Below are 55,901 nucleotides of genomic sequence, written 5' to 3' on the forward strand. Positions count from 1 at the left end.
ACGGGAAGGTCCGCGACCTTTCGACACTCATCGCGTCGGATGCGAAGGTCGAGATCGTCACCCGAACCCATGCCGATGCGCTGGAGCTGCTGCGCCACGACTGCGCCCATGTGATGGCGGAAGCGATCCAGGAACTGTTCCCCGGCACGCAGATCACCTTTGGTCCGTCGACCGAGACCGGCTTCTATTACGACTTCTTCCGCAACGAGCCGTTCAGCCCGGAAGATTTCGCCGCCATCGAGAAGAAGATGAAGGAGATCGTCGATCGCGACGAGGTCATCACGCGCGAAGTGTGGACCCGCGACCAGGCGGTCGAATATTTCAAGACGATCGGCGAGCGCTTCAAGGCGGAATGGATCGGCGAGATCCCGGCCGATGAGGACATCTCGATCTATCGCCAGGGCAATTGGCTGGACCTCTGTGTCGGCCCCCACCTGCCCTCTACGGCCAAGCTCGGCAAGGCCTTCAAGCTGATGAAGGTCGCCGGCGCCTATTGGCGCGGTGATGCGAACAACCCGCAGCTACAGCGTATTTACGGCACCTGCTGGGCCGATGAGAAGCAGCTCGCCGCCTATCTCCTGCAATTGGAAGAAGCGGAAAAACGCGACCATCGGCGTCTCGGCCGCGAGATGAACCTGTTCCACCAACAGGAAGAAGCAACGGGCGCCATTTTCTGGCATCCCAAGGGCTGGCGTCTCTACCGGAAGCTTGAGAGCTACATCCGCCGCCGCCTCGAGATCAACGGCTATGAGGAAGTGAAGACACCGCAGATCCTCGACCGCTCCTTCTGGGAGAAGTCGGGACATTGGGAAAAATTCCGCGAGGCGATGTTCGTCATTCCCGATGACGAACATCCGGAAAAGCAGCTCGCTTTGAAGCCGATGAACTGCCCGGGCCATGTGCAGATCTTCCGCCAGGGCATCAAGAGCTATCGCGACTTGCCGATCCGCCTGGCCGAGTTCGGCGCCTGTCATCGCAACGAACCTTCAGGCGCCCTTCACGGCATCATGCGCGTGCGCGCCTTCACCCAGGACGATGCCCATATCTTCTGCACCGAGGACCAGATCGTCGGCGAGACGAAGGCGTTCTGCGACTTCCTGCTGTCGGTCTACAAGGATTTCGGCTTCGAGGAAGTCATGGTCAAATTCTCCGACCGGCCGGAAAAGCGGGCCGGGGCGGATGCGACCTGGGACAAGGCGGAAGAAGCCTTGAAGACGGCGACCACGGCCGCCGGCCTGACCTTCACGCTCAATCCGGGCGAGGGAGCCTTTTACGGTCCGAAGCTCGAATTCGTGCTGCGCGACACGATCGGCCGCGACTGGCAATGCGGGACGCTGCAATGTGATTTCGTGCTGCCGGAGCGTCTCGACGCCGCCTATATCGGCGAGGATGGCCAGAAGCACCGACCGGTCATGCTGCACCGCGCCATCTTCGGGTCACTGGAGCGATTCGTCGGCATCCTGATCGAACATCATGCCGGCAAATTCCCGCTTTGGCTGGCCCCGACACAAGTGGTGGTGTGTTCGATCGTCTCCGATGTCGAGCCCTATGCCGAGATGCTGACCAGGAAGCTGAAGGCGGCCGGGCTCAGCGTCGAGACCGACTATCGCAACGAGAAGATCAATTACAAGGTGCGCGAACACAGTCTGGCCAAGGTTCCGGTCATCATCGCCGTCGGCAAGCGCGATGAGGAGGCCGGCACCGTCGCCATCCGTCGCTTGGGGGAAGAAGGACAGAAAACCTTTACCGTCGAGGAGGCTGTCGCAGCCCTCGCGGCGGAGGCGAAGTCGCCCCTTGATCGAGTTGCCTAATCGGGTGCCAGACGCGCAGCTTGCTCAAATGAGTGTTTGTTTGGCATAATCAGCTTTGACCCACCCGTCGATCGACCCTGATCGGCGGGTGCATTGCCTTCAGGGCCAGTTTTGCCCGGAGTATTTTCGGCCAAGTTTTTTGGCAAACCACAACAGGAGAAGACCATAGCTAGGTTCCCGTCCTCAGAAGCAGCGCCCTCCCAAGACAAGGGCCCCCGCGTCAATCACCAGATCAATGTGCGCGAAGTGCGCCTGGTCAAAGAAGACGGCGAGATGCTCGGCGTCGTATCGACCAGAGATGCGCTCACCATGGCCGCCGAAGTCGGCCTCGATCTGGTGGAGATTTCACCGACCGCGGTTCCGCCGGTCTGCAAGATTCTCGATTACGGCAAGTTCAAATACGAAGCGCAGAAGCGCAAGAACGAAGCCAAGAAAAAGCAGAAGGTGATCGAGGTCAAAGAAATCAAGATGCGCCCCGGCATCGACATTCACGATTACGAAGTCAAGATGCGGGCGATCAAGAGCTTCCTGGAGGAAGGTGACAAGGTGAAGGTCACCATGCGCTTCCGTGGCCGCGAGATGATGCATCAGGAACTGGGCCTCAAGGTCCTCGACCGCGTCCGCACCGAGCTCGACGAGTTGATCAAGGTGGAATCCCACCCCAAACTCGAAGGCCGCCAGATGATCATGACGATCGCGCCGAAATAGGGCGCGACCTGCCGTTCATCATTGCCGTTGAAGGCAATCAGCAACGCGCCCTCCCCACCGGAGTGGCGCGTTGTTTCTTTAAGCAAAAAGGACACGCGCATGCTGCCGACACGCAAGCTGGGACGCCAGGGTCTGGAAGTATCGGCGCTGGGCCTGGGCTGCATGGGGATGAGCCAGTCATATGGCCCGGCCAATGAGCAGGAATCGATCGCCGTCATCCACCGCGCCATCGCCGAAGGCTGCACTTTCTTCGACACCGCAGAGGTTTATGGCCCCTATGCCAATGAAGAACTGCTGGGTCGTGCGCTGAAGGGCCGGCGCGATGAGGTGACGATCGCCACCAAATTCGGCTTCCGCATCGAAAGCGGCAAGATCAACGGGACCGACAGCCGCCCCTCGCATATCCGCGAGGCGGTCGATGCATCGCTGACGCGGCTCGGCACCGATCACATCGATCTCCTCTATCAGCACCGCGTCGACAAGGCGATCCCGATCGAGGATGTGGCCGACACCGTTGCGGGCCTGGTGCAGGCCGGCAAGGTACGCTATTTCGGCCTCTCGGAAGCGGGGGCGAAAACCATCCGCCGGGCACATAAGGTGCATCCGGTCACCGCCCTGCAGAGCGAATATTCGCTGTGGGAGCGCAATCTCGAAGCCGACATCTTGCCCGTCCTCAAGGAACTCGGCATCGGCCTCGTCCCCTTCAGCCCGCTGGGGCGCGGCTTCCTCACCGGCACAGCGCAACGCGCCGAAAGCTATGCCGCGGGCGATTTCCGCAAGCTGGATCCGCGTTTCCAGGGCGCCAATTTCGACGCCAACATGGCGGCCGCGAAACTGGTGCAGGAGATCGCGGCGAAAAAGGGCGTGAAGCCGGGACAACTCGCGCTGGCCTGGCTGCTGGCCAAGGGCGATTTCATCGTGCCCATCCCCGGCACCAAGCGGCTGAGCTATCTGCTGGAAAACATCGCCGCCGCATCGATTGCGTTGAGTGCCGCGGAACTGGCGCAGCTTGACGGCGCGCTGGCGCCCGGCAGCATCGCCGGCCCGCGCTATGGCGAGCAGCACATGAACATGCTGGACCGCTGATTGCGGCCCAGCCCTATTCAATCAGCATCGTTCCAATTCGCACGATCCGGGTCGCGCGATCAGGAATGCGCGACTTTGGCGAAACGCGGTTTGGTCGCCGGGGTCGTGCTGCCGGACTGGATCAGGGCCGCGGCGCCACGGGCGATGTCCGGAATTTCGCTGCGACGCACGCCCATATCTGCGAGTTCGCGGTCGGTATAGAGGCTGAGTTCGTGACGCACTTCGCCGTAGCGCTGCCAGCGGCGGAGGAAGAGGTCGAGCGACGATAGAAGCTGCATGTGACGATTCCTTGCGTTGGGATTTTCTTTCAGCAGCCTCCCAGAACCTGTCCCAACTATAAGTTCGACAATTGCCGCAGTGCAATATCATTCTTGCGTACTGTCGTATTTTGTCGGCGCATTTGGCAATATATTATTGAAATACAATGATAAAAATTCATGCTGACACACTGCGTCGCAGCATTTTGGCCAGCGGAGTCTCAGTTAACCGATTTTAAGTTAAGGCGCTTGGCAACCCGAATACATCCTGCGGCTGATCGAAACCGCGCACCGGGTAGGATCCGAGGAATTTGAGGCGGGAACCGCATACCGAGGCGAATTGGCGTGACGCCAGCAGCGGCTGTTCGAGTTGCGGGCACAGGCCCTCAAGCCGGGTGGCGAGATTGACCGCCGGGCCGATCACGGTGAAGTCGAGCCGCGCCTCCTCGCCATGGGCCGCACCGATATTGCCGTAGGAGACGGAACCGGCATGGAGCCCGATACCCACCTTGAGCGGTTCCTGACCGGCGGCCATGCGCAATTCATTGAGTTCGCGCAAGCCGTCGAGGGCGCCCACCGCGGCGTCGAGCGCCACACTGATCTTGGCATCGCGGTCGAGATCGTCATTCATCGGGAAGATGGCCAGCATGGCATCGCCGATGAACTTCAGGATCTCGCCACCGCGTTCCACAACGGGCTTGGCTATGGTGTCGAAATAGTCGTTGAGCGTCGCAATGACGAGATCGCGCGGCAACTCGTTCGACATCCTGGTGAAGTTCCGGAGGTCGCAATACCAGATGGCGGCGGCCATGGTGCGCGCATCACCGCGCTGAATCTGACCCGACAGCACCGCATCGCCCGGCCCCTGGCCGAGATACACATGCATCAGCGAACGCGCGATATAGGCCCACTCACGGGCTTCGATCACCAACGACAACAGCGGAATGAGGGTGCGGAACGCCTCGACCTGGGCGTCCTGAAAGCCGTCGACCGCATCGGTCGTGATCGAGACCGAGGAACGCACGCCGCCAGGCAGCCGAATGGCGAAGATCGCGTAATCGGTGGCACCGGCCTTCTTCATGTCTTCAAGAATGGGGAAGTCGAAGCGCGCATCCGGCCCGGTCAGGCGCCGGCGAATCTCCGGCTCGTCGCCTTGATAGAGAACGCGCAGGGGCGAGCTCAGGAACTCCTGGCTGGAGAGCACGGCATGGTCGCGCGCCACGCGCTTGGCAACCTTGTCGCCGCGCCCCCAGGCATAGCCGATGGCGGCGATCTGCGGATGCAGCGTGCGGACCGAGACGAAGAAGCGCAGCAGCGGGAAGCCATGCTCGGTCAAACGCAGCGCCAGATCGGTGACGAATTCACCGAGATCGGCGATCAGCCTTCCCTCGTCCAGCAACCAGCGGAAGGCCGCCTCGACCGCGGGACAGCCAAGACAGGCCTCGCCAGCCATGGCCCGCGCCATCAGCGGGACAAGCGAGGGGGCCGTGATGGCGGGGTCGAGATGGGGCGCCTGCCGCCGCGCCTTCGCATCTGCGCGTAGTGCAGGGCTGATTTGGGCGGGCTGCATGCCGGAGAGGTGCCCTGTGCCAAGACGGGGCATGCCGTCGCTTAGATCGTCTTCGTTGGCGGCGGGTTGCGATTGCGGTGCTGTGGCCATTACTGAGCCTTATTTGAGTTCGCGTGGGCGGTATATGGGAACCCGGTTTCCAGGCTCAAATACCTTTTTATCGTGGTCCTTTAGCCCCCCGCTCTAAGCCCCAGATTTCATAGGGCCAAAATAAGGGTTGAAGGTGCGCCATCCCGCGCTAACTTGCATGCTATAAGAGCGTGGAACGCCGATTTGGGCTTCCGACTCATCCAGCAGCAGCATCTTAGCGGAGATCCGCCATGTTCATCCAGACCGAAGAGACGCCGAACCCGGCGACGCTCAAATTTCTGCCGGGCCGCGCGGTCATGGCGGAAGGTACTGCGGATTTCGCCCGCATCGAGGGCGCCGAGCGCTCACCGCTCGCCCTGCGCCTGTTCGGCGTCGATGGCGTGCGCCGGATCTTCCTCGGCAGCGATTTCGTGACGGTGACCAAGGCGGACGAGAAGGATTGGGCGCTGCTGAAGCCGGCCCTCCTCGGCGTGATCATGGAGCATTTCACCACCAACCAGCCGGTCATGCTGGATGCCATGTCGGATGGGGTTGCCGCCGCCCCGGCCGAGGGCAGCGAGGATGACGACGAGATCGTCATCCAGATCAAGGAACTGCTCGAGACCCGCGTGCGGCCCGCCGTGGCGCAGGATGGCGGCGACATCGTGTTCCATTCCTTCGAAGATGGCGTGGTCTATCTGCATATGCAGGGCTCGTGCTCGGGCTGCCCGAGTTCGACCGCCACGCTGAAGATGGGCATTGAGAACATGCTGCGGCATTATGTGCCGGAAGTGCTCGAAGTCCGGCCGGTCTGAGACCTGCACGGTAAGTTGCCGACAGGGGCGCCGAACCAAGGCGCCCCTTTTCATTTCCGCCGCTCCCCTCGCCTGGATTCCTCGGATGACCGATATGCTCCCAGCCCTTGATGACGCTGCCCTCGACCTCATTTTCCGAGAGGCGCGCACGCATTCAAAATGGCTGGACAAGCCGGTGCCCGATTCTCTGCTGCAACAGGCCTATGAACTTGCGCGCATGGGACCGACCAGCGGCAATTGCCAGCCTTTGCGCATCCTGTTCGTGCGCGGCGCTGAGGCGAAGAAGAAGTTCGAACCCTGCCTCTCGGACGGCAACCGCGCCAAGACCATGGCGGCGCCCGCGACCGCGATCTTCGCCATGGACATGGAATTCTACGAGTTGATGCCGCGCCTGTTCCATGATCCCACAGCGCGCTCCTGGTTCGCCGGCAAGCCTGCCGCCATCGAGGAGACCGCCATCCGCAACAGCACGCTGCAGGCGGCCTATTTCATGCTGGCGGCCCGGTCGCTGGGCCTCGATTGCGGACCGATGTCCGGCTTCGACAAGAAGATGGTCGACGAGGCCTTCTTTGCCGGCACGACCTGGCGCTCGAACTTCATCTGCAATATCGGCTATGGCGACAAAACGGCCCTGCATCCGCGCAACCCGCGCCTCGCCTTCGATGAGGCCTGCCGCATCGCCTGAGATGCTGCCTGGCATGTCGGGACGTGACTTCCGCCTCGGGCCGCTTGTATGCTCCGGGCTGTTGTAGCTGTAGACCGTGCGCCAACAATGTCCTTCGGCAAATCAGGAAATTGACGATGTCGCTGACCGCCCGCCTTGATCGGGTTCTCCAATCCCTGCCGCAAACCTATGCCGGCCCCGGCGGCGCCGTGGCCGTGCTGAAGGACGGCAAGGCGATCGTCCGTCATGCCTGGGGCTGGGCCAATGCCGAACGGCGGCTTCCCTTCACGCCGCAGAGCCTGTTCCGGATCTGCTCGATCACCAAGCAATTCACCTGCGGCCTCGTGCTGGATGCCTTTCCCGACCCATCGGTGCTGGATGCCGATGTAAAAGCGCGCCTGCCATTGCTCAAGGACAAGGCGCCGACGGCGCTTCATCTCTGCCACAACCAATCCGGCCTGCAGGATTACTGGGCGGTGGCGATGCTGCACGGCGCGCTCGCGGAAACGCCTTTCGGCAATCGCGAAGCAGCACGGCTCATTGGCGCAACACGATCGCTGCAATTTGCGCCCGGCACGCGCTATTCCTATGCCAACCAGAATTTCCGCATTCTCTCGGATATCCTTGAGGCAAGGGCCGGGCGCAGCTATGCCGAGCTGGTGCGCGCCGGCATCTTCGCACCGGCCGGGATGAACACCGCCTTCATCGCCGCAGATACGCGGGCGATGCCAGACGGTTCCGAGGGCTATGAAGGCACGGTGGCGAGTGGCTTCCGGCCCGCCGCCAACGGCATGTTCTGGGCCGGCGGCGATGCGTCGATCGGCGCCAGCCTCGACGACATGATCGCCTATGAGGCCTGGATCGATTCCACGCGCGACGATGCGGGCGGCCTGTACAGGCGCCTGTCGGTGCCGGTGACATTCAGCGACGGTGCCGTGGCGTCCTATGGCTTCGGCCTGGCGCGGGACACGCTGTTCGGGCGGGCGATCACCCGCCATGGCGGTGCCTTGCGCGGCTGGCGCAGCAAGCGGCTTCACATGGCGTCCGAGCGGCTCTCGGTCGTCGTGCTGTTCAACCACAATGCCAGCCCCGGTGATGCGGCCGAGGAGCTGGTGGCGGCCGTGCTTGGAATCGACCAGCCGAAAGGCGCCGGCGATCTGCCGGCACCGGATTGGTTGGGCACCTATATCGAGCCGGAAACCGGCCTCGCCGTCCGCCTCGGCAAGTCGGGTCCAGGAACCGTGTTGATGCGCTATGGCACGGGTCCGGACGAACTCACGCTCCAGGCCGATGGCTCGGCCGTGCAGCCTGATTCGGGCGTGCGGCTGCGAACAGGCAAGGATGGTTTGTGGCTCGAGCGGCCGCAGGACAACCAGACCTCCCGGCTGATCCCCGGCTACGGTCCCGCCCTGCCCGATATTGCGGGTCGCTATCACTGCGCGGATCTCGGGGCAGAGCTCAGCATTGCGGGTGCCGGGAGCGCATTCTATGCGGCCTGCTCAGGCCTGCTGGGAGATGGGCGCATGGAACTGCTGGAGCCGATCGGAAAGGACCTCTGGGTCATGCCCTGCCCGCGCGGTGTTGATCACTTTCCACCCGGCGACTGGACCCTGGCCTTTGCCCGCGATGGGGCGAACCGCATCACCGGCATTCAGCTTGGCTGCTGGCTGGCGAGGCGCTTTGCCTATACGCGCGCGGCGTGAGGTGCCAATAGCCTGACCTGGGGGTTGAGAGCATGACGATCGCGGCGAAAACAGAGACGCTTCCCATTCTTGATTTCCGGGAGATCGACGGGGACCCCGCGCAGCGCCAGGCCTTCCTCGCCAGGCTCCGAGGTGCCGCGCGTGACACCGGCTTCTTCTATCTCACCGGCCATGGCATCGATCCAGACTTTCTCGACCAGCTCTTTGCCCTGTGGCGGCGCTTCTTCGAATTGCCGGAGGCTGAGAAGACGGCGATCGAGATGGTGCACTCGCCGCATTTCCGCGGCTATACGCGGATCGGTTGGGAGCAGACGCGTGGGCAACGCGACTGGCGCGAGCAGCTCGACGTCGGGGCCGAACGCGAAAAGGTGACACCGAAGCCCGGCGATCCCGCCTGGGTCAGGCTGCAGGGTCCCAATCAATGGCCGCAGGCGCTGCCTGAATTGCGCCCGGCGATCCTGCGCTGGCAGCAGGAGGCGACGGCGCTGGCCATTCGCCTGGTGCGCGCTTTCGCGGCCTCGCTCGGGCAGGCGGAAGACGTGTTCGAACCGATCTATGCCGAGAAGCCCAACCAGCTGGTGAAGATCATCCGCTATCCCGGCCGCGACGCCACACAGAGCGAGCAGGGTGTCGGCGCCCACAAGGACAGCAGCTTCGTCACCATCCTGTTGCAGCACGCGCAAAGCGGGTTGCAGGTCGAGGGACCCCATGGCTGGATCGATGCGCCCCCCTTGCGCGGCAGCTTCATCATCAATGTCGGCGAATTGCTGGAGATGGCCTCAAGCGGCTATCTGCGGGCGACCGTGCACCGTGTCACGACACCGCCTGCCGGCACCGACCGGCTATCCATCGCCTTCTTCCTGGGCGCGCGCCTCGATTCCGTCGTCCCGGTCCTGACGCTGTCGCCGGAACTGGCGGCGGAAGCCACGGGGGTGGCACAGGACCCACACAATCCGCTCTTCCGCGAAGTCGGCAAGAATTATCTGAAAGGGCGCCTGCGCTCGCATCCGGACGTGGCGCGGCGCCATTATGCCGACCAGCTTACCCCAGATGAGCTGGCCAAGGCTGCCGGGCCGGGCTCTGCCTATTGAGCCGGCTGCGGCGCATCCGCTGCTTACATCATTGGCCTGGGCAGCTGCGATTGCTCGATCAAGGGATAGTCGCGGCTGTTGAACATCTGGTAGTGCCACCATTCGTTCTTATAGTTGTCCCAGCCGGCGGCCATCATGATGCCCAGCAAGGTGAAGCGGTTGCGTTGGGCGGCAACGGGAATATCCGTCGCGGCATGATGCGATTGGGGGATGGCTTCATCGAATCCGGTGCCCATCTCGAGTTCGGCGCCCTTGTCGTCGACCAGCGTGAGATCGACGGCGACACCGCGGGTATGGGGTGAGCCGCGCCGCGGATCGGCCACGAATTCCGGATCCGGCAGCGCGTTCCACAGGCGCCATTGTGCTTCCGACGGGCGATAGGCATCGAAGATCTTGAGGCGCAGGCCCAAAGGCTGCGCAAGGTGCGCAGCCTTCCTCAGCAACTCGGCCGCCCGCTCGTGCAGGTAGCAATCCGCGCTCGTATAGATGGGAGAACCGCTGAGATTCTGGGGCGTCGCATAGACCAATGCGATATCGACATCGAATTCAGGCGACGTAATCTCGACCAAGCTCATCTTGCCACCGGGTGCTGACAGTTCTAAACCGCGTTTAGCAGATTGTGGCCGTGGCGGCTACAATCTGCGTTGCAGCACGTAACAACGGATGAACCGGCCCGCATGACTGCCACCCGCGATCGTCGCCTGATCCTGGCCCTGGATGCCGCCGGGGCCACCTGCTCCGTAGCGCTGGGCATCACCCAGGATGGCGATCTGAGCATTCTGGCATCGCGCAAGGTCGATCTGCGCCATGGCCATGCTGCCATCCTGGTACCGATGGTCGACGAGGTGATGCGCGCGGCCGGTCGGGCGTTGCAGGATCTGGATGCCTTGGCGGTCGGCACGGGGCCGGGTGGCTTTACCGGCCTGCGCATCGCGCTCGCCACCGCGCGCGGCTTCGGTCTGGCCCTGGACAAGCCGGTCATCGGCATTACCAATTTCCAGGCAGCCGCCGCGAACCTGCCACCGACCGGGCCCGCCGCGGATGCGGGGGACATCCTGGTCTTCATCGACAGCCGCCGCGAGGAGCCCTATGTCGCCCATCTCGCGGCCGACCTTTCGCTGCGCGCCGCCCCTCGTTTCATGAATCTGGCCGAGATCGGCGACCTGATCGACACCGTGCGGCCAGGCATGGTGACGGGTGACGGCCTTGCCCTGTGGCCGGCGGACTGGCCCGAGGGGACACGCGCCATGCCGGCCAGCGCGGATGCCGAGGCGATCCTGCGCCTGGCGGCCGATCCGGCGCAGCGCTTTGCGCAACAGCCGACGCCGCTTTACCTGCGCGAGCCCGACGTGTCCGTGCCAAAGGCCATTTAGGCGATCATGGATCCCACTTCCCCCCGCCTTGCGCCGGATCTTGCCTTCCGATCTGTCGGTCCCTTTGACATCGATCTGCTGAGCGAACTGCATCGTCTCAGTTTCGCCGAAAGCTGGGACCAGCCCTGGTCGCCACAATCCTTCGCCGACGTCTTGGGAATGCCGGGTGCTGCCGGCCTTATTGCCGTGTGGCAAGGCGAACCGATCGGCTTTGGGTTGACGCTGGCCGCGGCCGACGAAGTTGAACTCCTGCTCCTGGCGATCCTGCCCGCCCATCGGGGCAGGAAGTCGGCCGGCCGGCTGCTCGAAGCCCTGTTGCAGGCAGCGGCGGCCGGCGGCGCAAGGCGCGCGGTGCTTGAGGTCGCTGCCGTCAATACCCCGGCCATCGCCTGCTATGCGCGCGCCGGGTTTACGCCCTGTGGCCATCGGAAGGCCTATTACGCTGGACGAATCGATGCGCTCATCTTTGAGAGAGCCATCAATCTTCCCGGCATTAACGCAAAAGTTGATACAGAACGCTGATATATGTGTGAGTATCACAAATATTGCGCTTGGTTTCATTGCTAATGGGAAAGACCACCGTTATCTATCCCTCGTCCTGATCGCCGATCAGCAATGCCAAGTGCGATCCGCCTGCCCGACGCCCACGAGGAGCGACTCATGACTGACGCGCTGAAGAACGATCCTTTGCTGCCGCTGGTAACCGAGATCGTCGTCGCGTATCTGTCACACAACACCGTCGCCATGTCCGATATTCCCCGATTAATCGCCGAGACCCGCGCGGCCCTGGCGCAAAGCGGCAATGGCGTCGGTGTGGGCCATGATCGGCAGATTGCCCCCACCAGCCGGGATCCGGCTGTGCCGGTGAAAAAATCTGTCACACCGGACTATCTGATCTGTCTCGAAGATGGCACCAAGCTCAAGATGCTCAAGCGCCACCTGCGCACCGCCTATGACATGACACCTGAGCAGTATCGCGAAAAATGGGGCCTTCCGCCGACTATCCGATGGTGGCACCCAACTACGCCAAAAAGCGTTCGTCGCTGGCACGCGAGTTCGGTCTGGGCCGAGGCGGCCGCAAGCGGCGCCCCAGCCGCCGCAGCTGAACCAGGACGCTGGCCAGAAACGTCCCCCGGACGGTTTCTCCGCTTATTCCAGTCGTTAACGCCACTCACCATCTAAGCCGTTGCTCCTCAAGCCTTTCCGCTGTAACGCGCAAGGGTCTTGGCGGCAGGTGCTTAACCAAGGCACAATGGTCGCTGGATCCGTCGGGCCAGATGGGCTGGACGGTTGATGGCAGGCTGGCTTGGGATTGCCGGCCCTGTTAAACCCTCTTTTCGGGATATAGCTGATTTGTCGAAAACCATAACCACAGGTGAGGCGGGCGTGCCATCAAGGCTGGAGCGACTCTGTACCGAAAAAGGGTTGAAGATGACCGACCAGCGCCGGATCATCGCGCGCGTCCTGTCGGAAGCCCAGGACCATCCGGATGTCGAGCTGCTGCATCGTCGCGCCGCGCAGATTGACCCCGGCATTTCGCTTGCGACCGTCTACCGCACCGTGCGCCTGTTCGAAGAGGCGAGCATCCTGGAGCGCCACGATTTTGGCGACGGCCGCGCGCGCTACGAAGAAGCCAAGGACGATCATCACGACCATCTGATCGACATCCATTCCGGCCGCGTCATCGAGTTTACCAACGAGCAGATCGAGCGACTGCAGCAGGGTGTTGCCGCGGAGCTTGGCTATCGGTTGGTTGGCCATCGCCTGGAACTCTATGCAGTGCCGCTCGACAAGGATGCGGCCGGCGAGTCGGAAGTAGCCGCTGTCGCCAAGCATAAGCGCGCGGCTCATTCGGGGGGCGGCGAGAAATGATCATGGCTGCGGCCCGGCGCGAGCGGCCGGTCGAAGTCATTGTCGGCGATCTGGAAGCACGGCTTGCCGAAACGGAAGCCGAGATTCTTGCGGCACAAGAACTGCGCTATCGCGTCTTCTATGGCGAAATGGGCGCAAAGCCGAGTCCGGAAATGGTCCGCGTCGGACGTGATTACGACGCCTTCGATCCCTATTGCGATCACCTCATCGTCGTTGACCGCACGCGCGGGGCAGGTGTCAGGGGCATCGTCGCGACCTACCGACTTCTCCGCCGGGAAGCGGCGCGGCGTGCCGGGCGCTTCTATTCCATTGCCGAGTACGACATCTCGCCGCTGGTCAACCGGCCGGGCGAAATTCTGGAACTGGGGCGCTCCTGCGTCGACCCAGCCTACCGCAACAAGATGGCGATGCAGCTCTTGTGGAAGGGGATCACCGATTACATCCTGTTCCACAAGGTCGAGATCATGTTCGGCTGCGCGAGCTTCCCCGGCATCGATCCCGATGCTCACCGCATGGCGCTCTCCTACCTCCACCACCGGCATCTGGCGCCGCCGCAGTTCCGCCCCAAGGCCTTGCCGGAACGCTATGTCGACATGAACATGATGCCGCTTGGACAGATTGACGAACGGCGCGCCTTGGCCTCGTTGCCGCCCCTCATCAAGGGCTATCTGCGGCTCTCGGGCCATGTCGGCGACGGTGCCGTGATCGATCATGAATTCGGCTCGGTCGATGTCTCCATCGTGGTGGTGACCGCCGAGGTCACGGACAAATACATGAAGCATTACACGCGGCCGGATTACGGCGGCGATTCCTGATCGTGCCCAAGCTTTGACTAAACCTGGCGCCCGCAAGCCGGCTCGGCATTTCGAGCTGGACGAAGGTTCCAGCCTGCGCGGTATTGCGCGCCTTGGCACCTATCTCAGCCTGACGATCGGCTTGAGTCTGCCGCAGCTCCTCCTGCTGCTGATCCGCAGCCGTGGCCGCAGCCTGCTACCCCGCTTCTATCACCGCCTCACCTGCCGCATCATCGGCCTGGATGTCGAACAGCGCGGAGAGATATCGACGGCAACGCCGACCTTGTTCGTCAGCAACCACACATCCTATCTCGACATTCCGGTGTTCGGCAGCCTGATCGAGGGCAGCTTCGTCGCCAAGACCGAAGTCGGCAGCTGGCCGATCTTCGGCTGGCTTTCCAAGATGCAGCGGACCGTCTTCGTCGACCGCAAGCGCGGGACCACGCACCGCCAGCGCGACGATCTGCAGCGGCGTCTCGATGCCGAAGACAACCTCATTCTGTTTCCCGAAAGAACCTCCAATGACGGCAACAGCGTGCGGCCCTTCCGCAGCGCGCTGCTGAGCGTCGCCGAGCGCGAAGCAAGCGGACAGCCGCTCACCGTGCAGCCGGTCTCGATCAGCTATACGCAACTCAATGCGCTGCCCATGTGCTACCGCAACCGCGCCTATGTCGCCTGGTATGGCGACATGACCTTGGGCGGCCATCTGTGGTCATTCACGCGGCTAGGGCGTGCGCGCGTCGTGGTGGAATTTCATCCGCCCGTGCTGATGAGCGATTTCCGCTCACGGAAAGAACTGACCCAGCATTGCTATCAGACGATCGCCACGGGCGTCGACAGGGCGTTGAGCGGTCGGGCGCCTGGCTAGATCGTCATGGTCGGCGACGGCGTACCATGACGATCATTCTTGATCCGTCGCATCCTCGATCGGCTGAAAACGCCTTTTGCCGTCATCGGTCAATCCATCGAACATCGCCTTCGGTCGCGCGAACGGCCTGCCATCCGATGTGAGATAGATGGTGAGCAGTTCTTCCGTCTCGCTATGCGTGGCGTCGAACAGCTTCTGATAGAGCCCACCTTTGTAATGACGATGTGTCGCGCGGAAGGTGGTCATGACATTGCCTTGTCAGAGGTTGGTGAAAAGAACCCCTCACCCCGACCCTCTCCCCACTTCGTGGGGCGAGGGGGATTCGAGCGAGTTCGCTTTAAGCCCCTCGCCCCTTTGGGGAGAGGGGTTGGGGTGAGGGGGCTTTCACCACAGATCCTTGAAATCCCAGGCAGCCGCGGCCACAACGGGGCCGAACTCGGCCTCATTGGCGATGATGGCGCAGGCGTCCGGCTTGGCCGCGATTTCGGCATCGGTCAGGCTGATGATGCGGTCATCCGGCCTTCCATCCCATGTGCCGACCTTGCGCAGGGACCGCACGACATTGGTGGTGATCAGGTTGCGGCCACGATTTTCACCGCCGCCAATGGCCGTCGCATCCTCATAGACATAGGTCACCAGCCACAAGCTTGCGGGGACCGACAGGGGGGCCTGCGGCAAGCCGAGATGGATCGCACCGGCCGCATCCTTCGCGAGGCTGAGCGCATACATGGAATGTCGCCGATCGGCCAGCTTCAGGGTCTTCTCGACCGCCTTGCGGTCGGAGCCGACCACTTCGATGGCGCCGGCCACGACCATCTGCGGGGTGTAGATGATGGTCTTGCCCCTTGCCGCGGCATAGGCCCGCTGGCGCGCGGCAAAGGCCGGATCGCCGAAGCGATCCTTCCAGCCGATATAATCCCAGTAATCGACATGGAAGGAGAGGGTGAGCAGGTCGCCGCGTTTCGAAAGTTCGCGCAGATAGTCGTGGGCCGGCGGGCAGGACGAGCAACCCTCGGAAGTGAACAATTCCACCACCACGGGGGCGGGTGGTGTCTCCAGGGCCAGCGGTGTCAGCAGCGGTGCAACAGGTTCGGCCAGCGGCGGTTGTCCAGGCAGGAGGGCGCTGGGCGCACCGACGCCCGGCATCACCTCGCCCTGCGGCGTCGCCGGATTTGCAAAGGGCTGGATGTATCCGTTGCTGGTCTGCGCCGCGGCGAGACCGGGCAGCGACAGCAGGCACAAGGCCAGGAGGGCGCTTCGGATCAGGTGTCGGGTCATGCCGACAGCCTAGGGGGCCGGGCCGCCTTCTGGCCACTCACTTTCCCGTGCCCGACAGACATCACCGGACGGGCATCAGAAGTCGCTGACCTTGCCATTGCGCTCCCAATCGCCATAGCGCGTTGGTTCCGGGCCGGTGGGGCCGCCAAATTCCTTTGGCGGCAGCTTGGCTGCGTCTGGTGCCGTTGCTGGTTTCCTCGGGGGAATGCCTGGATTTTCAGCGGGTTTTTCAGCGGGCTTGTCGTTGGGATTGCTCATCAGACCAGACGATAGGACAGAAGGCCGGAACGTCAAGGGGCTTGATTCACCAGGTTCCCGTAACAATCTTGCCAATCAGCGACTTGCGGTTTTTCAGACGGAGATCGATGACAGATGGGTTACATGCGCACCGCTCTGCTTTTGGCCGCGATGACCGGCCTGTTCCTGGCGGTCGGATATGTGATCGGCGGGCAGACCGGTGTCATCATCGCGTTCGGCGTGGCCCTGGCGATGAACCTGTTCGCCTATTGGAACGCCGACAAGATCGTGCTGCGCATGTACCGCGCGCAGCCGGCCGAGGGGCATGAGTTGGAAGGCATCGTGGCTGCCCTCGCCCAGCGCGCTGGCCTGCCCATGCCGAAGGTTTACATCATCGACAATGACCAGCCCAATGCCTTCGCCACCGGCCGCAATCCGGAGAACGCGGCGGTCGCTGCGACCACGGGCCTGTTGCGCATGCTGTCGCGCGACGAGGTGGCGGGCGTCATGGCCCATGAGCTCGCCCATGTGAAGAACCGCGATTCGCTCATCATGACCGTGACGGCGGTTCTGGCCGGCGCCATCGGCATGCTGGCCAATTCGCTGATGTTCATGGGAATGATGGGTCATCGCGACGACCGCAATTCGCCGCTGGGCGGCATCGGCAGCCTGGTGGTCATGCTGCTGGCGCCGCTCGCTGCCATGCTGGTGCAGATGGCGATCTCACGTGGCCGCGAATACGAGGCCGACCGCATCGGCGCCGAGATCAGCGGCCAGCCGCGCGCGCTCGCCAGTGCGCTCAACAAGATCAGCCAGGGCGCCGAGGTGATCGATAACGAGATCGCCGAAGCCAATCCGGCCTCGGCCCATCTCTTCATCGTCAACCCGCTCCATGGCCGCACCGGCGACAGCCTGTTTTCGACCCACCCCGCTGTCGCCAACCGCATCGAACGCCTGCTGGCGATGGAAAGCGGTGGCATGGCGATGGCTGCGGTACGGCCCGGTCCAACGCCGCGCGCGACGCGCAGGTCGGCCATTCCGTCGACCGTGGAACGGCAGCGTCGCGGACCCTGGGGCTAAGACAGAAACACCCCACCCTCCGCCACCACCTTGCCGCGGGCGATGACCAGGCGGTCGCGGTTCCGCTCGGCGATCGCCATGCCGATATTCTCGGCCGGCAGCAGGATGAGATTGGCCGGACGACCAACCGCCAATCCGTAATCCGCAAGGCCCAGCGCCTTGGCACCGGCCTCAGTCACGCAATCGAACGCCGCGGCCAGCTCCGCATACTTGGCAAAATCGAAGCGCAAGCAGAGCAGCAGTGCGCGTTCCAGCATGTCGCCGGTGCCCAAGGGCGACCAGGCATCGCGGATGCCGTCCGATCCCATGCAGACATTGACCCCCGCCGCGCGCAGGGTCGCCACCGGCGGGGCGGGGCAATCGGCCGGCGCCGTGGTCATGATGCTGATGCCGGTCTCGCCAAGGCGCGCCGCGATCTTCTCCAGCCGTGCTTCGCCCGCCTGGCCCAGGCAATAGGCATGGCTGATGACGACCTTGTCCTTGAGGCCGCGCGCCTTGGTGAAATCGGCGATGCGCTCGATCGTCCACAGGCCGAGCTCGCCTTTGTCGTGGAGATGGATGTCGACACCGCGCCCATACTTCTCGGCCATGCCGAAGATCGTCTCGAGATGCCGGATCGGATCGTTGTCGATGCCGGCGGGATCCAGCCCGCCGACATTCTCGACGCCGAGCTTCAGCGCTTCTTCCATGATCGCCGCCGTGCCGGGGCGGATGAGCAGGCCGGTCTGCGGGAACACCACGAAATCCATGGTGATGATGTCGCGGTAGACCTCGCGCAGGGCCAGCATCGCCTCGACATGGGCCAGCCCGAATTCAGGATCGACATCGATATGGCAGCGGAAATGCAACGAGCCCTTGGCGATGCAATTCTCGATCAGCTTCCCGGCGCGCGCGGCGATGGGGACGTTGAGGCCGCGCAGGATGCGGCGCTCATTGTCGATATAGTCGCGCAAGGTGGGCCGGCGCTGTTGGGCCGCCAGGGCTGGCCCCACAGGGTCTTGTCGAAATGGGCATGGGATTCGACCAAGGCCGGGAGGACCAGCCGCCCGGCACCCTCGATGACCTGGACGGCCGGCGGCGGGGCCAAATCCTGGCCGATCGCCGTGAATTTGCCCTGGTTGACGCTGATATCGACCGGATTGCCGTTCGGTAGCCTAACGTTCCGGATGAAGATATCGCCTGCCATCTTGCCCCGCTCCTCAGCAACCGGTTCTTATATTTCAGTAGTATGACAAATGCCCCGGCCTGACTTGGCCGGGCTCGCCGCCTCTGTTATCGTGCCATAAATGCACACACCTTGCACACACCTAGTTTAGGCCATGGCGCGGGACGGATCGATCTTCCTCGCCGGCCGCAGCGTGCGCCTGTTCAAGCGCGACGACCGCCCGACCCGGTTCTGGCAGGCGGCGTTCCGCCGGCCCGGCAGCGCCCGGCCCCTGGTCAAAAGCACCGGCCAGGCCGAGCTGCCCCAGGCCAAGGCCTGGGCGCTCGATTACCTGGCGCAGCTCAACCCACCGCCGCGCCCGCCCGAGGGAAACAGGCCCGGCATTGGCGAAAACCTGCTTGGCGCCTATCCCTTCCCGAAGATCCGCCAGGAAAAGCGCCATGTGGAGCGCGAGCTCGCCTTGCGCACCCTCACCGCCTATCGCGCAGATCCGCTGCTCTCCCAGCGGCGCCTCGCCGCCCTCCTCAACGTCTCGCTGGCGGTGGTCAACGTCTATACCGCGCAGGCCGTCCGCGAAGGCTGGCTGCTCAAGCTCGACCGGCCACAGGGTCAGGGCAGCGGCTATCGCTATCTGTTGACCGATGCCGGCATGGGCCAAGTGCAGGCCCTGGCCAGCGCCTATATCGGGCAGGGGCTGGCGCTGTATCGTCATCTGCGCGATGCTTTCGCCCAGCTTGTCGCATTGAGCGGTGACGCGGAAATCGCCCTCATCGGCGCCGGCGAGTTGCTCGAAATCGCGATGGCCGTCCTGGCGGCCCATGCCAAGGCGCCGGTCGCCATCGCCGCCCCCGACGACCTTCATGTCCTCACCCGCCATGCCGTGAAGCGCCATCGCCATCACCTTGTCCTCTGGCTGGCCACCCCGGACGAGCCCGCCGCCGTGCGGAATTTCGTCGCGCAACACCTGCCGGGCACCAGGCTGCTGACACCTCGACTTGTCGCATTCGAAGCTCCGGTGTTCTAATTAAAAACATTGAGAGACGGCCTTATCGACGCCTAACGTAGCTTGGGCGTCAAACCATAAGAGAGGGGCTTTGGGGATGTCGATGGACTTGAAAACGATGCAATCACTGGCGAGCCAAGGCCGCATGGGCCGCCGCGACTTCATCCAGATGGCGCTCGCGGCCGGCATCACGGTCACCGCCGCCGAAACCCTGTTCACCAAGGCCGCCCGCGCCGAGCCGAAGAAGGGCGGCAAGTTCCGCGCCGGCATCGGCCATGGCCAGACCTCGGACAGCCTGGACCCCGCCACCTGGGCCAATGCGTTTTCAGCCGATGTGGGCTTCGTCATTGGCTCCTGCCTCACCGCGATCGACCAGAAGAACAACGCCGTGCCCGACCTCGCCGAGAGCGTCGAGGCGGCGGACGGCGCCAAGACCTGGGTCTACAAGCTGCGGAAAGGTGTCGAGTTCCACAACGGCAAGTCGCTCTCCGCCGAGGATGTGATCGCGACCTATAACTATCACCGCGGCGAGAACTCGAAATCGGCGGCGAAATCGGTCCTCGAGGACATCGTCGACATCAAGGCCGACGGCAAGGACACGGTCGTGTTCACCTTGAAATCCGGCAGCGCCGACTTCCCCTACATCACCACCGATTATCACCTGCCGATCTTCCAGGCCGCCGGTGACGGCGGCATCGACTGGAAGTCCGGTGTCGGCACCGGCCCCTTCGTCATGGACAAATATGACCCGGGCGTGAAGTTCAGCGCCAAGCGGAATCCCAATTTCCACAAGGACGGTCCCTATTTCGACGAGATCGAGATGATGTCGATCGTCGACGTGGCGGCGCGGCAGAATGCGCTCCTCACCGGGGACATCGACTATATGGACCGGGCGGATCTGAAGACCCTGGGCCTGCTGGAGCGCAACCCGGATATCAAGATCACCGACGTCACCGGCTTCTCGCATTACGTGGCGCCGATGGATGTGCGCGCGGCCCCCTTCGACAATGTCGATGTGCGCCTGGCCCTCAAATGGGCAATCGACCGCGAGGAGATCGTGAAGAAGGTGCTGCTGGGCCATGGCCGCGCCGGCAACGACAATCCGCTGGCGCCCTCGATCAAATATGCGACCCAGCCGGAACCCACCTATTCCTATGATCCGGAGAAGGCCAGGTTCCACCTGAAGAAGGCCGGCCTCGCCAGCCTCAAGGTCGATCTCTCGGCGGCCGATGCGGCCTTTGCCGGCGCGGTCGACGCCGCGACCCTGATGCGCGAATCCGCCGCCAAGGCGAATATCGACATCAATGTCATCAAGGAAGCCAATGACGGCTATTGGGATTCGGTCTGGATGAAGAAGCCCTGGTGCTTCTCCTATTGGAGCGGCCGCCCCACCGCCGACTGGATGTTCACCACGGCCTATGCCGCCGAGGCCGCCTGGAACGACACCTTCTGGAAGAATGGCCGCTTCAACGAATTGCTGCTGGCCGCCCGCGCCGAGATCGACGAGGTCAAGCGCGGCGCCATGTATGCCGAGATGCAGCAGATCCTCCATGACGATGGCGGAATCATTGTGCTGATGTTCAACAACTTCACCTCGGCCCATTCCACCAAGGTCGAGCATGGCGAGCTCAACACCAATTACGACCATGACGGCGGCTATGTGTTCGAACGCTGGTGGTTTGCGTGATTTAGAGTCGCTTCTTTCCCCCCCCTTCAGGGGGAGGTCGGGAGGGGGCCGGTTTCAGTTTCGATCTCATACAATCATCACCCATGCCCCTCACCTAACCTCCCCTGAAGGGGAGGGAATGCCATGGCGCGCGTGTCGCGCAACACGGAACTCCCCGCACATTTTCCGAGCATCGCCCCCTTGCCAAAATGTCGCAGGGCGGTTATGGTCTGGCCTTCAACAACTTTCGCCGGGAGGCACGCATGACTTACATGCTCGCATTTACATCCCCCGGCCTGATGATCTCGCCGTACCACTCTTAGGTCACCGCGAGATCGTACAGGCCAGTTAGCGGCCTGTACTCAGACCACTTTTCTCCTTTCAAGTTTTACATAGCCGGGACGATTTGCGCGGAAGCGATTGTTTCCTGGGGCCTTACATCGGGACTCTCGCCGCCATCGCGCGCGTTCCTGTCAGCCCCCGCTTTCCCCCGGAACAGACAGAGGCGGTGATTCATGGGAATCACCGACAAAATCATGACCGATATGATAGAGGCGCCCGCGCATGCGGTCGGCGCCAAGGCCCGGAACCCCAAGAAGCGCAGCGCTTTTGCGTCTGTCTTCGCCTTTTCGTTCAGTTATTGGCGGCGGCAGGTGCCGCTTGTCCTGTGGTCCGGCGGCACCATCATGGTGGCGACCTTGATGGACATCTGCATCCCGCTCTTCGCCGGCCATCTCATCGACGCGGTGAGCCAGCCCCATGGCGACGCGGCCTTGCATGACGCGCTCATCGCGCTGGGCAGCATCATGTGCCTGGGTCTCGTCGCGGTGACGTTCCGGTTCCTGGCCTTCGCCGGCATCGTGCAACTCACGCTGCGCAACATGTCGCGGCTGCTGCAGGAGAGTTTCTGGCGCGTGCAGCGCTTTGCCACCGACTGGCATGCCAACACCTTCGGCGGCTCGACCGTGCGCAAGGTGACGCGCGGCATGTGGGCATTGGATCAGCTCAACGACACGGTACTGCTCTCGCTGTTCCCGGCGGTCATCGTGCTGCTGGGCTCGAGCCTGCTGCTGGCCTGGCACTGGCCGATGATGGGCCTCCTCGTGCTGGTGGGCGCCATCACCTATATCGCGGTGGCGGCGACGCTCTCGGTGAAGTTCGTGGGGCCGGCGGCCTCCCTCTCCAACCAGTGGGATACGCGCCTCGGCGGGGCCCTGGCCGATGCCATCACCTGCAACGCGGTGGTGAAAAGCTTCGGCGCCGAATCGCGCGAGGACAGCCTGCTGGAGCGCATCGTCGCCAAATGGCGGCGGCGCACCGTGCGGACCTGGATGCGCGGCACGATGAACGGCACCATCCAGTCGGTGATGTTGCTGACCCTGCGCGCCGCCATCATCGGCATGGCGCTTTATCTGTGGTGGAACGGTCAAGCCACGCCCGGCGAGGTCGCCTATGTGCTCACCGCCTATCTGGTGATCCACGGCTATCTCTATGACATCGGGTCGTATATCCGCGACCTGCAGCGCGCGGTGAATGACATGGAGGAACTGGTGGCGATCCATGCCACACCGTTCGGCGTGAAGGATGGCTACTGGGCACGGCCGATCGAGATCACGCGCGGCGAGATCGTGTTCGACCGCGTGACCTTCCATTACGGCGGGCACCAGACGCCGCTTTACAAGGATTTCTCGCTGACCATCAAGGCCGGCGAGAAAGTAGGGCTCGTGGGGCTGTCGGGATCGGGCAAGACGACCTTCGTCAAGCTGATCCAGCGGCTCTACGACATCCAGGCGGGCGAGATCCGCATCGACGGGCAGAATGTTGCAACCGCGCAGCAATCAAGCCTGCGATCGCAGATCGCGCTGGTACAGCAGGAACCGGTGCTGTTCCACCGCAGCCTTGCGGAGAACATCGCCTATGCGCGGCCGGGTGCTAGCCTTGCCGAGATCGAGCAGGCGGCGCGCCTTGCCAACGCCCATGATTTCATCGAGCGCCTGCCCAAGGGCTACGGAACCCTGGTGGGCGAGCGCGGGGTGAAGCTTTCGGGCGGCGAGCGCCAGCGCGTGGCTTTGGCGCGGGCGTTCCTGGCGGATGCGCCGATCCTCATTCTGGACGAGGCCACGTCGAGCCTCGATTCGGAATCCGAGGCGCTCATCCAGGAAGCGACCGAACGCCTGATCGAAGGCCGCACGGCGATCGTCATCGCCCACCGGCTCTCGACCGTGCGGGCGCTGGAACGCATCATCATCTTCGACCAGGGCAAGGTGGTCGAGGAAGGCAGCCACGCGGTCCTCATCGGCCGGGAAGACGGCATCTACCGCCGCCTCTTCGACCGCCAGGTCCTGGGGCTCATTGATGAGGATGACGACGAGGAAGCGGCGTGAAGACCTGACCCGGTCGGACCACCCCCTCACCCTGACCCTCTCCCGCCCTGCCGACGAATGTCGGCCTTCGCCGACAGGGGAGAGGGAATGTGGTGCCACCGGCCGTGGTTTTCGCGACTGAAGACTATTGCACCCTGCGCACTTGGCCCCTCTCCCCTCGCGGGAGAGGGGTTGGGGTGAGGGGGAGCGACTGAAGAACCCATCACAGAGAACTCCCCCATGCTCACTTTCCTCATGACCCGCACCCCCGCTATGATGCCGGACAGTGCAGTTGGAGATCCGCAGATGAACAAGCCGCTGAAGACCCAGAAAACGCCCAAGGGCGTTGAGCCGACCGAACCGCTGCTGCCGCGTGAAAACTGGCCGCTTCTTTACAAGGACAGCATCATCTGGGACGCCCATGCCTGCCTGCCCTTGCTGCCGAACTATGATTGCAGCGCGCTGGAACGCCACCGCGCGGCGGGGGCCACTTATGTCTCGGTCAATGTCGGCATGGATTTCAATCCGCTCAACCAATGCATCCGCGTCATCGCGGGCTTCCGCGACTGGATCAAGCGCCACGCCGATCACTACGTGCTGGCCGACACGCTCTCCGACATCCACCGCGCCAAGAAGGAAGGCAAGCTAGCGGTCGGCTTCGACCTCGAAGGCTCGGTCATGCTGGACGATGACCTTGCGATGATCGGCCTCTACCGCGATCTCGGCGTCCGCCAGATGCACTTGGCCTACAACCGCGACAACCAGATCGCGGGCGGCTGCTTCGGCAAGAACCAGGGCCTCACCAAACTGGGGCGCGAGGTGGTGAAGGAGATCAACCGCGTCGGCATCATCATGGACTGCTCGCATTCAGCGAAGCAGACCAGCCTCGACGTGATGGAGGTGTCGACAAAACCCGTGGTCTTCTCCCACAGCAACGCCAAGGCACTGTGCGACCACCCGCGTAACATCGACGATGAGCAGATCGCCGCCGTGGGCCGCACCGGCGGCATCGTCGCCATCACCGGCATCGGCCCGTTCCTGGGCGCCGATATCGAGACCGACACCATCATCCGCCACGTGGATTACATGGTGGAGCGCATTGGCGTGGCGCATGTCGGCATCGGCATCGACTATTCCTTCGACCAGGACCACAGCGATTTGCCCGAAGGCGAAGACCCGGCCTTGTGGTGGCCCAAGGTGAAGGGCGCCGAGTTCAATTTCAGCAACATCCGCTTCGTGTCACCGGAGCGCTTGCCCGATATCGCCGCCGGGTTGTTGAATCACGGATATAAGGATGCAGACGTCATCGCCATCATGGGCGGGAACTTCATGCGGGTGGCGGAGGCGTGTTGGAGATAGGGAATTATTCGTCAACCAGCGTGGGCTCAACAGACTCCAGCGTATTCAGCTCTTTTATGGGCTTGCCCTTACGTGATGTTGTTATCTTTTGGACCTTGGCCCTGACCGGCTTTAGCAAAAGCTGGTCCTTAAAAATCGCATCTGTCGTGTACTTCAGGACAAGCTCATCAGAGACGCTGCCCTTAAGTATCTCGCCTAACTCACCGAGTTTCAGCTCGAATTCGTGAGATTCTGGAAGTATTCCGAGAAGGATCCCATCTATCCAATCGGTGTTGTCAGTCACCTTGATATCGTTCAAGCGACTATTGAGGCGATCGACTACCTCACCACTTAGACCTATTTGATTCTCGTCGCCAATTATCTTCGTGGACGCATTTGCGGTGGCGAGAACCTTCGCGAACTTTTGAATCGCAGATATTAGTCTGGGCGGCGCGGCATTTAGCGCACTTTCGAATTCGTCCTCAGCAGTTCCGCTTAGCTCTTCAATTAGCCGAGTGGCACTTTCGACGGCATTTTTCAGATTGCTGGAAACAAAGCTGCTTTGGTTCGGAACGAGTTCTTCCAGCACAAAGCCGAATGACCCGCGCACAATATCGCGGATAAAAAGTTGAGAAGCCTGCGCTCCGCGCACTGGCCCTGACTTTAAGATGGGGAGAGCATTGTTCGACGCCAGCATTGTTGAAATTATCTTCTGATAGCTATCGAGGATATCCGCAGCAAAGTCTAACCTGATGTCGTGCGAGCCAATAACTGGCAAACCATCGAAGACGAGTGCCACGCTCGCGTGACTCGAAGTGGATCGCTTAATCGAATCTATTTGCTCGTTGATATCCGCTAGCCGATTTTCCCACATCAATCGAGTCGTACCCCAGCGATCTGCTTTGTCTCGAGCCAGTTGCTCCTCGACAAACCTTCGGTCCGCCTCTAGCGATTCAAGTGATAATAGAGTGGGCATTATGCGTCCCTCAAACGCTCGAGCACCTCTGCGTCTTCATCAGTGTTTAGAGCAATCCGCACAAAGCCTTTCCAGGCGAAGGTATCTCTCTGATGTGAGAAAAGGCTGTACCAATAGATCACGTTGTCCAAGAAGCCTTCCAATGGCATTTCGGTGACAATCATAGCGTAGGTATCAAGCAAGAACCTCGCCTTGTTGACCGGTCTATTGACGACTTCGCTTTTCCAAAATGCTTCACCGGTATTTTGCCAATTGCTATCCCAGTCAGCGTTGCTCGGGTGATACTTCGCCGGAGCTTCTAGAAGGCTTAATACGTCGATGTCTCCCGGAGGGCGGCCCCGATTTGTTTCGACATTTTCCACGAAGCTGCCATCGACGAATTGGATGCCATGTAGATAGCCGTCTGTTGCCAACAGAGTACGGTACTGCACTAAATTTCTTATTAACGAGCGACGATGAGGCGTAGTTCCGAACGCGTCTGCGAACTCGATCATCGATGCGATGTACGGAGAACGCTCATGCGTCGTTGCATCGGCACCCAAGAAAGGGGGCAACAAGCCTGCACTGTTAAATGAGGGTAGTGTTGCCAAAGCGCGACTCACTGAATTTGCTATTTTAGCGATTATATATGCATAACATAGCAACCCTGAAGATGCTCGTCTATAACTTTACACTGTCAGACTAAGCGGTTGAGAAATGACGACAATACGACTCATCGAATCTCATGTTCTTTCCGACGACTACTACCTCCTCAAGAAGACCACCTTCGAGCTTGAACGGCGGGACGGGTCGTGGGTGACCTGCACGCGGGAGAGTTATGACCGGGGGAATGGGGCGTGCATCCTGCTTTATGATCCGGCGCGGGGGACCGTGCTACTCACGCGACAGTTCCGATTCCCGGCCTATGCCAATGGCCATCCGGAGCCATTGATCGAGGTGTGCGCGGGGCTGCTCGATGCGCATGATCCGGAGACGGCGATCGTCAAGGAAGCGGCCGAGGAATGCGGTGTCGAGGTCACCAAGCCCACGCGCCTGTTCGAGGCCTTCATGAGCCCGGGGTCGGTCACCGAGAAGCTCACCTTCTTCGCCGCTGAGTATTCGGCTGCGACCCGCACCGGCGAGGGCGGGGGACTTGCCCATGAGGGCGAGGATATCGAGGTGCTGGAGATGACGCTCACGCAAGCGCTGGAGATGGTCAGGGACGGGCGCATCGTTGATGCCAAGACCATCATGCTGCTGCAATATGCGGAATTGGCGAAGTTGATGGGGTGAAGAGGAGCGTTGCGCTCTGTCATTCACTCTTCGCTCACCCCCTCACCCCAACCCCTCTCCCGCGAGGGGAGAGGGGCTTAGTGCGTTAGGTGCAATAGCTCTTCGTCGCGAAGGCTTTTGCGGATGGCACCTCATTCCCTCTCCCCTGTCGGCGAATGCCGACATTCGTCGGCGGGGCGGGAGAGGGTCAGGGTGAGGGGGTGTTGCAGGCACACCCATGGATCCCCGCTTTCGCGGGGATGACAGTTGCGCCCGCCTAAACCACGAGTCCCCGCATCAGCTGCGCCACGTGGCGGCGGAGGGTTGCCTTGGCTTCCGCGTCGAGGATGCCGCTCTGGGCATTGCCCTCGCCTGAACGCAGGCCCGCCAGCCAGCGCATGAAGTACCAGAGGTTGAGGGCGCCCAGCATTTCAGCGGCCGCATCGATATCGGCGTTCACGTCGATCTTGCCCGCACGGCAGAGAACCTGGAGGAGCTTCCGGAACTGGTCGACGCGCATCAGTTCGTCCGAGACGAAGGCCGAGGAGAGGCTCGACTGGTCGGTGAAGGACGCGCCGAACAGCGACGACCAGACGGCGCGGTCGAGATAGCCGATCTCGGTTTCGAAGTCGGTTTCCATCATGCGGCAGATCGCATCCACGGGGTCGGCCGGCGGGTTGTCGATGATCTGGCTTGTGGCCGCCTGCACCAGGTCGCGGTCGGCCTGGTAGATGGCAAGGCCGATCTCGGCCTTCGATTTGAAGTAGTTATAGACCGTGCCGACCGAGAGCTCGGCCGCCTGGGCGATGTCCTCCATCGAGGCCGCGTTGAAGCCCTGGGCCTGGAACAGCCGGGCGGCGGCCACCATAATCGCTTGTTTTCGCTTCTCTTTTTGCCGCGCACGCAGCCCGCCATCGGCCATCGGTGTTTCCTTGATTGACTGTAATATTGAAACGACTATAATATTTTTCTGACTTCAATAATAGCGCGTTCATTGAGTTTTAGGGAGAAGCATCATGGGTACCGGGCATATTGCCGCCGCCAGCCTCGACCAGGTCGACCCGAAGGACATCTGGCAGAAGGACAAGGACCATTTCGTCCATCCCTGGACCCATTTCGACAGCTTCAAAAAGGACGGCTCGCTGGTCATGGGCCGGGCCGAGGGCGCCTATGTCTATGACCTCTCGGGCAAGCGCTATCTCGACGGCATCGGCGGGCTGTGGTGTGTGAACATCGGCTATGGAAGGCGCGAGATCGTCGATGCGATCGCGGCGCAGGCGAGCCGCATGGCGTTCTTCAACCCCTTCGTCGACACCACCAACGTGCCGGCGGCGGAACTGGCGGCGAAGCTTGCCTCATTGGCGCCGGGCGATCTCAACAAGGTGTTCTTCACCTGCGGCGGGTCGACCGCCAACGACACCGCCGTGCGCATCGCGCATTATTACCACGCCAAGCGCGGCAAGAAGTCGAAGAAGCAAATTCTGTCCCGCGTCGACGCCTATCATGGTTCGACCTATCTCACCGGCTCGATCACCGGGCGCCCCGGCGACCGCTCGCCTTATCTCCATTATCTCGAGGACTGGATCCACCACGTCTCCTCGCCCAACTATTACCGGGCGCATGAAGTGCTCCCCAATGGCGTCGGCAAGGGCATGAGCGAGCAACAGTTCTGCGATTACCTGATCGACGAGCTGGAAGCCAAGATCCTGGAAGTGGGGCCCGACAACATCGCCTGCTTCTTTGCCGAGCCCGTGATGGGAGCCGGCGGCGTCATCGTACCGCCGAAGGGCTATCACAAGCGCTCGCTGGATCTCTGCCACAAGCACGACATCCTCTACATCTCGGATGAAGTGGTGACGGCGTTCGGGCGCTTGGGGCATTTCTTCGCGTCCGAAGATGTGTTCGGCATCGTCCCCGACATGATCGTGACGGCAAAGGGCCTCACCTCCGGCTATCAGCCGCTGGGTGCCTGCATCTTCTCCGACCGCATCTATGAGGCGATGAGCACCGCCGATCCCAATGGCTGGTTCACCAACGGCTATACCTATTCCGGCCATCCGGTCGCCTGTGCGGCTGCTTTGGCGAACATCGCGCTGATGGAACGCGAGGATTTACCCGGCCATGTGCGCGAGATGGGGCCGTATCTCGAAGCCCAGCTGCGCACATTGCTCGAACTCCCCATCGTCGGCGAAGTCCGTGGGCGCCAGTTCATGATGTGCGTTGAGAATGTGATGGATAAGGGCACACGCGAACACTTCCCGGATCACGTCAATATCGGCAAGCGCATCTCGGATCATTGCGAGCGCCTGGGGCTCATCGTGCGGCCGCTGGGTGCCTTGAACGTGATCTCCCCGCCGCTCACCTTGAGCAAGGAGGAGATTGACGAGCTGGTCTCACTGCTCCGCCAGGGTATCGAAGCCACGCTGGCCGATCTGCGCGCCGAGGGGCATTACACGGATTGATATGATCTTCCCCATCGCCCTCATCCCCTCTCCCCTCGCGGGAGAGGGTCAGGTGAGGGTGGTGAGACCGGACTCGCTGAGAGACCCCTCACCCGCTCGCATTCGCTCGCCACCCTCTCCCGCAAGGGGCGAGGGTTTTCATCAAGCTCGGCGATATCTGATTATCTTAATGCCGGAAATGCCTGACACCCGTCAGCACCATGGCAAGGCCCGCCTCATCCGCCGCCTTGATGATATCCGCATCGCGCATCGAACCGCCGGGCTGGATCACGGCCGTGGCGCCGGCTGAGGCCGCCGCCAGCAAGCCATCCGCAAAGGGGAAGAACGCGTCCGACGCCACCACCGAGCCCTTCGCGAAACTCTCCGCAGCACCCGCAGCCTTCGCCGCCTCATCCGCCTTCCACGCCGCGATGCGTGATGAATCGACGCGGCTCATCTGCCCGGCGCCGATGCCCACCGTCGCACCATTCCTGGCATAGACGATGGCGTTCGACTTCACATGCTTCGCTACCCGGAACGCAAACAGCAGATCGGCGATCTCGGCTTCACTCGGCGCGCGCTTGGTGACGACCTTGAGATCGGCCGCGGTGATATGCGCTGAATCGCGGTCCTGCGCCAGGAAGCCGCCGGAGAGCGACTTGATCATCATGCCGCGCGCGGTCGGATCCGGCATCGCACCCGTTTCCAGCACGCGCACATTGGGCTTGGCCGCGAGCACCGCCCGCGCCTCGACCGAGATTGTCGGCGCAATCACGACCTCCGCGAACAGCTTCACGATCTCGGTGGCCGTCGCCGCATCGAGCGGACGATTGACCGCGATGATGCCGCCGAAGGCCGAGACCGGATCGCAGGCGAGCGCCCGCGCATAAGCTTCGCGCAACTTGGTCGCATCCTCTGTCACGGCAACACCGCAGGGATTGGCGTGCTTGATGATGGCGATGGCGGGCGCCTCGAATTCGGCAACCAGTTCGAAGGCCGCATCGGTGTCGTTTAGGTTGTTGTAGGAAAGCTCCTTGCCCTGCAGTTGCAGGGCGGTGGCGACACTGGGGCGTGCCGGGCCGCTGCGATAGAAGCGGCCTGCTGGTGCGGGTTCTCGCCATAGCGCAAGGTCTGCAGCCGCGCGCCGGAGATGTTGAGTGATTCCGGCAGCGGGTCCGCCGCCTGATCGCTCATCCAGGCGGCGATGGCGCCGTCATAGGACGCGGTATGGGCATAGGTCTTGCGCGCGAGCTGGCGGCGGAAGGCAAGGCTGGTGCCGCCGGCATGGGCCTCCATCTCACTGATCAGCATCCCGTAATCGTCGGGGTCGGTCACGACCGTCACGAAGTCATGGTTCTTCGCGGCACCCCGCAGCATGGCCGGGCCGCCCACATCGATATTCTCGATGCAATCGTCCCAATCGCCGCCGCCGGCCACCGTCTTGGCGAAGGGGTAGAGATTCACGACCAGCAGGTCGATATCGGGAATGTCATGGACCTGCTGGGCATGGCGATGTTCGTCGGAATCACGCCGCGCCAGCAATCCGCCATGGATCTTGGGGTGGAGCGTCTTCACCCGCCCATCCATGATTTCCGGGAAGCCGGTATGGGCGGCCACTTCCTTGACCGGAATGCCCGCCGCCGAGAGCGCCTTGGCGGAGCCGCCGGTGGAGAGGATCTCGACCCCCTGGCCGCTCAGGAACCGGCCCAGATCCTCCAGCCCCGCTTTGTCCGAGACGGAGATGAGGGCGCGGCGGATCGGATAGATCGTGGTGGTCATCATGGCTTCCCGGCTGGCTTGGAGATGCCGCAGGGCTTAAAGCCCCGATCCGGGGGTGGCAAGGGGGAAATCGTCCCCTACTTCTTGCCGCCCTCGCGCTGCAGCAGCCAGCGGATCTGGGTCTGGTCAGTGTCGATCGTGCCGATGACGACGATCTGCTGGCTGCGGCGCACCTGGCCGCCAAGGCCGATATGCACACTTTCCGCCAAGGCGAGATCGGCCCCGTCGACGCGCAGGCGCCAGCCGGACCCCTTGGGCATCTTGATGAAGGCCGCCTGGCCGTTCTGCGTCACGCTGACATTGACCTGGGGGTGCAGGTGAAAGCGCAGGGCATAGGCATTGCCGCCCGGCCCCACCAGATGCTCCTCGCCCATGAAATCATGACCGTCGGCGGAGAGGTAGAGCTTGCGCCGGTGGATGAGGCCGAAACCTTCCTCATAGCCGTCATGGGAGGTATCGAGCCAGATCTGCCCGTCGGTTTCCTCGCGCCGGCAGGTCACCACGGTCGGGCGGAGCGCAAGCCCGCCATGGGGCAGCAGCATCGCCGAATTGGTGTTGTCGACGATGAGCGTCGAATGCGCCGCCGTCGTGCGCTGCACCTGGCCCCATTCCTTGCTCCAGGGATGGGCGCCGCAATTGACGATCATGCGCTCGTCGTCATGGGCCAGTTCGAAGGAGAGTGTGCCGGCATGGGCGTGATCGTCGAGGCCGTGACGCGGCGGGGCGCCGCAATCCATGATCACCACCGTCTTAGCCCGCTCCAGCCGCTGGAAGCCGGTGAGCGGCAATTGATTGAGCGGGCGCAATTTGTCGCCGGCGCGCTCGATCACGCGCAGCACATGGACCGGGTCAAGTTCCGGCGTGTCGTTGAAGCCCGCGAGGATGGCATCGCCATGGCTCAGCATGAGGAGGACGGAGCCCAGATTGTTGATCGCCATGGAGAGCCCGTCCGGCAGCTTGGTGCCGGCAGCGCCATAGACGTCACGGAGGTCGATGAGATGCTGCAGCAATTCCAGCATCACCTGGGGCGAGCGCTCGACATGGCCGCCATCGGCCAGGATCTGTGCCGCCAGCGTCGGGCCGAGCATCGCCTGGCCCTTCGCCAGCCATTTCTCGCCGCGCGGCAGCATGAGGCCGGCCAGCATCAGGCTGATGATCGCCTTCACAAGGGCGCCACCCGCCAGTCCGTCCGGCAGGGCGCGGGCGAGATGTTCCGCCTGGCGCGAGAGCGAGAGCAGCAGTTGCGAGCGAAAGAGCGCGTCGCTGTTGACCTCGAGATAGCTATGATTGAGCAGGATGTTGCGCAGGCGTGCCGCGAGGATATCGGCGCGCCAGGCAAAGGAGTCGTAACGCTCATTCTCGTCGATCCAGCGCATGGTGAGCTGGCGGGCAAGATTGCGCGCCGACGGGCCGCCGACGGAACGCAGATCGTTGAGCCAGGCGAAGCTGTTCACGACCTCGCGCCAGCCATCGCTCATGCCGATGGGATTGCCAAGCGGCTTCGGGCCACGCACGACTTCGCCGGCGAAGCGGAATTCGTCGTTGAGCAGCAGGAGCCCGGCTTGCGGATCGCCCGGCCAGGGTTCCGGCGACGGCAGCTGCACTTCGCCGGCCGACCGCTTGCCGAGCGTCACATGATAGAGCGCGCTGCCAGAGATGGGTTGGGCGAGCCGGCGACGTAACCGCTGCCAGATCACATGGCCCGGCAGGGAGAACAGGGTCTGCAGACGCGGGGCCACCAGCTTCGGGCGCTGGTTGCCGCGTCGTTGGCCGCCCTTTTTGCCGTCCGTGCCGCTGCCTTCCGCCATGTCTTCTCCAGGCCCGTTACGCCCGGAGTCCGGCAATATTGCCGGCATAGGCGGCGGGCCCGCCCTTGAAGGTCGCCGTGCCGGCTACCAGTACATCGGCACCGGCCGCGACACAGGCCTTGGCCGTTTCGACATTGATGCCGCCATCGACCTCGAGATCGATCACGCGCCCGCCTTGGGTGGCGCTGACCTTGTCGATGCGGCGGCGGATCTCGGCGATCTTGCTGAGCGCCGAGGGGATGAAAGCCTGGCCGCCGAAGCCCGGATTGACGCTCATGACCAGGACCAGATCGAGGTCCGGCAGCAGATAATCGAGCACGTCCAAGGAGGTAGCCGGATTGAGCGACACCCCGGCCTTGACCCCGAGACTCTTGATCAACTGCACGGTGCGATGGGGATGGGGCCCCGCTTCCGGGTGGAAGGTGATGATATCGGCACCGGCCGCGGCGAACTCGGCCACGAAGGGATCGACCGGGGCGATCATCAGATGAACGTCGAAGGGAATGGCGGCATGGGGCTTCAGGGCCTTCATGACCGCGGGTCCGATGGTGATATTGGGCACGAAATGGCCGTCCATGACGTCGACATGGACATAATCGGCGCCCGCCGCCGCGATGGCGGCGATTTCCGCGCCCAGTTTTGCGAAATCGGCCGAGAGAATGGAGGGGGCTATCTTGGTTTTCTGCTGCATGCTGCCTACCTACCATCCGCCCCGCGCCGCAATCAAGGATGGGCGCCGGATCGGGCGAGGTTCCTGCGCCTGAAATCACCCGACATGGGGCATTTGCCCTCCTTTGCCCGATCCGATATTGCTGGGCGCCAGAATTCCAAGGAAGCCAGTACCGATGGCCAGCCCACATCACAGGTCCAGCCCCGCCCCGTCGGGCGATTCCACCCCCCATACCCAGATGCAGGCGCTCCGGACCCTGCTGCCGCATCTGTGGCCCAAGGGGCAGTGGGATCTGCGCGGCCGCGTCATCCTGTCGGTCCTGTGCCTGGTCATCGCCAAGGTGGCCAATGTCTATGTGCCGATCCTGTTCAAGCACATGGTCGATGCCCTGGGGCCGCAGATCGGCACCGCCGGTGCCACGGCCGCGACGGTGGCCGGCGTGTCGATCGGGCTGCTGCTGGCCTATGGGCTCGCGCGCGTCATCAGCCAGGCTTTCGCCGAATTCCGCGACGGCATCTTCGCCAAGGTGGCGCAGCGCTCGATCCGCGCCGTGGCGCTCAACACCTTCCGGCATCTCCATGCCCTGTCACTGAAGTTTCATCTGGAACGCCAGACCGGCGGCCTCAACCGCGCCATCGAGCGCGGCGCCAAGGGCATCGAGTTCCTGCTGTTCTTCATCCTGTTCAACGTGCTGCCGACGCTCATCGAGATCGGCATGGTCTGCGTCATCCTGTGGACGCTCTATGACTGGACCTATGCCGCGGTCACCTTCGCCACCATCGTCGTCTATATCTGGTATTCGCTGTCGATCACCGAATGGCGCATCAAGTTCCGCCGTGACATGAACGAAAGCGACCAATCCGCCAACACCAAGGCGGTGGACAGCTTGCTGAACTACGAGACGGTCAAGTATTTCAGCAATGAAGAACATGAGGCGCGGCGCTATGACGTGGCGCTGCAGGCCTATGAAGTGGCGGCGGTGAAAAGCCGCACCTCGCTGGCGCTCCTCAATGTCGGCCAGGCCTTCATCATCGCGACCGGTCTTGTCCTGATGATGGGCATGGCGGCGCATGGCGCGGCGGTCGGAAAGATGACCGTGGGCGATTTCGTGCTGGTCAACGCCTATCTCATCCAGCTCTACCTGCCCTTGAATTTCCTCGGCTTCGTCTACCGCGAAATCCGCCAGTCGCTCATCGACATGGAAGCGATGTTCGCCCTGCTGCGCGTCGATATCGAAATCGCCGACAAGCCGGGCGCGCAACCCTTGAAAGTCACCGCCGGCGAGATCCGCTTCGACAATGTCGATTTCGGCTATGACCCGCGCCGGCCGATCTTGAAAGGCGTCAGCTTCACGGTGCCGACCGGGCACAAGCTGGCCATCGTCGGTCCATCGGGCGCCGGCAAATCGACGTTGTCGCGCCTGCTGTTCCGTTTCTACGATGTCGGCGCCGGCCGCATCCTCATCGACGAGCAGGACATCCGCGACGTGACGCAGACATCCTTGCGCGCCGCCATCGGCATCGTGCCGCAGGATACCGTGCTGTTCAACGACACGGTCGCCTACAACATCGCCTATGGCAAGCCCGGCTCATCGCAGCAACAGATCGAGCAGGCAGCCGATCTCGCGCATATCCACGATTTCGTGAAAGGCCTGCCGGACGGATACGACACCAAGGTGGGCGAACGCGGCCTCAAACTCTCAGGCGGCGAGAAGCAGCGCGTCGCGATCGCCCGCACGATCCTCAAGGACCCGCCGATCCTGCTGTTCGACGAGGCGACCTCAGCCCTGGATTCCCATACCGAACGCGAGATCCAGGACAATCTTTCCGAAGTGGCGCGCAACCACACCACGCTGGTGATCGCCCATCGCCTGTCCACCATCATCGATGCCGACGAGATCATCGTGCTGGAGGACGGACGCATCGTCGAACGCGGCCGCCATGACGATCTGCTGGCAGCCGCCGGGCAGTATGCCGCCATGTGGCGCAGGCAACAGGAAGCCGCGCAGCGTGAAGTCATGGCGGGGGAATTGCTGGGCGAAAGCGAGGGCGGTAAGGTTCCCGCATGAGCACGGCGAAGGAGACAGCGACAGCCGATCACGCCGCCAAGGTCATGGCCGGCGACCGGCGGGCACTCGCCCGCGCCATCACGCTGATTGAATCAACCAGGCCCGACCATCGCCGCCAGGCGGAAGCCCTGCTGGAACGTTTGCTGCCCAAGAGCGGCAAGAGCCTGCGCATCGGCATTTCCGGCCCGCCCGGTGTCGGCAAATCGACCTTCATCGAAGCCTTCGGGCAATATGCGATTGAACAGGGGAAGCGCCTCGCCGTGCTGGCGGTCGATCCATCCTCGCGGCTCTCCGGCGGCTCCATCCTCGGCGACAAGACCCGCATGGAGGAATTGTCCCGGGCGCCGGAAGCCTTCATCCGCCCCTCGCCCGCCGGCCTCACCTTGGGCGGGGTCGCCAGGCGGACGCGGGAAGCCTTGCTGGTCTGCGAGGCGGCCGGCTTCGACCTCATCTTCGTCGAGACGGTCGGTGTCGGCCAGTCGGAGACGGCGGTGGCCGAGATGGTCGATCTCTTTCTGCTGCTGCTGCTGCCCGGTGGCGGCGACGATCTCCAGGGCATCAAGCGCGGCATCATGGAACTCGCCGACCTCATCGTGGTCAACAAGGCCGATGGCGATCTCAAAACGGCGGCCGAGCGCAGTGCCGCCGATGTCGCCAATGCCATGGGATTGATGCAGCCCCGCCACAAGGCCTGGCGCCCAGAGGTGCTGCGCTGTTCCGCCCTCAAAAAGACCGGCATCAGTGAAATCTGGACGCGCACAGGGGCCTTTGCGGCGGCCCTCACCAAGTCGGGTGAGCTCAAATCCCGCCGTCGTGACCAGGCCAAGGCCTGGCTGTGGCATGAACTTTCCGACAGCCTGATGGATGCCCTGAAAGCCGACCCGGCGGTCGCCGCGCATCTTGAGCAGCTGGAGGCCAAGGTCGCCGCGGGCAAGATGGCACCGGCGAGCGCCGCACGGGTACTTCTGACGGAGTTCCTGCACATCTGACCTATTTTGGTCCTTTATTCCCGGCGAAACGCCTGAAATAGGATCAGATTAACTATTTATTATAATCCACAGAATAAATTCCCCCGAAATCGCACAAGTGTTTGATTGGGTCGCGCCGTGATCGGGGCGCCCCAGCAGACGCTCCCATGACCGGTCGGCGCCCATTTGACAGCGCTGGCATAGCTAGTTGATCGAGGGATGAGATGAGGAAGTCGTTCGGAATTGCCGCCAAGCTGGCGCTCGCTATTTCGCTGTTCGCTGCGCCGGTCGGATTCACGATTTACAAGCTCTACAAGTCGCAGCAGGTCGCGATCGATTTCGGCGACAAGGAAGCGCAGGGCAACAGCTATCTGGGCATTCTGCGCCAGGCCCATGGCGATCTGCTCGCCGGCGCCGACAAGGCCGGCATCGCCAGCGCCATCGCCACAGCCGAGGCGAATTTCGGCGATGAGATGTTCTCGACCGAACTGGCCCAGGCGGCGGAGGCGACGCTGCAATCCGGGACGGTCCCTGAGGCCGCCGCTGCGATCCGCGCGCTCATCGTGCAGGTCGGCGACAAGTCCAATCTCATCCTCGATCCCGACCTCGACAGCTATTATGTGATGGATCTGGTGCTGCTCAAAGTGCCGGACCTCATGGACCGCGTCACCGAGGTCGCGAATTATGCCCGCGATCATCAGCAGGCCACCGGTGGCGGCAGCTACACAATCACCGATGTCGCCGAGTTCCTGAAGCTCGACGGCGGTTTCAACACCGTGGTCGCCGGCGCCGCCGGCTCGATGGATTCCGCCTATAAGGGCAGCAAGGATAACGGCTTCGGCTTGGCCGATATTCTCCCGGACCGCCTGGGGAAGAGCTATGAGGCGATGAACAACGCGCTCGCCGCCTTCACCGCCTCCTATATCAACAGCGAGCTGGCCGGTGGCACGGAGAAGCTCGACATCGCGGCCATCGCGGCGGCTGAGACATCGGGGCGCGACGCCGTCGAGGCTTTCGGCGATGCCAATGACGCCGCCCTCGACGAATTGCTGGCCGCCCGCGTCAACAGCTTCTGGGCGGATCGCTTTCTGACCTTCAGCATCACCTTCGTGCTGTTCGTGCTGGCCATTGTGGGCACGATCTATTTCATCCGCCGCTCGGTGACGCGGCCGGTCAACGATCTGGCCGGCCTCATGGAGCAACTGGCCGAGGACCGCACGGATCTGACCGTGGGCTTGACGGCGCGGGGTGACGAGCTCGGCCGCATGGCGCGGACGGTGGAGACGTTCCGCCAGGGCATCGCGCGCCGCCTGGAGCTGGAAGCCGCCGCACAAGCCGAAGCCCAGCGCCGCGAGACGCAATTGCGTGACATTCAGGCGCTGTGCAAGGAGTTCGATCAGGCCTTCGTCGGCGCCGTGGGATCGATGATCGGCAGTGCGGGCGATCTGGAACAGCAATCCGAGGTCATGCGGTCGGCCGCCCAGACATCGGGCCGCCATTCGGAGAGCGTCTCGCGCCTGGCCTCGATCGCCGCCGGCAATGCCCAGTCCATCGCCAGCGCCATCACCGAGATGTCGGCCTCGATCTCCGAGATCGGCCGGCAAGCCGAGACGGCGACGCAAACGGCCGAGACAGCCGTCGCGCGCGCCAGCGACATCGGGCGCATCGTCAATGGCCTCACTGAAGTGGCCGGCAACGTCGCGGGCGTGCTGGGCCTCATCCGCGATATCGCCGGCAAGACCAACCTCCTCGCCCTCAACGCCACGATCGAGGCGGCGCGGGCCGGCGAGGCCGGGCGCGGCTTCAACGTGGTGGCGACCGAGGTCAAGAGCCTTGCCAAGCAGACCACCGACGCCACCGCCGAGATCGAGGCCCAGATCGCCGGGGTGCAGCGCACGGCGCAGGAGGCGGCCGCCGCCATTTCCGAAATCACCTCGGTCATCAACGGCATGAACGAATCGACCGGCGCCATCTTCGCCGCCGTCACCCAGCAATCCGCCGCCACCCAGGAAATCGTCCGCAACGTCACCGAGGCGACCGCCAAGACCCAGGAAGTGGCCAGTGTGATCGGCGAAGTGAAAACCGCCGCCAACACGACCGGCGAACGGTCGGACCGGGTCCTGGAAGTGGCCGGGTCCGTGAACGGCCAGGCGGGATCGCTGAAATCGGTGGTGGAGCAGTTCCTGGGGCAGTTGATCAGCACCGCGGGGCAAGGCAAGCAGGCCACGGGGCAAAGACGCGTGGCCTAGGAGTATCCGGCCTAGGGACGCTGCTTTGCGACCTCGTCGCGGAGCCAGTGGCGGAGCTGTGCCAGGGCCGGCCGCCGCGCCACCGGGCCCCGCCAATGCAGGCGGTATTCGCCGAACGAGGCCGATGGCAGATCGAACGGCCGCACCAATTGCCCCTGCGCCAGCAGATCGCTGACAAAGCGCCGCTCGGCAAAGGCAATACCCTGCCCCGCGAGCGCTGCCTGGATTGCGCCGTCATCGATATCGAAGCGCGCTGCCCGGGAAAGCGGCAAGGGCCGCAGGTCGCACGCGGCGGCCAATGCCCGCCAGTCCCAGCCATCGGGCGTGTTGAGCAGCAAGGGCAGTTTCGCCAGCGCCGAGAGCGGCAAGGGCAGCTTGCGGCGGCCGAGCAATGATGGCGCACAGACCAGGATCGACCCGTCGAAGAACAGGCGCTCGCTGCGCGCCGTCACGGCGTCCGGCACATCGCCACCCAAGCGGTGATAGAGGATCGAGAGGTCGGCGCCTTGCTGCAGGGCGTCAGCCGTGCTGGTGACGTCGAGGTTGATTTTGAGCTGCGGCAGGGCCGCGCGGAACGCCTGATAGCGCGGCAGCAGCCAGCGCAGATAGAAGGAGGCCGAGACCTGGCAGGAGAGCGGACCGCGCGGCGCCGATTGCGGCAGGGCCTGCGCCAGGATCTCGAAGGCGCTGTCAGTGAGGCTTGCCAGGCGCTGGCCCGGTTCGGTCAACTGAACCCCCTGGGCCGCCCGCCGGAAGAGCTCGACCCCCAGCACCTCCTCCAGCAGCTTCACCTGACGGCTGATCGCGCCCGGCGAGACATTGAGTTCGGCGCCGGCGCTGGCAAAGCCCTGATGCCGTGCCGCGGCATCAAAGGCGCGCAAGCTGTTGAGCGGCGGCAGGGCCCGAGGCTCAGTTTTCCTAAGCCTAGGGATTTTTCTTTGTCGTTGCGGATCGTCGGTGGAATCGGTCATGTCGGCATCATGTCGACACAGATTGCATATGGTCAACGCAGATGAACGAGTCAACCACCGGGACAGCACCAGGCCTCGCGTCAGGCTTTGCCATCTCGCCCTTCCAGAGCACAATCATGGCGCTGGCGGCGGTGAGTGCGGGCGTCGGCATGGATCTCCTCGCCAAGACCGCCGCGATCGAGGCCAGTGCCGCGCAGGTCACCCTGCTGCGCTGGGTCTATGGCCTCCTGACCCTCATCCCCGTCCTCCTCCTGATGCGGGTCCGGCCCGGATCGGTCTGGCAGCCCATTCATCTGTGGCGGGTCCTCCTCAATCTGGTGGGGAGTTTCTGCCTCTATTATTCGCTTTCGCATCTGCCGCTCTCCGTCGTGGTGGCCGTGTTCTTCCTGGAGCCGCTGGTGGCGCTGGGCCTCGCTGCGATCTTCCTTGGCGAAGGCATCAGCCGGGCAGTGGCGCTGGGCCTGGGCCTTGCCAGCCTCGGCATCCTGCTGATGACCGGGCTGGAGGATTGGCGCCTGGATCCGGTCCTGCTGGTAGCGCTGCTGGGGGCCATCGCCTGGGGCGCCATGCTGGTGACGACCCGCTCGGTCGGCCGGCACGAACCGGTGCTGGCGCTCATGTTCTGGCTCTCCCTGCTGACCTCGCTCGCCATGACGCCCTTGGCGGTCCATGACTGGCGCCCCCTCCCCTGGGACGGGCATCTCGCCATGGTCGGGGTGGCGGTGCTGGGGACGCTCTATGGGGTGCTGGGCATCACGGTGCTGCGGCTTGCCCCGGTCCGGATCAAGGCCGCCTGCAGCTTCCTCAGCCTGCCGCTGGCGTTTCTGGCCGGATTCCTGTTCTTTGACGAACGGCCCGGTCTGGTGGCGATATCGGGCGGAATTCTGGTGATATTGGGGGTCTGGTGGGCGCTGCGCCTGCCGCCCTCGAAACCGGCCGGGACTGCGGCTTTCCAGCCGGAATCGCCTTGACGCGGAGGGGCTTAGCCCGTAAAACCCGCCCCGAGCAGGCCGGAGGTCCCTTACTTCCGGCCCCATTATTTTTCTCTAAGTGTTTGGATTAGAAGGATTCTGCCATGTCCCGGCGTTGCGATATCACTGGCAAGGGCGTGTTGAGCGGCAACAATGTCAGCCACGCCAACAACAAGACCCGCCGCCGTTTCCTGCCCAACCTGCAGGAAACCAAGCTGCTGTCGGATACGCTGGGCCAGCAGATCCGCCTGAAGCTCTCGACCGCGGCCATCCGCACGATCGAACATAATGGCGGTCTCGACGCCTATCTCATCGGCACGGCCGACAAGAACCTGCCGGACACCGCCCGTCGCCTGAAGCGCCGCATCGAAAAGGCCGGCGCCAAGACCGCCGGCAAGGCCGCTGCCTAAGCGCCTTCGGTTCCGCTGAACGTTCAAAAGGCCCGTGCGCAAGCGCGGGCCTTTTGCTTTGGGGGAGCTGGTCTGCACAGCTCAGGAGGGCTCATGTTCGATCACCTGAAATTCGGCGTCAGCGACTATGCCGCCAGCAAGGCGTTCTTTCTCCAGGCGCTCGCACCGCTGGGTCTAGAAATCGTCTCGGAAGGGACGCCCGCCTACGGCGTCGAGCTGTGCCAGAAGGGCAAGTCCACGTCATTGTGCCTGTTCCAGACCGCGGAGAAGCCGGCGCATCTGCACCTCGCCTTCGTCGCCGAGACGCGGGCCCAGGTCGACGCTTTCCATCGCGCAGGCCTGGCGGCGGGCGGCAAAGACAACGGCGCGCCCGGCCTGCGCCCGAACTACCATGCGAGCTATTATGCAGCCTTCGTCATCGGCCCGGACGGGCACAATATCGAAGTGGTTTGCCACACCTAAGGAGCAAGGCCCCCAGCGAGATGCGCGTCGGGGCCTTCTTTGCCTGACGGGCCGTGCTGGGATGCGACCGACTGAAAGCAGTTTGGCGTTGGTCAGAGCGGCTTTTTGCTGGATTTTGAGGAAGTTGGGTCGGAAACACCGTCAGGAGGAGAGCGCTGGCCATGTCCGACCTGGCGCTGCTCGCGTAGGCCAGACATGCGCCCAGCGCGGGTTGTGGCGGGGCCGGGCGGTGGCTAGATTCTCAAGGACTTAACAGCCAGCGGACCTGATCCCATGACCAAACCGGCCCCCTACCGCCTGCAGCAGACCTTGCCCGCCGACGCGCCCATCATCGCGGTGCCGATGTGCGTGAAGTATATCGATGGGCAGAACTATCACACGGTGGGCGAGAAATACCTCACCGCGCTGATCGACGGGTCCGGAGCCTATCCGCTGTCCTATCCAGCCCTTGGGGCTGCCATGCCGGTCGAGGCGCTGCTGGATCATGTCGATGGGGTGCTGTTCACCGGCAGCCCCAGCAATGTGGCGGTCGAGCATTACAATGGCGATCCCGACCGCGATGACAGCCCGCAGGATCCCGGCCGCGACGCCGTCACCCTGCCGCTGATCCGGGCCGCACTCGCGCGCGACATTCCGCTGTTCGCCATCTGCCGCGGGTTCCAGGAATTGAACGTGGCACTGGGTGGCACGCTCCACACGCGCATTCACGACCTGCCGGGCAAGCTCGATCACCGCGGGGCCGACGGTCCCTATGACGAGATCTACAAGCCGGCGCACAAGTTGCAGCTGGAGCCCGCGAGCCACTTTGCCGAAATCCTGAAGACGGATGAGACGATGATCAACTCCGTCCACTGGCAGGCGATCGACCGGCTGGGCAATGGCCTGGTCGTCGAAGGCCGCGCGCCGGATGGCGTCATCGAGGCGGTGCGTGTGCCGGGCAAGCGCTTTGCCATGGGCGTGCAATGGCATCCGGAATATCGCTGCATCGACAATCCGGATTCGATGGAGCTGTTCCGTGCCTTCGGGGCGGCAGCGCGCGCCTATGCGACAGAGCGTCGCGCCAAACGCGCGCGCAAGGCGGCCGGACAAGCGGCGTAAAGACAGCCTTCGGTCCTAGGAACGATGAAATCTCCGAGAATGCCCGCGCGGCAACGACGCGCGCATGCGCCGTTTCAGGCGTAGCAGGCGGACATTTCCGCGCGCCGAAACTTGATCATATTCATGTGATCGCGGGATTCGCGCGGCGATTCCAACCACTTCCGAGGCATGCAGCGATGCAGGACCAGAATTGCATTCTTTCAGAATCCCAGCCCTTGAATTCGGGTGTATCAACATCATCTAAGATCAATGCGAATGGCGGCAGTTGCAATGACTGACGCCAGCACCGGAAGCGGTCTCCCCCACCGTAACCGGACTCCGATAATACGGAGTGTCGAACGCCCGGTCCTCCCCTGACCGGGCGTTCATATTTTCTGCCGTCTGCATTCCCTGAAAACCTGGCCGCTGATGTGACTCCGGCGCCGCTCCGCTTTGCTCCCTCTGGTCGCGATCAGCTATACGCGCGCACAACACCGGCTGGACCACGCGCGAGTCGGCATGCGATCCCATCGGCAGCAATCGTCATCTTCTTGAAACGGAAATCCCATGCGCGTCGCCACCTGGAACATCAACTCGCTGCGGCTGCGCATCGACCTTCTGCGCCGGCTCACGGTGCAGGAAGGCCCCGATGTCATCTGCCTGCAGGAGATCAAGGTCGAAGATGGGCTGTTCCCCTTGGAGGCCGTGAAGGCGCTGGGCTATCCGCATGTCCGCTTCCACGGCATGAAGGGCTATAACGGTGTCGCGATCCTGTCCAAGATTCCGTTCCGGGTGATGGACCCGCGGGACTGGTGCATGAAGAACGATTCACGCCACGCCTATGTCGTGCTCGACGGCGATGTCGAACTCCATAATTTCTACATTCCGGCCGGCGGCGACATTCCAGATCCCGACAGCAATGTGAAGTTCGCGCACAAGCTCCAATTCCTGGATGAGCTGCGCGATCATTTCCTGGCCGGTGCCAAAGCCGGTGCGTCGAAGAGCGGCAAGGCGATCCTGGTCGGCGATCTCAACATCGCGCCGCTGGAAGAAGATGTCTGGTCGCACAAGCAGCTGCTCGACGTCGTCAGCCACACGCCGATCGAGGTCGAGAAATACAACGCCGTGCAAAAGGCCGGGAAATGGATCGATGCGGTGCGGCAAGTGACACCGGCGCCCACTAAACTGTTTTCCTGGTGGAGCTATCGCTCGGCCGACTGGACGGTCAATGACCGCGGCCGGCGGCTGGATCATGTCTGGGTGACGCCCGCCATCGCCAAGCGGGTGCGCCATGCGACGATCCTCAAGGACATGCGCGGCTGGACACAGCCCAGCGACCATGTCGCCGTCATCGTCGACATCGACTGAAAAAAAGGGATGGCCTGGTCGTTGCGAACGACCAATGCCATCCCGGCAAGTAAGGTCCCATCGTTGCTGGCGGCGTCAGACCAGCCGCAATTCCTCGTCGATCTTTTCCATCAGGAACAAGGCGACCGGCAGCCGGCCCGGCATGGTCGCGTTGTGCGCCGTGAGCTGCACCAGCGGCATCAAGCGGTCATGGGCGTCCTGCGAGGTACAGATGTAGCTGAGCGCGCAATCGCCGGCCTTGATGAAACTGTCGACCAGCTGCGCGCGTGCGCCGACCCAGTCCAGATGACGGCTGAGAGCCTGCGCTGTTTTCAGATTGTCGGCATGGTCATGAATCTGGTCGAGCAGGCTGTCGGCCACCTGCTCATAGGCTTGCGCCAGCGCGCGCAAGGTCATCATCGCATCGGCGACATCGCGTTCCACGGCCGGCTTCGACACCCGGCCTAACGCGGGCCGTTTGTTGCCGGACATGCTGGCGATGACACTTTTCGTGTCGGAACTCCTGGTGGTCTGCCTGAATTGCACGTCCATGACTGATCCCCATCTGCCTGCAGGTAATCCACTCCCGCCGTCACAGAATGGTATGGGGTTGCGAAGAACTGAAGCGAAGCCTGTGACTCTTTTTCGCCAATGACTAACTGAATTCCGACAAGTGACAGTCACTGTCTGAGTTACGTCAGGGGAGCACAACTTGTTCGCGCCACACATCGGTTTAATTGCACGGTTGCATTATAGCTGGGGTGATGGTGCTGGCTCGCAGCGCCCCCCTGATCACGCCAGACCTGGTCACGCCAGGCCTGGTCACGCCAGGCCTGATCACGCCAGGCCTGATCACGCCAGAGATGGACCAGCAACGTCACAAGGATCAGGCCACCGCCGAGCAACGTCGCGGCATCGGGACTCTCGTTGAACAGCAGCCAGACCCAAAGTGGGCCGAGCGGTGTTTCAAGTGCGCCCAACAAGGCGGCCTCGCTCGAGGCCAGAATCTGGGCGCCCCTGGCATAGCGCACGATGCCGATGCCGGATCGGACCGAACAAGGCGAGCCAGAAGATGTCCTGCGGCACCACCGCGAGGGGTGCCGCAAAGCGGGACGGCATCTGCCCATTTTCCGGATGCGGCGCAACCACCCTGTAGCCCATAATACGGGCGAAGGTTTCAGAGCCGGCCGCCAGTCTCAATGAGGGGCAAGAGGTAATGCCGTCGTGACGCAGGGAAACGCGCTCAAATTTTCACGCGCCGTGCGCGACGCGATCGACGCGCAGTGGTTCGACGTGGATGCAGTGCCGGTGCCGGTGCTGGTGGTGCCGATCAACTATCCGACCGATTGGCATATCGAGCCGCACAGCCATCGGAAGGCACAGCTCATCTATTGCAGCGCAGGCGTGATGACGGTGGAGACGGCCGAAGGCCAATGGGTGGCGCCGCCCAATCGCTGCGTCTGGGTCCCGGGCGGCATGGTGCATGAAATCCGGATCAATCAGGCAGCCGACATGCGCACGCTCTTTGTGGAGCCGGATGCGCGGCCCGGCCTGCCCACCCGGCCCTGCACGCTGGCTGTTTCACCTTTGTTGCGCGAGCTGATCCTGGCGGCGGTGATCTCCACCCCCCGTCATGCCACCCAGGCCCCGGACCCAGCGGATTTTGCGCCGGGCACGCCCAACGCCCATCTCGCCGACGTCCTGCTCGACCAGATTCTCGCCATGCCAGCCAGCGAATTGCACCTTCCCTATCCGACCGACCGGCGCCTGCTGCCGATCTGTGCAGCACTCACCGCCAATCCGGGCGACCGCCGCAGCCTGAAGGATTGGGCCGAGCGTGCCGGCACATCGGACCGCACCATCGAGCGGCTGTTCGCGCAGGAGACCGGCCTCACCTTCCATCGCTGGCGCGAGCAGATGCGGGTCTTGAAAAGCCTCACGCTGCTGGGGAATGGTCGCGCCGTGAAGAACGTGGCGCTGGAACTGGGCTTTGCCAATCCAAGCACCTTCATCACCATGTTCCGCAAGATCATGGGGGTGACGCCGGGCAGCTATCTCAAGGGCGACGAATAGCCGGTCAGGCAGCGTTGTCGCGTCGTCGCACCACCTGTTCCTCAGCGGGTTGCGCCTTCGGCTTTTCCGCCGCCGGCACAGTCACAGGTTCCGCCGTTGATTCTGGCGGGCGCGATTTCAGGGCAGGGGTGTCGCCGATCACGTCGAAATCGAAACGGGTCATGGTCAGTCTCCTCGGGTTGAGGGACCGCCTTCGATCCAGTTCGGCGATTATGTGATCCACAGGGATGGAAAAACAAAAGGCCGCCTGGTGGAAGGCGGCCCTGATGTTTTAGCGTGGATGCAATATCCCTCAGGCCGCCGGGTCGTACCAGCGGTACCAAAATCGCTGACCGAGAGTGGCGGCAGCGGTGAGGGAAAGGTTCGTGTTCATGGGCGGAGACTAGCGCCGGCGGAGGTGGCTGGCAAGTGGCCACGACCGATCCGATCCCGCCTTCAATCGTCATGGTACGCGAAGGCGTACCATGACGAGAGGGGACGGACCAAAGCGGGTCGTTCCGGCGACAGCCGGGCGAGGTGCCGCGCGGCCAAGCTTGGGTCAGGCCGACAGGGGAGGTTTCGCGATGATCCATCATGTCAAAGGCGGCTGCCTGTGCGGCGCCGTGCGTTATGAGGTGACCGGTCCCCTGCGGCCGGTGATCGCCTGCCATTGTTCGCAATGTCGGCGGGTAAGTGGCCATTTCACGGCAGCTACCGCCGCCGCGCACGAGAATATAAGCATCACGGGTGGCGAGACTCTCACCTGGTTCGTGTCGTCGGATACGGCCCGGCGCGGCTTCTGTCGCCTGTGCGGATCGAACCTGTTCTGGCAGGGCAAGGGACGGCCTTATCTCAGCATTATGGCAGGCAGCCTCGATTCCCCCACCGGCCTCAAGCTCGATCGCCACATCTTCGTCGCCGACAAGGGCGATTACTACGAGATCGCCGATGGCGTCGCCCAGTCGCTGGCGTTCGAAGGTTACGATCCGGTGCCGCCCGGCAGTTAGGCGGTGGGGGCGACAAGCCCCGGATTTTCGGCTAAACGGTCGCCATGATCGACCCGGCTCTCGATACCCTGTTTCTGCCTTTTGCGACCGGCGAGCTTGCCTGGCCGGAGAGCGGCAACATCCTGTTCCTGCGCGCGCGGATGGGAGCGGCTCTTCAGGCAGCACCCCGCGCGCGGCTGGTCTGCCGGCAGGGGTTCCTGCCCTTCGCGCAAGGATTGTCGGCCGGCCAATTTCTGGTCGATCGGGGCGCCGCGACACCCGATGGTCCGTTCCCACTGATCCTCTGCCTGCCACCGCGCCAGCGCGACGAGGCGCGGTACATTCTGGCCGATGCGGTGGCGCATGCGACGCCGGGTGGTGTGGTGGTGGCGTCGGTCGGCAACAAGGATGGCGCGCGCTCGATCGAGGCGGATCTCTCGGCCCTCACCGGCGCGGTGCAATCGCTCTCCAAGAACAAGTGCCGCGTGTTCTGGGCGCGGATCGACCAGACGAAGATTGACCAGACGCTGCTCACGGAATGGCTGGCCCTGGGCGAACCGCGCCGCATCGCTGATGCGCGGTTCCTGAGCAGGCCCGGTCTCTTCGCCTGGGACCGCATCGATGCGGGTTCCGCCTTGCTGGCGCAGAACATGCCCGCGGATCTTGCCGGCCATGGCGCGGATCTGGGCTGCGGTTTCGGATATTTGAGCGCCGAGATCCTAGCGCGCTGTCCCAAGGTGACGGCGCTCGATCTCTATGAGGCGGAGCGTGATGCCCTGCTGCTCGCCGAGCAGAATCTCGCGCCGCTGGCGGGGAAGGTGACGCTCGACTTCCTGTGGCATGACGTCACCACCGGCCTCACGCGCGCTTATGATTTCATCGTCAGCAACCCGCCTTTTCATGTGCTGAAAGCCGACCGCGCCGATCTGGGTCAGGGTTTCATCATGGCCGCGGCCAAGGCGCTGAAACCCGGCGGGCGCCTTCTGCTGGTCGCCAACCAGCATCTGCCCTATGAAGCGACATTGGGCGCGCTGTTTGCGCAGCACCGTGTCATTGCCATAGCGGATAGCTACAAGATCATCGAAGCGGTGAAAGCATCATGAAACTGGTCAAGCATCTCGCCAATCTGGGTTATGGCAGCCGCAAGGAAATGATGGCGCTGATCCGCAACGGCCGCATCACCGATGCAAGCGGCGGTGAGCTGGATGTCGACACGACGATTGCGCATAAGGACATCCGCTTTGACGGCAAGCCGCTCGACCCCGATGCCAGCGCCGTCGTCATGCTGAACAAGCCGCTGGGCTTCACCTGTTCGACCAAGGATCCCGGCCGCATCGTCTATGACATCCTGCCGATGCGGTTCCGGTTCCGGAAGCCGCCGGTTTCGCCCATCGGCCGGCTCGACCGCGACACCACCGGGCTGCTGCTGTTCACCGCCGACGGCGCCTTTCTCCACCGCGTCATCTCGCCCAGATCGAACGTGCCCAAGGTCTATGACGTGACACTCGCCCGGCCGCTCAGCGGCGAGGAGGGTGCGATCTTCAAGAGCGGCACGATGATGCTGGAGTCGGAAACCAAGCCCTTGCTGCCGGCGGAACTGGCGGTGACCGGCGAGAAGACCGCGCGCCTCACCTTGCATGAAGGGCGCTATCACCAGGTGCGCCGGATGTTCGCGGCCATCGGCAACCATGTCGATGCCCTGCACCGCTCGGCGGTGGGTGGCCTCACCCTGGGCGATCTGCCGGAGGGAGAATGGCGCGAGCTCGACTCGGATGAGGTCGCCAAGGTGATCCTGGCCTGACCGGCAAGGGGGGCGGCGGGAGCGGTGCTCCCGCCGTCTGCAAACCAGGCTCAGCCGGTCTACTGGTAGAAATAGGGATCGAGCACCCGGACTTCGGAAATCTTGCCGACCGGCAGGTTGGTCTTGCCGGCGGCGCGGCGGATCGCCTCCGGGTTGGGGCCGTCATAGATGCAATAGGATTTGTTCTTGTCGAGGGTGACATAGGAATGCACCCAGGTGACCCCGTCGTTGAGATTGGTGTCGACGACGTTGAGGCAAGCCTTGGCGCCGTCGTCATTGATGGGAACGATGAGGCCGGCGGAAAATTCGCGTTCCACGACATAGCGCGGCATGATGCATCTCCTTGTTTGAGCGCCGGGGTATTCCGGTCGGGCCAAGCTAGCGAGGTCACATCCTGGTCACATCGGGACTCCTCCCCATTTTTTCCCGAAAGAATCCGGTTCAGGTTTGCCAGGGTCGCTTGCGCAATTCTTGTTCGACATCGGCACGCGACAGGCCGAGATCCTTCAGCATGTGATTGCTGAGACTGCGCAGATGGCGGCGCTGGCGGTTGCGTTCCAGCCACAGGAGGATGCGGTCAAGCAGCGCGACCGACCAGCGGAGAAACAGCCGGGTTCCGCGTGGGCGCGGTGCAACACCAGATGTGATCGGGGGCGCGATCTGGCATTTCATGCGCCGAGCTCCAGTTCGAAGAAGACCAGCCAGTCGCGCAGGTCTTCTGTCAGGGTGTAATAGGGTTCGATGCGGCGGAAGCCGGCGCGCCCATAGAGGCGAATGGCTTCGCTCTGGCGCTTGCTGGTGTCGAGGCGCATGGCGCGGTAGCCGGCCTGCCTGGCCTCGGCGATGACGCGCGCGGTGAGCGCCCGGCCGATGCCGAGTTCGCGGAAAGCTTGCGCCACGAACATCCGCTTCATTTCGCAGATGCCGAGCCCCAGATTGCGCAATGCGACGCAGCCGGCGGGCTGGCCGTCCTGATAGGCGAGCAGCAGGGCGCCATGGGGCGGCGCATATTTGCCGGGCAGGCCGGCAAGCTCGGCTTCGAACGCGGCGTGGTCGAAATAGCGGTTGATGAGCGCTAGGTCTTCGACATGGCGCGCGCGGTGCCAGGCGACGAAATCGCGCATGAGGGTGCGGGCGTCATCGAGTTCGGTGTCGGAGGCCGCGAGAATGATGCCATCCGGCATCGGTTCGCGGTCCAAGGCAGCGCGCGCCGCCACAAAACGAGGCATGGATCTGGTCCTTGTCAGGTTGCCGGAAGAATCCGGGAACCTGCAAGCTAGGCTGCGGCCGTCATAGGCACATCGGGAGTTCTCCCTATTTTTTACTTTCGCCCAGCAGCCGGCACGTCCTGGGCATCGGTAAGACCGAGGCGATGTGCCGCCGCCGCTGCTTCGCCGCGCGAGCGGACGCCGAGCTTGCCGAGGATCGAGGAGACGTGATGATCCACGGTCTTCTCCGAGACGAAGAGGCGGCTCGCAATGTCGGCGTTGCGGCGCCCTTTGCGTCAGCTGTTCGAGCACGCCGAGTTCACGCGCCGTGAGGCCGTGGGGATTCTGTTTGGTGCGTTCCTGGGCGCCGCGCGCGATGCCGCGGATACCGCCGGCGCGCAATTTGCGGCGCAGGATGCCGGCCATGGGGGTGGCTCCAAGCTCCTCGCAGATCTTGAGAGCCTTGCGCTGATCGGCCTCATGGGGACTATCGGCCAGCGCGAGCGCCAGTTCGTAGGGAGCGCCGATGGATTCCCAAAGCGCCGCGGCTTCGGCCCAATTGCCGGCGATCTGATGCGCGAACGGGTCGGCGATACAGCCGGCCCGCTCCAGCGAGCCATCGCAGCGCCAGAGCCAGAAGGCGAGCTCACCCTGCATCCAAGGATCGGATTGCCTGAGCGCGGCGTCATAGGTCGCCCGCACTTCGTCGGCCATATCGGCAAGCGACCCCGTGAACCAGGCGACTTCGGCGCGCGCCGCGACGATCGGCCCGATGCGCTGCATTTCACCGGTGGGCAAGGCGAGATCCATGGCCTCGCTGAGCGGTGCAGCCGCATCCGGATCGCCACGGCGGGCGCGCACCAGACCCAGCACCATCAGCGCCTGGATCTTGCTGATCGGTGCCACGCAGGGATTGGAGATGACGGCCTGTGCTTCGTCGGCGGCGCGGTCCCAATGCCCCTGTGCCAGGAAGACCACCGCGCGCGCGGCCGTCATGTAGCGGATCCAGGAGACCAGTTCATGGTTTTCGCAATAGGCGATGCCGTCGTCGAGATAGCGCAGGGCGCAGTCGAACTCATGCAGCCGAATCGCAGTCGTCGCGAGATTGGTATAGGCGCGGCCGGCATGTTCCTGCAGGCTCCCATCCAGCGCCAGCTTCACGCTGTGCTCCAGATCGTCATAGCCGTCGAGGTCCATCGCCGTCGCCCTGGCCGTGCCGACATTGTTGTAGGCGTGGCTGAGGATCTCGGTATCGTTCAAGGCCGTGGCGAGGTCGATTGCCTTCCGGCCCCAATGCAAGGTCGGTTCCGGTTCGTTGGTCAGCATGTGGAGCTGCGCCCGGTTGCTGTAGGCAAAGGCAAGTTCGCGGCCAGGCGCAAGTTTCTCCAGCGCCTCGATCGCCTGGGTGGCGTAGCGCTCGGCCGCATCCTTCAAGCCGTTGAACCAGGAGAGGCGCGAGCCAGCGCAGGCTGTCGCCGATCTTCAAGGGGTCGCCGGCCGCACGCCATAATTTCAGCGCCGCCTCGCGTGCCTCGATCGCCTCGGGCACATGTTCGATGAGGTAGTATTCATAGGAGAGACTCTCCAGGAGATCGGCGCGGCGGGCATCGGCCCAGGACGCTGCGTGACGGAACGCGGTTTCGTAATGCGCCGCAGCCTCGCGGTGCGCGCTCATCGCCGCCGCCCGCTCGGCCGCCAGCGGCGCATAGCGCAGCACGGCTTCGCTGTCACCGGCCTGGTCGGCATGATGAACCAGCCTGGTGGCCGGCACCTCCGTGCCGATCTGGCGCAGCAGGACGCGCAGGATGCGGGCATGGAGATCCTGGCGTTGCGGGATCGGCAGATGTTCTTCCACCGCGCGGCGGGCAAGTTCATGGCGGAACGCGAGCGCGCCATCGGGCAAGGCGACCATGCCGACACTGAGGCATTCCTGCAGCGCCGCTCCCGCCTTGGGGACGGTCTTCTCCAGCAGCCAGCGTTCGGTCTTGCCGGGCACCAGGGCCACGACGTTGACGACGGCGCGGGCGGCTTCCGACAGGCGGGCGAGACGCGCGATCACCGCGTCGCGCACGGTGGCCGGCACTGTGGTCCCTGCCGTCTCAGGGACAGCCAGCGCCTCGGTGACGAAGAACGGGTTACCGCCGGTGATTTCATGGAGCCGCGCCGGCGAACGCCCGGCGGCCTCGGCCAAGGTCGCCACCGCGGTGGCACTCAGGGGTTGAAGCTGCAGCCGGCGAACGGTGGTGGACGGCAGATCACCGATGACCGCGCGGAGTGGATGCCGCGCACCCACCTCGTCGTCGCGGTAGGTGGCGATCAGCATGACGCCAAATCGGCTCAGGCGGCGGCCAAGATATTTGATGAGGTCGAGTGTCGCCTCGTCGGCCCAATGCACATCCTCGAACACCAGGATGGTCGGCATGGGGCCGCGCGCCAGATGATCCATGGTCGCGTTGAAGACGGCCTCGCGCGTCGTCGCGTTGCTGATCGCCCGGGGCAGATCCCCGCCGGCCTGACGCGCCATGTCATAGAGCGGGGCCAGGGGATGCGGGGTTAACAGCGCCTCGCATCCGCCCCAGAGAACGCGTTTGGCGAGGGCCTGCCCGCTGGTGAATTGCTGCAGCAGGGAAGTCTTGCCAATGCCGGCTTCGCCAGCCACGAGCACAACACAGCCGGCGCCGGCCGCGGGCCCGGTGACGATCTGGGCCAGCCAGCCATTCAGCAGTTCGAGAGGCGATTCGCGCTCAAGCAAGCTCATGCAGGACGCTCCGTTCCACGGCTCATTACGGTGCGGGGCATCGCCATATCACGGTGATGTGGTGACTTACAACCCGGTTGGAAATTTTTTGCCCATCTTCTGTCATAAATGGTCAAGTTCTACATACGATTGAGTGAGAACCCACAGTTCAATCCGTCAGACAAAGGCGATGTAGTCGACCAGGAAATGCGCAAAGACGATCGGCCAGAGCGAACCGGTGAGGCGATAGCAAGGCATGGCGAGCAGGCCGTAGAGCGCTGCCCCGATAATCCCGGCGGCACCGCGCCACCAGTGATAAAGACCGAAGACCAGCGCGCTCACGATGACGATGGCAAGCTCGCTGCGCAGGACGGATTTCAGCGCATGATAGCCGAGCTTGCGGAACACCAGTTCCTCATGCACCGCCACCAGCGCCAGGCCCAGCGTGAGGTCGACAAAATAGAGCCAGCCCGATGGGCGCGGATACTCACCGAGCACGCTCTCCGGCAGGATGCGGCTGAGCAGATCGCCGAGCGGCATGGCGTGGAACAGCAGCACAATGCCGCCGACCCACAGGCCCACTTCCAGCAGGCCCGCTTGCAACCGCTCCGGCCGGCGCAGGCACCAGCGCCCCGCGGCCAACACCAGAACCACGCCGATGGCGGCCAAGCGGCCGGCGTAATCGGCCATCAGCCAGGGGAACGGCGCATCCTGATACAGCCGGAAGATCTGGGTGGGCACCATGGCGAGAATGGCGAGCGCGAAACACAGCAGCAGGGCGGGCGTGCCGGGCTGGGTCCCCACCGCCGCGCGGGGCGTCAAAGCCGCCAGATGATCCGTCATGGTGCCCCCGTGCCAAAACTCACTCCACCCGATCTAGGCCACCCGATCTAAGACTGAGCGCCGATCATTGCAGCCCCCGGCACGTGGCACTGTGACCTGGATCACAAAATCAGCCCGGTTGCATCCGGTTGCAGACCTTGCCAGTATGCGCGGCATGATTGTTCCCGGTTTACCCCATCAACCTTAAGTCCAGGCAAGCAGGATCCCCCATGGTCGCCCGCGTTCGTACGGTTGCGTTTGAAGGCGTCGATGTGCGGCCTGTCGATGCGCAAGTGCAGGTGTCCGGCGGCATGCCGGCGTTCACGCTGGTGGGCTTGCCCGACAAGGCGGTGGGCGAGAGCCGTGAGCGGGTGCGGGCGGCGTTGACGGCCATTGGCCTGGCGCTGCCGCCCAAGCGCATCACGGTCAATCTGGCGCCGGCGGATCTCCTCAAAGAAGGCTCGCATTTCGACCTGCCGATTGCACTCGGCCTGCTGGCGGCGATGGGTGTCATCGAGGCCAGCGCACTCGATGCCTTCGTCGTGCTGGGGGAACTTGGCCTCGATGGGTCGGTGGCGTCGGTCGCGGGGGTGCTGCCGGCGGCACTCCATGCGGCACAACATGATCTCGGCCTCATCTGCCCGGCGGCGCAAGGTGGCGAGGCGGCCTGGGCGGGGGAGATCAATGTGGTGGCCCCATCCAATCTGCTGGCGCTCATCCATCATCTCAAGGGCCAGCAGGTGCTGCGCGCGCCGGAGCCGAAGATGGCGGAGGATTCTGGCTCGACCCTCGATCTTCGCGACATCAAGGGGCAGGAGAGCGCCAAGCGCGCGTTGGAGATCGCGGCGGCCGGCGGGCATAACCTGCTGATGATAGGCCCACCTGGATCCGGCAAGTCGATGCTGGCACAGCGCCTGCCCGGCTTGCTGCCCGGCCTCTCGCCGGCCGAGGCGCTGGAGGTCACCATGATCCACAGCCTTGCCGGCAATCTTGCCGAGGGGCGGTTGCTGCGCAGGCGGCCGTTTCGCGATCCGCATCATTCGGCCTCGTTGCCCGCATTGGTGGGCGGTGGCTTGCGGGCGCGGCCGGGGGAGATCAGCCTTGCTCATCTCGGTGTGCTCTTCCTCGATGAATTGCCGGAGTTCCAGCGCAGCACGCTGGAAGCGTTGCGCCAGCCGATGGAAACCGGCCGCGTCTCGATCGCGCGCGCCAATGCCCATGTGACCTATCCCGCCCGGGTCCAGGTGGTGGCGGCGATGAATCCCTGCCGCTGCGGACATCTGGGTGATCCGGCGCAAGGCTGCGGCAAGGCACCGAAATGCGCCCTCGATTACCAGTCGCGCATCTCAGGCCCGCTGTTCGACCGCATCGATCTTCATGTCGACGTGCCGGCCGTCTCGGCCGCCGATCTCTCTCTGCCACCGCCGGCGGAAGGCAGCGCCGAGGTGGCCGCCCGCGTCACCGAGGCGCGCGCGCGGCAGACGGCGCGCTATGCGGCGCACAAACTGCGCTGCAATGCCGAGGTCGATGGTGAGTTGCTCGAAAGCCTCGCTGGCCCCGATGCGGAAGGACGGCGGTTGCTCACCCAGGCCGTCGAAAAATTCCGCCTGTCGGCGCGCGGCTATCACCGCGTGCTGCGCGTGGCGCGGACGCTGGCCGATCTTGCGGGTGTTCCTGATGTCAAGGCGCTGCACATCGCCGAAGCGCTCGGCTATCGCCGCGTGGCACCGGCCCGTGCCGGTTAGGGATCAAGCACCGGCACATGGGGGGCAGCCTTCCGCGGCAGATGGCCGGTGAGGCGCGGATCGTCCTGGACCTCGACCATGAAGGCATAGGGCTTGAAGCCGGCCTTCTGATAAAAGCCGAGGGCTGCCGGATGATCGAAGGTGCAGGTATGAACCCAGAGTCGCTGGATCGGCGGCCTGGCCCCACCCCTGTTCCAAGCAAGTGCGATGCCGCGGTCGACGAGATAGCGCCCCGCACCCTTGCCGATGGCTTGCGGGACCAGGCCGAAGAAGGAGAGCTCGCATTGGCCC

General features: G+C 63.5%; 53 protein-coding genes and 4 pseudogenes (2 of these 57 running past the window's edge). 34 read left to right on the plus strand and 23 right to left on the minus strand.

What is annotated here, in order from left to right; all coding sequences use genetic code 11:
- From thrS to IPK59_13165, 3 genes are all read left to right on the plus strand, one after another.
- Positions 1-1,811, plus strand: the 3' portion of a protein-coding gene (gene thrS, locus IPK59_13155; GenBank protein ID MBK8159665.1) for a threonine--tRNA ligase. It extends 121 nt beyond the left edge of the window; only the last 1,811 of its 1,932 coding nucleotides appear in the window; its start codon lies off the left edge, out of view; it ends in the stop codon at positions 1,809-1,811.
- A 165-nt stretch (positions 1,812-1,976) separates the two neighbouring features.
- Complete coding sequence (locus IPK59_13160) at positions 1,977-2,519, plus strand: translation initiation factor IF-3 (protein ID MBK8159666.1); 543 nt, start codon at positions 1,977-1,979, stop codon at positions 2,517-2,519.
- A 99-nt stretch (positions 2,520-2,618) separates the two neighbouring features.
- Positions 2,619-3,605: an aldo/keto reductase gene (locus tag IPK59_13165; protein MBK8159667.1), complete on the plus strand. Its 987-nt coding sequence runs from the start codon at positions 2,619-2,621 to the stop codon at positions 3,603-3,605.
- A 59-nt stretch (positions 3,606-3,664) separates the two neighbouring features.
- Here the strand turns inward: IPK59_13165 and IPK59_13170 are convergent, their stop codons facing one another.
- Positions 3,665-3,883: a DUF1127 domain-containing protein gene (locus IPK59_13170; GenBank protein ID MBK8159668.1), complete on the minus strand. Its 219-nt coding sequence runs from the start codon at positions 3,881-3,883 to the stop codon at positions 3,665-3,667.
- A gap of 214 nt (positions 3,884-4,097) precedes the next feature.
- On the minus strand, positions 4,098-5,522 hold the full coding sequence (locus IPK59_13175; GenBank protein MBK8159669.1) for an adenylate/guanylate cyclase domain-containing protein: 1,425 nt from the start codon (positions 5,520-5,522) through the stop codon (positions 4,098-4,100).
- Positions 5,523-5,752: 230 nt separating this feature from the next.
- Here IPK59_13175 and IPK59_13180 point away from each other — a divergent pair, with 230 nt between their 5' ends.
- From IPK59_13180 to IPK59_13195, 4 genes are all read left to right on the plus strand, one after another.
- A complete protein-coding gene (locus tag IPK59_13180; protein MBK8159670.1) occupies positions 5,753-6,316 on the plus strand; it encodes a NifU family protein in 564 nt (187 codons plus the stop codon).
- A gap of 94 nt (positions 6,317-6,410) precedes the next feature.
- Positions 6,411-7,001 (plus strand): malonic semialdehyde reductase, encoded by a 591-nt coding sequence (locus IPK59_13185; protein MBK8159671.1) that lies wholly within the window; start codon positions 6,411-6,413, stop codon positions 6,999-7,001.
- 110 nt (positions 7,002-7,111) lie between these two features.
- Entirely contained in the window at positions 7,112-8,683 is a 1,572-nt protein-coding gene (locus IPK59_13190; GenBank protein ID MBK8159672.1) for a D-aminopeptidase, read from the plus strand.
- Between the two features lie 32 nt (positions 8,684-8,715).
- On the plus strand, positions 8,716-9,774 hold the full coding sequence (locus IPK59_13195) for an isopenicillin N synthase family oxygenase (protein MBK8159673.1): 1,059 nt from the start codon (positions 8,716-8,718) through the stop codon (positions 9,772-9,774).
- Positions 9,775-9,797: 23 nt separating this feature from the next.
- On the opposite strand, the gene ddpX is transcribed toward IPK59_13195, so the two are convergent.
- Positions 9,798-10,349 carry a D-alanyl-D-alanine dipeptidase gene (gene ddpX, locus IPK59_13200; protein MBK8159674.1) on the minus strand — a complete coding sequence of 184 codons (552 nt, stop codon included), beginning with the start codon at positions 10,347-10,349 and terminating at the stop codon, positions 9,798-9,800.
- Between the two features lie 102 nt (positions 10,350-10,451).
- Between ddpX and tsaB the strand changes: the two genes are divergently transcribed.
- The 6 genes and pseudogenes from tsaB (at position 10,452) to IPK59_13230 (ending at position 14,681) form a co-directional block, all read left to right on the plus strand.
- Positions 10,452-11,147: a tRNA (adenosine(37)-N6)-threonylcarbamoyltransferase complex dimerization subunit type 1 TsaB gene (gene tsaB / locus IPK59_13205; protein MBK8159675.1), complete on the plus strand. Its 696-nt coding sequence runs from the start codon at positions 10,452-10,454 to the stop codon at positions 11,145-11,147.
- A 6-nt stretch (positions 11,148-11,153) separates the two neighbouring features.
- Entirely contained in the window at positions 11,154-11,669 is a 516-nt protein-coding gene (locus tag IPK59_13210) for a GNAT family N-acetyltransferase (protein MBK8159676.1), read from the plus strand.
- Positions 11,670-11,807: 138 nt separating this feature from the next.
- Positions 11,808-12,253, plus strand: a pseudogene (locus IPK59_13215) (MucR family transcriptional regulator).
- Positions 12,254-12,533: 280 nt separating this feature from the next.
- Complete coding sequence (locus tag IPK59_13220; protein ID MBK8159677.1) at positions 12,534-13,019, plus strand: transcriptional repressor; 486 nt, start codon at positions 12,534-12,536, stop codon at positions 13,017-13,019.
- A gap of 2 nt (positions 13,020-13,021) precedes the next feature.
- On the plus strand, positions 13,022-13,834 hold the full coding sequence (locus tag IPK59_13225) for a GNAT family N-acetyltransferase (GenBank protein MBK8159678.1): 813 nt from the start codon (positions 13,022-13,024) through the stop codon (positions 13,832-13,834).
- A gap of 55 nt (positions 13,835-13,889) precedes the next feature.
- Entirely contained in the window at positions 13,890-14,681 is a 792-nt protein-coding gene (locus IPK59_13230) for a 1-acyl-sn-glycerol-3-phosphate acyltransferase (GenBank protein ID MBK8159679.1), read from the plus strand.
- A 33-nt stretch (positions 14,682-14,714) separates the two neighbouring features.
- Here IPK59_13230 and IPK59_13235 read toward each other — a convergent pair whose 3' ends face one another.
- From IPK59_13235 to IPK59_13245, 3 genes are all read right to left on the minus strand, one after another.
- A complete protein-coding gene (locus IPK59_13235; protein MBK8159680.1) occupies positions 14,715-14,927 on the minus strand; it encodes a DUF1653 domain-containing protein in 213 nt (70 codons plus the stop codon).
- A gap of 138 nt (positions 14,928-15,065) precedes the next feature.
- A complete protein-coding gene (locus IPK59_13240; GenBank protein MBK8159681.1) occupies positions 15,066-15,959 on the minus strand; it encodes a DUF1223 domain-containing protein in 894 nt (297 codons plus the stop codon).
- 75 nt (positions 15,960-16,034) lie between these two features.
- Positions 16,035-16,217, minus strand: coding sequence for a DUF1674 domain-containing protein (locus tag IPK59_13245; GenBank protein MBK8159682.1), 183 nt, complete (start codon positions 16,215-16,217; stop codon positions 16,035-16,037).
- A 114-nt stretch (positions 16,218-16,331) separates the two neighbouring features.
- On the opposite strand from IPK59_13245, the gene htpX reads away from it, so the two are divergent.
- Positions 16,332-17,276, plus strand: a complete 945-nt coding sequence (gene htpX / locus IPK59_13250; protein MBK8159683.1) for a zinc metalloprotease HtpX — start codon at positions 16,332-16,334, stop codon at positions 17,274-17,276.
- On the opposite strand, the pseudogene IPK59_13255 reads toward htpX, so the two are convergent.
- Positions 17,273-18,462 (minus strand): annotated as a pseudogene (locus tag IPK59_13255) (amidohydrolase family protein). The gene htpX and the pseudogene IPK59_13255 overlap by 4 nt on opposite strands.
- 133 nt (positions 18,463-18,595) lie before the next feature.
- Here IPK59_13255 and IPK59_13260 point away from each other — a divergent pair.
- From IPK59_13260 to IPK59_13275, 4 genes are all read left to right on the plus strand, one after another.
- Positions 18,596-19,465, plus strand: coding sequence for a hypothetical protein (locus tag IPK59_13260; GenBank protein ID MBK8159684.1), 870 nt, complete (start codon positions 18,596-18,598; stop codon positions 19,463-19,465).
- Positions 19,466-19,541: 76 nt separating this feature from the next.
- Positions 19,542-21,131, plus strand: coding sequence for an ABC transporter substrate-binding protein (locus tag IPK59_13265; GenBank protein MBK8159685.1), 1,590 nt, complete (start codon positions 19,542-19,544; stop codon positions 21,129-21,131).
- A 524-nt stretch (positions 21,132-21,655) separates the two neighbouring features.
- Positions 21,656-23,494, plus strand: coding sequence for an ABC transporter ATP-binding protein (locus tag IPK59_13270; protein MBK8159686.1), 1,839 nt, complete (start codon positions 21,656-21,658; stop codon positions 23,492-23,494).
- A gap of 285 nt (positions 23,495-23,779) precedes the next feature.
- Complete coding sequence (locus IPK59_13275) at positions 23,780-24,832, plus strand: dipeptidase (GenBank protein MBK8159687.1); 1,053 nt, start codon at positions 23,780-23,782, stop codon at positions 24,830-24,832.
- 4 nt (positions 24,833-24,836) lie between these two features.
- Here the strand turns inward: IPK59_13275 and IPK59_13280 are convergent, their stop codons facing one another.
- On the minus strand, positions 24,837-25,787 hold the full coding sequence (locus IPK59_13280) for a hypothetical protein (GenBank protein MBK8159688.1): 951 nt from the start codon (positions 25,785-25,787) through the stop codon (positions 24,837-24,839).
- On the minus strand, positions 25,787-26,281 hold the full coding sequence (locus IPK59_13285) for a hypothetical protein (protein ID MBK8159689.1): 495 nt from the start codon (positions 26,279-26,281) through the stop codon (positions 25,787-25,789). Before IPK59_13285 ends, IPK59_13280 begins: the two co-directional genes overlap by 1 nt.
- Positions 26,282-26,483: 202 nt before the next feature.
- On the opposite strand from IPK59_13285, the gene IPK59_13290 reads away from it, so the two are divergent.
- Positions 26,484-27,059 (plus strand): NUDIX domain-containing protein, encoded by a 576-nt coding sequence (locus IPK59_13290; protein MBK8159690.1) that lies wholly within the window; start codon positions 26,484-26,486, stop codon positions 27,057-27,059.
- A gap of 256 nt (positions 27,060-27,315) precedes the next feature.
- On the opposite strand, the gene IPK59_13295 is transcribed toward IPK59_13290, so the two are convergent.
- Entirely contained in the window at positions 27,316-27,960 is a 645-nt protein-coding gene (locus IPK59_13295; GenBank protein MBK8159691.1) for a TetR/AcrR family transcriptional regulator, read from the minus strand.
- A gap of 94 nt (positions 27,961-28,054) precedes the next feature.
- Between IPK59_13295 and IPK59_13300 the strand changes: the two genes are divergently transcribed.
- Entirely contained in the window at positions 28,055-29,500 is a 1,446-nt protein-coding gene (locus IPK59_13300) for an aminotransferase (protein MBK8159692.1), read from the plus strand.
- A 166-nt stretch (positions 29,501-29,666) separates the two neighbouring features.
- On the opposite strand, the pseudogene purH reads toward IPK59_13300, so the two are convergent.
- The 3 genes and pseudogenes from purH to IPK59_13315 all read right to left on the minus strand — a co-directional run bounded on the left by purH (position 29,667) and on the right by IPK59_13315 (position 33,757).
- A pseudogene (gene purH, locus IPK59_13305) lies at positions 29,667-31,258 on the minus strand (bifunctional phosphoribosylaminoimidazolecarboxamide formyltransferase/IMP cyclohydrolase).
- Positions 31,259-31,335: 77 nt separating this feature from the next.
- Positions 31,336-33,066, minus strand: a complete 1,731-nt coding sequence (locus IPK59_13310; protein MBK8159693.1) for a heparinase II/III family protein — start codon at positions 33,064-33,066, stop codon at positions 31,336-31,338.
- Positions 33,067-33,082: 16 nt separating this feature from the next.
- Positions 33,083-33,757 carry a ribulose-phosphate 3-epimerase gene (locus tag IPK59_13315; GenBank protein ID MBK8159694.1) on the minus strand — a complete coding sequence of 225 codons (675 nt, stop codon included), beginning with the start codon at positions 33,755-33,757 and terminating at the stop codon, positions 33,083-33,085.
- Between the two features lie 217 nt (positions 33,758-33,974).
- On the opposite strand from IPK59_13315, the gene IPK59_13320 reads away from it, so the two are divergent.
- From IPK59_13320 to IPK59_13330, 3 genes are all read left to right on the plus strand, one after another.
- A complete protein-coding gene (locus IPK59_13320; protein MBK8159695.1) occupies positions 33,975-35,804 on the plus strand; it encodes an ABC transporter ATP-binding protein/permease in 1,830 nt (609 codons plus the stop codon).
- Positions 35,801-36,793 carry a methylmalonyl Co-A mutase-associated GTPase MeaB gene (meaB, locus tag IPK59_13325; GenBank protein ID MBK8159696.1) on the plus strand — a complete coding sequence of 331 codons (993 nt, stop codon included), beginning with the start codon at positions 35,801-35,803 and terminating at the stop codon, positions 36,791-36,793. Before IPK59_13320 ends, meaB begins: the two co-directional genes overlap by 4 nt.
- A 203-nt stretch (positions 36,794-36,996) precedes the next feature.
- Positions 36,997-39,021, plus strand: coding sequence for a HAMP domain-containing protein (locus IPK59_13330; GenBank protein MBK8159697.1), 2,025 nt, complete (start codon positions 36,997-36,999; stop codon positions 39,019-39,021).
- 11 nt (positions 39,022-39,032) lie between these two features.
- On the opposite strand, the gene IPK59_13335 is transcribed toward IPK59_13330, so the two are convergent.
- The gene (locus IPK59_13335) at positions 39,033-39,992 is read right to left on the minus strand and encodes a LysR family transcriptional regulator (GenBank protein ID MBK8159698.1); all 960 of its coding nucleotides are present in this window, start codon (positions 39,990-39,992) and stop codon (positions 39,033-39,035) included.
- 41 nt (positions 39,993-40,033) lie between these two features.
- Here IPK59_13335 and IPK59_13340 point away from each other — a divergent pair, with 41 nt between their 5' ends.
- The 5 genes from IPK59_13340 (at position 40,034) to IPK59_13360 (ending at position 44,280) form a co-directional block, all read left to right on the plus strand.
- Complete coding sequence (locus tag IPK59_13340) at positions 40,034-40,963, plus strand: DMT family transporter (GenBank protein MBK8159699.1); 930 nt, start codon at positions 40,034-40,036, stop codon at positions 40,961-40,963.
- Between the two features lie 104 nt (positions 40,964-41,067).
- Complete coding sequence (gene rpmB, locus IPK59_13345) at positions 41,068-41,373, plus strand: 50S ribosomal protein L28 (protein ID MBK8159700.1); 306 nt, start codon at positions 41,068-41,070, stop codon at positions 41,371-41,373.
- Between the two features lie 93 nt (positions 41,374-41,466).
- A complete protein-coding gene (locus tag IPK59_13350; protein MBK8159701.1) occupies positions 41,467-41,835 on the plus strand; it encodes a VOC family protein in 369 nt (122 codons plus the stop codon).
- A gap of 273 nt (positions 41,836-42,108) precedes the next feature.
- Positions 42,109-42,933: a gamma-glutamyl-gamma-aminobutyrate hydrolase family protein gene (locus tag IPK59_13355; GenBank protein MBK8159702.1), complete on the plus strand. Its 825-nt coding sequence runs from the start codon at positions 42,109-42,111 to the stop codon at positions 42,931-42,933.
- 546 nt (positions 42,934-43,479) lie between these two features.
- Positions 43,480-44,280: an endonuclease/exonuclease/phosphatase family protein gene (locus IPK59_13360; protein MBK8159703.1), complete on the plus strand. Its 801-nt coding sequence runs from the start codon at positions 43,480-43,482 to the stop codon at positions 44,278-44,280.
- Positions 44,281-44,355: 75 nt separating this feature from the next.
- Here the strand turns inward: IPK59_13360 and IPK59_13365 are convergent, their stop codons facing one another.
- On the minus strand, positions 44,356-44,811 hold the full coding sequence (locus tag IPK59_13365) for a hypothetical protein (GenBank protein ID MBK8159704.1): 456 nt from the start codon (positions 44,809-44,811) through the stop codon (positions 44,356-44,358).
- Between the two features lie 212 nt (positions 44,812-45,023).
- On the opposite strand from IPK59_13365, the gene IPK59_13370 reads away from it, so the two are divergent.
- Together IPK59_13370 and IPK59_13375 are read left to right on the plus strand one after the other, a co-directional pair.
- Complete coding sequence (locus IPK59_13370) at positions 45,024-45,422, plus strand: hypothetical protein (GenBank protein ID MBK8159705.1); 399 nt, start codon at positions 45,024-45,026, stop codon at positions 45,420-45,422.
- A gap of 61 nt (positions 45,423-45,483) precedes the next feature.
- Entirely contained in the window at positions 45,484-46,332 is an 849-nt protein-coding gene (locus IPK59_13375) for a helix-turn-helix transcriptional regulator (protein ID MBK8159706.1), read from the plus strand.
- Positions 46,333-46,336: 4 nt separating this feature from the next.
- On the opposite strand, the gene IPK59_13380 is transcribed toward IPK59_13375, so the two are convergent.
- Positions 46,337-46,495 carry a hypothetical protein gene (locus IPK59_13380; GenBank protein MBK8159707.1) on the minus strand — a complete coding sequence of 53 codons (159 nt, stop codon included), beginning with the start codon at positions 46,493-46,495 and terminating at the stop codon, positions 46,337-46,339.
- A gap of 400 nt (positions 46,496-46,895) precedes the next feature.
- On the opposite strand from IPK59_13380, the gene IPK59_13385 reads away from it, so the two are divergent.
- Genes IPK59_13385 through IPK59_13395 form a run of 3 tightly spaced genes read left to right on the plus strand, consistent with a single transcriptional unit; the run spans position 46,896 to position 49,098 of the window.
- Positions 46,896-47,318: a GFA family protein gene (locus IPK59_13385; protein ID MBK8159708.1), complete on the plus strand. Its 423-nt coding sequence runs from the start codon at positions 46,896-46,898 to the stop codon at positions 47,316-47,318.
- Between the two features lie 44 nt (positions 47,319-47,362).
- A complete protein-coding gene (locus IPK59_13390; GenBank protein MBK8159709.1) occupies positions 47,363-48,400 on the plus strand; it encodes a class I SAM-dependent methyltransferase in 1,038 nt (345 codons plus the stop codon).
- On the plus strand, positions 48,397-49,098 hold the full coding sequence (locus tag IPK59_13395) for an rRNA pseudouridine synthase (protein MBK8159710.1): 702 nt from the start codon (positions 48,397-48,399) through the stop codon (positions 49,096-49,098). The genes IPK59_13390 and IPK59_13395 overlap by 4 nt, the downstream gene beginning before the upstream one ends.
- A gap of 59 nt (positions 49,099-49,157) precedes the next feature.
- Here the strand turns inward: IPK59_13395 and IPK59_13400 are convergent, their stop codons facing one another.
- The 6 genes and pseudogenes from IPK59_13400 to IPK59_13425 all read right to left on the minus strand — a co-directional run bounded on the left by IPK59_13400 (position 49,158) and on the right by IPK59_13425 (position 53,886).
- Positions 49,158-49,430 (minus strand): DUF4242 domain-containing protein, encoded by a 273-nt coding sequence (locus IPK59_13400; GenBank protein ID MBK8159711.1) that lies wholly within the window; start codon positions 49,428-49,430, stop codon positions 49,158-49,160.
- Positions 49,431-49,539: 109 nt separating this feature from the next.
- A complete protein-coding gene (locus IPK59_13405) occupies positions 49,540-49,770 on the minus strand; it encodes a DUF1127 domain-containing protein (GenBank protein ID MBK8159712.1) in 231 nt (76 codons plus the stop codon).
- Positions 49,767-50,282: a GNAT family N-acetyltransferase gene (locus IPK59_13410; protein MBK8159713.1), complete on the minus strand. Its 516-nt coding sequence runs from the start codon at positions 50,280-50,282 to the stop codon at positions 49,767-49,769. Before IPK59_13410 ends, IPK59_13405 begins: the two co-directional genes overlap by 4 nt.
- A 137-nt stretch (positions 50,283-50,419) precedes the next feature.
- Positions 50,420-51,089: pseudogene (locus tag IPK59_13415) on the minus strand (response regulator transcription factor).
- Between the two features lie 394 nt (positions 51,090-51,483).
- Positions 51,484-53,064 carry an AAA family ATPase gene (locus IPK59_13420; protein ID MBK8159714.1) on the minus strand — a complete coding sequence of 527 codons (1,581 nt, stop codon included), beginning with the start codon at positions 53,062-53,064 and terminating at the stop codon, positions 51,484-51,486.
- Positions 53,065-53,220: 156 nt separating this feature from the next.
- Positions 53,221-53,886 carry a CPBP family intramembrane metalloprotease gene (locus IPK59_13425; GenBank protein ID MBK8159715.1) on the minus strand — a complete coding sequence of 222 codons (666 nt, stop codon included), beginning with the start codon at positions 53,884-53,886 and terminating at the stop codon, positions 53,221-53,223.
- Between the two features lie 209 nt (positions 53,887-54,095).
- Here IPK59_13425 and IPK59_13430 point away from each other — a divergent pair, with 209 nt between their 5' ends.
- On the plus strand, positions 54,096-55,610 hold the full coding sequence (locus IPK59_13430; GenBank protein ID MBK8159716.1) for a YifB family Mg chelatase-like AAA ATPase: 1,515 nt from the start codon (positions 54,096-54,098) through the stop codon (positions 55,608-55,610).
- Here IPK59_13430 and IPK59_13435 read toward each other — a convergent pair.
- Positions 55,607-55,901, minus strand: the final stretch of a protein-coding gene (locus IPK59_13435; protein ID MBK8159717.1) for a GNAT family N-acetyltransferase. Its footprint extends 344 nt past the window's final position; 295 of the gene's 639 nt are visible here — the last part of the coding sequence; the start codon falls outside the window, past its right edge; the stop codon is at positions 55,607-55,609. The two genes, IPK59_13430 and IPK59_13435, sit on opposite strands and share 4 nt — an antisense overlap.

This window comes from Rhodospirillaceae bacterium (assembly GCA_016712715.1).
Taxonomy (GTDB): domain Bacteria; phylum Pseudomonadota; class Alphaproteobacteria; order Dongiales; family Dongiaceae; genus Dongia.

Excerpts from the sequence above, each read along its gene's own strand:
- IPK59_13380 (MBK8159707.1), bottom strand. The coding sequence starts at position 46,495 with ATGACCCGTTTCGATTTCGACGTGATCGGCGACACCCCTGCCCTGAAA.
- IPK59_13185 (MBK8159671.1), top strand. The coding sequence starts at position 6,411 with ATGCTCCCAGCCCTTGATGACGCTGCCCTCGACCTCATTTTCCGAGAG.
- IPK59_13350 (MBK8159701.1), top strand. The coding sequence starts at position 41,467 with ATGTTCGATCACCTGAAATTCGGCGTCAGCGACTATGCCGCCAGCAAG.
- IPK59_13275 (MBK8159687.1), top strand. The coding sequence starts at position 23,780 with ATGAACAAGCCGCTGAAGACCCAGAAAACGCCCAAGGGCGTTGAGCCG.
- IPK59_13385 (MBK8159708.1), top strand. The coding sequence starts at position 46,896 with ATGATCCATCATGTCAAAGGCGGCTGCCTGTGCGGCGCCGTGCGTTAT.
- IPK59_13370 (MBK8159705.1), top strand. The coding sequence starts at position 45,024 with ATGGTGCTGGCTCGCAGCGCCCCCCTGATCACGCCAGACCTGGTCACG.
- IPK59_13210 (MBK8159676.1), top strand. The coding sequence starts at position 11,154 with ATGGATCCCACTTCCCCCCGCCTTGCGCCGGATCTTGCCTTCCGATCT.
- IPK59_13285 (MBK8159689.1), bottom strand. The coding sequence starts at position 26,281 with ATGATCGAGTTCGCAGACGCGTTCGGAACTACGCCTCATCGTCGCTCG.
- tsaB (MBK8159675.1), top strand. The coding sequence starts at position 10,452 with ATGACTGCCACCCGCGATCGTCGCCTGATCCTGGCCCTGGATGCCGCC.
- IPK59_13235 (MBK8159680.1), bottom strand. The coding sequence starts at position 14,927 with ATGACCACCTTCCGCGCGACACATCGTCATTACAAAGGTGGGCTCTAT.
- ddpX (MBK8159674.1), bottom strand. The coding sequence starts at position 10,349 with ATGAGCTTGGTCGAGATTACGTCGCCTGAATTCGATGTCGATATCGCA.
- htpX (MBK8159683.1), top strand. The coding sequence starts at position 16,332 with ATGGGTTACATGCGCACCGCTCTGCTTTTGGCCGCGATGACCGGCCTG.
- rpmB (MBK8159700.1), top strand. The coding sequence starts at position 41,068 with ATGTCCCGGCGTTGCGATATCACTGGCAAGGGCGTGTTGAGCGGCAAC.
- IPK59_13410 (MBK8159713.1), bottom strand. The coding sequence starts at position 50,282 with ATGCCGGATGGCATCATTCTCGCGGCCTCCGACACCGAACTCGATGAC.
- IPK59_13320 (MBK8159695.1), top strand. The coding sequence starts at position 33,975 with ATGCAGGCGCTCCGGACCCTGCTGCCGCATCTGTGGCCCAAGGGGCAG.
- IPK59_13240 (MBK8159681.1), bottom strand. The coding sequence starts at position 15,959 with ATGACCCGACACCTGATCCGAAGCGCCCTCCTGGCCTTGTGCCTGCTG.
- IPK59_13315 (MBK8159694.1), bottom strand. The coding sequence starts at position 33,757 with ATGCAGCAGAAAACCAAGATAGCCCCCTCCATTCTCTCGGCCGATTTC.
- IPK59_13355 (MBK8159702.1), top strand. The coding sequence starts at position 42,109 with ATGACCAAACCGGCCCCCTACCGCCTGCAGCAGACCTTGCCCGCCGAC.
- IPK59_13425 (MBK8159715.1), bottom strand. The coding sequence starts at position 53,886 with ATGACGGATCATCTGGCGGCTTTGACGCCCCGCGCGGCGGTGGGGACC.
- IPK59_13225 (MBK8159678.1), top strand. The coding sequence starts at position 13,022 with ATGGCTGCGGCCCGGCGCGAGCGGCCGGTCGAAGTCATTGTCGGCGAT.
- IPK59_13390 (MBK8159709.1), top strand. The coding sequence starts at position 47,363 with ATGATCGACCCGGCTCTCGATACCCTGTTTCTGCCTTTTGCGACCGGC.
- IPK59_13295 (MBK8159691.1), bottom strand. The coding sequence starts at position 27,960 with ATGGCCGATGGCGGGCTGCGTGCGCGGCAAAAAGAGAAGCGAAAACAA.
- IPK59_13180 (MBK8159670.1), top strand. The coding sequence starts at position 5,753 with ATGTTCATCCAGACCGAAGAGACGCCGAACCCGGCGACGCTCAAATTT.
- IPK59_13405 (MBK8159712.1), bottom strand. The coding sequence starts at position 49,770 with ATGAAATGCCAGATCGCGCCCCCGATCACATCTGGTGTTGCACCGCGC.
- IPK59_13420 (MBK8159714.1), bottom strand. The coding sequence starts at position 53,064 with ATGAGCTTGCTTGAGCGCGAATCGCCTCTCGAACTGCTGAATGGCTGG.
- IPK59_13310 (MBK8159693.1), bottom strand. The coding sequence starts at position 33,066 with ATGGCGGAAGGCAGCGGCACGGACGGCAAAAAGGGCGGCCAACGACGC.
- IPK59_13195 (MBK8159673.1), top strand. The coding sequence starts at position 8,716 with ATGACGATCGCGGCGAAAACAGAGACGCTTCCCATTCTTGATTTCCGG.
- IPK59_13400 (MBK8159711.1), bottom strand. The coding sequence starts at position 49,430 with ATGCCGCGCTATGTCGTGGAACGCGAATTTTCCGCCGGCCTCATCGTT.
- IPK59_13300 (MBK8159692.1), top strand. The coding sequence starts at position 28,055 with ATGGGTACCGGGCATATTGCCGCCGCCAGCCTCGACCAGGTCGACCCG.
- IPK59_13260 (MBK8159684.1), top strand. The coding sequence starts at position 18,596 with ATGGCGCGGGACGGATCGATCTTCCTCGCCGGCCGCAGCGTGCGCCTG.
- IPK59_13395 (MBK8159710.1), top strand. The coding sequence starts at position 48,397 with ATGAAACTGGTCAAGCATCTCGCCAATCTGGGTTATGGCAGCCGCAAG.
- IPK59_13430 (MBK8159716.1), top strand. The coding sequence starts at position 54,096 with ATGGTCGCCCGCGTTCGTACGGTTGCGTTTGAAGGCGTCGATGTGCGG.
- IPK59_13245 (MBK8159682.1), bottom strand. The coding sequence starts at position 16,217 with ATGAGCAATCCCAACGACAAGCCCGCTGAAAAACCCGCTGAAAATCCA.
- IPK59_13175 (MBK8159669.1), bottom strand. The coding sequence starts at position 5,522 with ATGGCCACAGCACCGCAATCGCAACCCGCCGCCAACGAAGACGATCTA.
- IPK59_13335 (MBK8159698.1), bottom strand. The coding sequence starts at position 39,992 with ATGACCGATTCCACCGACGATCCGCAACGACAAAGAAAAATCCCTAGG.
- IPK59_13330 (MBK8159697.1), top strand. The coding sequence starts at position 36,997 with ATGAGGAAGTCGTTCGGAATTGCCGCCAAGCTGGCGCTCGCTATTTCG.
- IPK59_13360 (MBK8159703.1), top strand. The coding sequence starts at position 43,480 with ATGCGCGTCGCCACCTGGAACATCAACTCGCTGCGGCTGCGCATCGAC.
- IPK59_13170 (MBK8159668.1), bottom strand. The coding sequence starts at position 3,883 with ATGCAGCTTCTATCGTCGCTCGACCTCTTCCTCCGCCGCTGGCAGCGC.
- IPK59_13340 (MBK8159699.1), top strand. The coding sequence starts at position 40,034 with ATGAACGAGTCAACCACCGGGACAGCACCAGGCCTCGCGTCAGGCTTT.
- IPK59_13265 (MBK8159685.1), top strand. The coding sequence starts at position 19,542 with ATGTCGATGGACTTGAAAACGATGCAATCACTGGCGAGCCAAGGCCGC.
- IPK59_13365 (MBK8159704.1), bottom strand. The coding sequence starts at position 44,811 with ATGGACGTGCAATTCAGGCAGACCACCAGGAGTTCCGACACGAAAAGT.
- meaB (MBK8159696.1), top strand. The coding sequence starts at position 35,801 with ATGAGCACGGCGAAGGAGACAGCGACAGCCGATCACGCCGCCAAGGTC.
- IPK59_13270 (MBK8159686.1), top strand. The coding sequence starts at position 21,656 with ATGATAGAGGCGCCCGCGCATGCGGTCGGCGCCAAGGCCCGGAACCCC.
- IPK59_13165 (MBK8159667.1), top strand. The coding sequence starts at position 2,619 with ATGCTGCCGACACGCAAGCTGGGACGCCAGGGTCTGGAAGTATCGGCG.
- IPK59_13280 (MBK8159688.1), bottom strand. The coding sequence starts at position 25,787 with ATGCCCACTCTATTATCACTTGAATCGCTAGAGGCGGACCGAAGGTTT.
- IPK59_13290 (MBK8159690.1), top strand. The coding sequence starts at position 26,484 with ATGACGACAATACGACTCATCGAATCTCATGTTCTTTCCGACGACTAC.